The organism is Pseudomonas sp. NPDC086251, from assembly GCF_044746405.1.
GTDB lineage: Bacteria > Pseudomonadota > Gammaproteobacteria > Pseudomonadales > Pseudomonadaceae > Aquipseudomonas.
Window position 1 is genome coordinate 113,490 of sequence record NZ_JBIVBY010000004.1, and the last position, 53,764, is coordinate 167,253.

A 53,764-nucleotide genomic window follows, 5' to 3' on the forward strand; every position below is an offset into this window, starting at 1 on the left:
ACCATGGATATAGCCTTCGGCTCTGCCCCTTGCTTCGAGCAATGCCTCTTTGGATGTGCTTTTGTAGATGTCGCCAGCGATGAGCTGCCATCGCTTTTTCTGCCGGTGCCCAATGGGGTCGTCGGAGAATTTCGGTGCATTGATCAGTGTGTTGAAATCGGGATGTGCGTTTGGTGTGTTCAAAGCAGATTCTCGGAACGGTGGTAACTGAGCGAAGGCTATCATGCGCACATTAAATCGCTTGTTGTTGGCTGGCTTTTGAAGGCGCTGGCGCGAAGAGACGATTGCAATGATGGTGCACGTTTTCGGTGGCGCCTTTGAAGATTGTGGAACGTACAGGCAGTGCTATTCAGCGAGTGCATTCTTAGCCCGGAGTCGATATGGGATACCTGAGCCTAGAGGACATCTACCCCGGTGACGTAAAAAAATATGGCCATATGCGTGTGGGAATGACCCATCTCTATGTAAAACAATCATGCAATTTATGGTGTGGTTACGCGTGGCGAATATCGCGAGCTGACCAGCAGGTTACTGTGTGACAAAGCGGTGCAAATGATCATCAGCGCTAAGCTCGCCGCATTGCCTGAGGACTACGATCCGTGGATCAGGCGGATCGAGCGCAATCGCGCTTTGCACGCTAGGTATGGGGACAAGTTCGATCGTTGGGGAGATGACTGAAAGCGCCCACTTCCTGCTGGTGGGTTTACCGCTTCCCATTTCCCGATTGAACGTGTCGCGCAGTAAAGGCTAGGCGCTTGCGCGAAGAAGCGACTGCATCACGGCTGGACTGGTAGCAGGCGCACTGTTAAATCTGTGGATGGGCCGGGGTGCTTGCATTGACGTAGGGTGCATTTGCCGGACGCTTTCGTTAAATGGGTGTAAATGGGTGTGTAATTGGGCGTTGAGACTCTGAAGCTCGTTTCAGATCAATTCCTCGATTTGGAGCAGGTGCGCCTTAGCCTGCCGGCTCGCTGCTCTCACTTGGGGAGGATTTGGTTTCCCATCGCAGGCTCTAACAGGATGAGGCGGACACCCCCTGTCGAGTTTGATGGTTTCCGTTTGACCGCAAACCCCGTTCAGCGGTTTACTGTACGAAAATACAGTATTCCGGCGATTTGCATTATGGTCACCATCCTAGGCCCGCTTTCCAGTAGCGGCGTTCAGCTCCCGTTCTATTCTTACCGCGTTCCTGCGGGTTTTCCATCGCCTGCGGCAGACCATCTTGAGCAGAAGGTCTCATTGGATGAGCTTTTGGATCTGCGAGCACCCCACATGTACCTGGTGCGGATCGAAGGCGACAGCATGATCGGTGCCGGAATTTTTCCGGGCGACCTGGCCGTTGTGGACAGATCCATGGAAGTGGAGTCCGGGCATATTGTCATTGCGGCAGTAGATTGCGAGCCCGTCTGTAAGCGGCTGGTCAAGGAGTGCGGGCAGATCATTCTGAAGTCTGAGAACCCGAAATACCCTTCGCGGTACATGATGGATGGAGAAGAGCTGTTGGTCTGGGGCGTCGTGATGTACAGCGTGCGCAGCCATGAAAAAGCCTGAGCGGGCCTTCGCCCTAATCGACTGCAACAGCTTCTACGCATCCTGCGAACGTGTATTCAGACCCGATTTGCGCAACACCCCAATCGTCGTGCTCAGCAACAACGACGGGTGTGTGATTGCCCGGAGCTACGACGCCAAGCCGTTCGTGAAAATGGGTGAGCCATACTTTCAGATCCAGCACAAACTTAAGCAGCACGGCATCGTCGCGTTCTCGTCGAACTACGCGTTGTATGGCGACATGAGCCAGCGCGTGATGAGCGTGATCGAGTCCCTTGTACCTGCGGTTGAGGTCTACAGCATCGATGAGGCATTCGCGGATTTATCAGGCGTGCCAGGTGATCTTGAGTCGCTTGGTCGTCGTATCCGTGCGCAGGTATATCGTGGCACTGGCATTCCTGTAGGTGTCGGTATCGCCAGCACTAAAACCCTCAGCAAGCTCGCCAATCACGCCGCTAAAAAATGGCAAGCGCAGAGTGGTGGCGTGGTTGATCTTCGTGACCAAACCAAGCGTGACTGGGTACTTAAGAAATGTTCGGTCTCGGACGTATGGGGTGTCGGACGCAAAATGACTCTTCACTTGGAAGGCATGGGCATTAAGTCCGCTTGGGATCTCTCCAAAACCGATCCCTGGACGTTGCGTAAGAAATTCAGCGTAGTGGTTGAGAAGACGGCGCGGGAGCTCGCGGGTACGCCATGCCTTGAGCTTGACGAGCCTGATCCACCAAAGCAGGAAATTTGCTGCAGTCGAATGTTCGGCAAACGTCTCACCGAGATAGTGCCGATCAAGGAGGCGGTCGCTACATACATGATGCGAGCTACGGAGAAACTCCGGGCTCAGAAGTCCTTGTGCAAGAAAATAAGGGTCAGCATTCGCACCGGTATGTTCAATCCGGAGGAAGCCAAATACGCTAATGGAGTATTGGTCGAATTACCGTACCCAACTGACGATGTCCGGTTGATGACAAAGGCTGCCGTGGAAGCGGTGGATCGAGTCTTCCGACCTGGTTTCAAATACAGCAAAGCTGAGGTGCTTCTGGTTAACCTTTGCCTGAAGGGCGAGTACACCGACGACTTGTTTTCGATCTCTCAACCGGAAGCGACCGAGAAAGTAATGGGCGTTTTGGACGCCATCAATGGCAGGTGGGGCAGGGGGACGATGCGACTCGCGAGTGTGCCGACTGATCCAGACTGGGGGATGCGTCGGGAGATGATGAGTCAGAGTTTTACGACGCGGGTTGATCAGCTATGGACGGTGTACTGTAAATAGTTGGGTCGGCACGGCTAAGGTCACGCTAACAATCTTTGAAGGGATCGGACGTTGAAGATATTCCTAGATTGCGAATTCACTCAGCTGAATCGAGACTCGAAGCTGATATCCCTGGCGCTAGTATCTGAGGCGGTCAAAGAGTTTTACGTTGAGCTGACGGATACCTATTTGGTCGAGGACTGCAGTGATTTCGTCATCCAAAACGTCCTACCGCAGCTCGATCTATTACGATATGGTCAGTCGTTTGTAGAGGCCCGAGCCTCTCTTCGAAGGTTTCTAAGTGGCTTCGATGAGGATCTTGAAGTGTGCTCTGATGCGCCGCATTGGGATTGGAAGTTTTTCCGCGATCTCGTTTGTGCAGATAATCAACCTTGGCCAGCCCAGGTTATGAATCAACCGACCGACCTCACTATCCTTTTAAATAAAATCGATGCGGAAGCTCTTGAACAGGTCGAGCTGCCTGATCTGCCCCACCATGCGTTACTCGACGCGCGAATGCTCGCAGAGCTTTTCAAGATCTTGGCCTCCCGGCTTGTTTTGTCACCATAGAGGCGCATTACGACGTAGGTCGAACAGCTTTGGACGGTGTTCTGCTTGTGATTCAAGTTTCACTAACGGTGTGGAAATGGCAAAACTGGATTATTCCGAATTATGGCTCAGCCATAATTATTGCTGAGCCATAATTTTTCACTTCAAAAAGCCCCTGTAATCGGAGTAACAAGTCGTCATCCAAATAGGCGAAATTCCTGCTGCGGCGACGTCGAAAGCAGATAAGGTTTGATCATGAATGATCCACGTATCCCCATCATCACTGCTGAGAACCACGTTCAGAGCAAGACCGCTGAACCGATAGAAGTTCATCTCTCCGTATCCCGAACTCTCGAGCTTCTGGTAGCCGACATGAACGCGCTCCCGGAGCGAATGCTGCCTGTGGGTACGCATCTGTTCGATCGTATCACTTCGTTAGTCGGTCAGATGGATGTTGACCTCAATAAGCCACTCTTGGTGGCTGAACTGCACGGGTCTCCCTGATTTTCGTGCATAATTCCTATAACCAGTGCGGTTGACGATTCCGAGTGGCTTTTGTGTATTGCTCGATTTCAAACAGGCAGCAGAGACAAAGCAATTGCTAATGATTCATTGATCCCTCGAGGAGGAATCCATGCTCAGCTATCTGTTCATAGGCGCCAACGATTTGGACTTCCGCACGGTTCTATGACGCCATCCTATCGCCGCTAGGCTATGAGAAAGATCAGTCAGAAGGACATTACTGTTTCTCTCTTCCCGACACAGTGGACAAGTCCAATGGGCCAGGAAGTATTCACATCGCCCAACCCTTCAATAGTGAGCCTGCTATTCCAGGGAACGGAATGATGCCGGCGTTGCGGGCCTCGTCCAGGGCGAAGGTAAATGAAGTTCACGCAGCCGGTCTTGCCAATGGCGGGACAGATGAAGGAGAGCCAGGTATCCGAGAGGCATACACTTCTGACTTCTATGTCGCTTACCTTCGCGATCCAGTCGGAAACAAAATCGCCGTATTCTTAAAAGGTTGAGTGGGGATTATGAAAGTGGGATCTCACTTCGCTTTTGTTATGGACGTGTCCGAGAGCTGATCAAGATTGCCTAAAGAGTGATACCACTCGGCATAGGGTGTGTTCACAACCTGATGCCGGTTGAAGTCAGGACTCCCATCGTCCCACCAAACCGGCCCGCGCTCCCCGAGCGCCACCTTCGCTGTTTGGACGCTCGCCCTGGCTAACTTTAACTGACCAGGATCTCCGGAGGCTTTGGCTGCCTTTACCGCACGACGCGCCGCCATCAGTTCGTCGACGAGACCCTGCCGCACATCCTCACTCAGCGACGGATTGGTGCATCGCCACAGCCACCCTTTGACCACAAAGTAGCGACCGTCAGGAGTCGTCGGATACATGTCTGAAACTACTCTGAGTACCGTGGTTTAGCTCGGACTGAACCGCTAGCGGCGTCAGCAGAATGGGCTTCAGCTGGGGCAGGCTGACTATACAAGGCCGACAAACGACAGGATGACTAGGACGATCACCACTGCCCCAACGATGTAGATGATATTGTTCATGAAAACTACCTCTTTATCTGAACGGGATTCCGACACCAAGGTGTCTAATACAAACGACACCACCGATGACAATTTCGTTCCGAAAACCAGAGTCAGATGCGGCGCCATCTCACCAATGTTCTGTTGCGATATTACGAACCTTCGCTCGTCGCCAAATGTCTATTAAGGACGTTTGCTCAAGTGCTAATTCTGCAACGGAGACGACTTAATGAGTAAAGTAAACGCACCTCGCTTCATGCAAATTGGAGTTTTTGGTGTAACGTTAGAATAACAATCACGGAGAGATTTATCATGTCCAAGCTCGCAGAGTTCCGTCAGCTCGAAAAACACCTAGCTGAACAGCTTCAAGCACTCGAAGCCCTCAAAGGTGACGCGGGCTTGAAGGCCGAAATCGAATTCGAAACAAAGCTCCGTGCCTTATTGGCGAAGTACGGCTTCAGCTTAAAAGACATCGTCAACCTACTTGATCCAAAGGCGGGTCGTCGCGCACCCACTGCTGAGTCGAAGAGCAGCACCCGCAAGCCTCGTCAAATGAAGGTCTACAAAAATCCGGAATCTGGCGAAGTCGTCGAAACCAAAGGCGGCAACCACCGTACGCTGAAGGAATGGAAAGCAAAATATGGCTCGGACAAAGTCGAGTCTTGGCTGACCAAGTGAGTTTGATTTGAGTACAAAAGGGCCCGTCGAGGGCCCTTTTTATTTGCAGATATCGACCTCAGTAACCAAATCCTCAACAGGTGATTCCGGCTATCTGCTACACCTCCATTCGTGCACTTCGCAAACCTTCAACAGAGGCAAGGATGATGAATTCAAGCTGGGAAGACCAAGTGGCGCTTGTGAGTGGAGCGGGCAGTGAGCTTGGAATCGGTATGTCTATTGCCCATCGTCTTGGGGTTCAAGGGGCCAAGCTGATCGTCACGGCAAGCAGCGCACGCATCAATGAGCGGGTTGCGGAGTTACGCGCCGCCGGCTTCGAAGCAGAGGGTCGACCGGTAGACTTAACTCAGGAAACTCAGGTTAGTGAGTTCGTCGCTTGGGCTGAGGCCCTCTGGGGCCGCATCGATATTCTTGTAAATAACGCCGGTATGGCGATGCAAGGTAGTCCCGAACCGTTCGCCGAGTTCACGAATACGAGCCTCGAAACTTGGAATCTTTCCATAGCTAGAAATCTGACAACTGCGTTCCTGTTAACTCAAGGGGTGTTGCCTGGAATGCGGGCCAGAGGATATGGCCGCATAGTGAACATCAGCTCAACCACAGGCACACGAGCCAGTAATCCAGGAGAGGCTGCTTATAGTGCAGCAAAGGCCGGAATGGTAGGGATGAACATGAGTCTTGCTCTTGAGGTTGCTCATCTAGGTATCACTGTGAATTCAGTTGCCCCTGGTTGGATTGCTACAGGGTCGAGCACTCCTGATGAAATCAAAGCAGCACACTCTACACCTCTTGGGAGAGCGGGTCGGCCAGAGGAAGTGGCCGCTGCCGTTGTATTCTTGGCTTCACCTGAAGCGAGTTACATCACAGGTGAGTTGCTCGTGGTGGATGGAGGCAATTGCTTGGTTGAGAACAAAGCTTATTAAGACTTTTTTTAATCCCTTCTGCGAGCGTTGAGTCCTGGGTGACCAAGTAATTCTGAAATGAGTACCAAAGGGCTCAGCGTGGCGGCAGGCGAGGTGCGCAGTCGTGATGTCGATCTGAACGTCGCCGACACCTGACCCAGCAATGGCGGTTGATTGGCAACTACGCCTATGTCGATGCCGAAGTGACCAAGGACAACGTCATAAAGTCTGGCACCTGGCTGATGAACATTCCGCAAAACAACTTCAGCTTGCTGAGTGTCTACGAGTTCCAGGATGGTGCCCTCAAGGGACTAGGGCTTGGCACCGGTCTCAAGTACGTCGATGAGCGCGGAGGGCAGACCGCCACCACGGCGTTTTCGATGGGCAACTACACCGTTGTCGATCTACTAAGCTATTACAAGTTCAACGAAAAAATCCGGCTGAAACTGGATGTGAAAAACCTGACGGAAGAAGATTATGAGGAGGGAGGGTTCGGCAACGTTTACGCTTATCCAGGGGCGCCGAAAACGGTGCAGGTCGGTATTTCATATACGTTGTGATTCGATTGAATGGGCGGTCTTGCGAATTGTGAAAGGTCATCACATCCTGCAGTCGTTGAGTCCTGGGTGACCAAGTGATCTAGGTTTGAGTACAAAAGGGCCCTCCGAGGGCCTCCTTGTATCTCATTTGAGAGAGGCGGTTGTTCTTCTCGGCGCAGAGGTCAAGCATCTCCTGGGTCTCGAGTATCGCCTAGCTGGCGCTACGATCTGTGCGTTTCTGGCTAAAAGAGGGCCATAGCAATCCTGAAGATTTAAGACATTGGACGCGTCTCCTTGGCTTTGGTCGGGTGTCGTTCGTTGGTAGGAAATCTGGAGACAGGTTATCTGGAGCACTACCGCCGGTATGCGCTTCAGTATTGAGAGAGGGAGGCGAGCTGGAGGGAGAATTTCTAGGGTGGTATAAGCCTTGCGTCATTACGTTATTGCGACGTGCGCTTAGGAACAACCACTGGAGCCATCGCTAGCTGAGCTGATTTTACTGAAACAACCGCGTCACTTCTGCGGTAGGGCGATATGAGTTTGGAGTATCGTCAATATAATGCTCTCGAACTGATCAAGGGTGTAAGGCTTTCGAAGATAAGTGGAGGAGGGCGGAATTAAATGGTCTTCTATGACATGACCAGATGTGAGTATCGCCGGGATAGATGGCCATTCCTCCGCTGCCTTTTGGATGAAATCAATTGCTTGGGAGGAGCTTGATATCCCTTGGTCAGCAATGATGAGTGCGCAATTACCTTGGACGCTCAAAAGGTAGTTCATCGCAGCGTCAACATTGTCGAAAACAATGGAAGTTAAGCCGATCTCAGACAATGTTTCAGCTAGTAGCATCCGGATTGCTGCATTCTCATCAATAACGACTACTTCGCCATGAACCGCTTGGACGTCGACCCGATCTGTACTCACTTTAGAGCCTCCTATTTGATTTATCCAAAGGTTTAAAGACATTGAACTAATCGCCGTATACCTGCTAAGGCATGCATTTGGTCGAATTTAGCCAGAAGCGTGGGCATAGATTTCATCGACGCTGCGAGCTAAAGGCCTGGTGATTGACTGTGTAGCCTGGGGCAGATGCTAAGAGTTCGAGGTCTTGTCAAAGCCCCTCGATGAGGTTTGCGATGGCATGCCCGTTACTCAGTTGGGCCACCGAGATTCCGGTGACGATAACAACTTCTTGGTTTGAAGAGTCGTGGAAAAATCGTACCGTCAAAGCCGCTCCCGGATCGACGTGCATTCGCAACGTATGGCAGAAAACTTTGCTCTACTAAATGCCGGATTTCTAAAGTCGACAGCATGCTCGGTTGTCTCGACGGGAGCCAGCCAAATGACTTTTGTCTGGAGGATACTGAGGAAGCATCGTGAAGTACGCGCTTGAGAGGGCTTGACCTAATTCATTTGCTAGGGGCTCGCCCTTCATTGTAGACCTTCACGTCCCTGGCTTTAGCCCCTTTCGTACTCGGGCCACGGTTCACCATGCGTTGCCCGCGTACCGCCTGCCCGATACATCTTCTTCCCTCGTAGGTGATGCATGAATTTGTGTCCACCGCCATTCAAGCGACGGACTGAATGCATCGCTCATCATTTCATTGGAACTCCCCATAACGCTGCTCCGTCATCTGGAATGAGGGGGGGCTACGGTTAATTTGTGGCGAACCCTGATAACGCTTTTCAATACAGAAGGCGAGGGACGACATGAATACTTCAGACAGCACCACCGGGAGTCAGCCAGATAAACCCAACTCCGGCGGGACAGAGCAGAACTTCGAACACTTGAAAGAAAACGTTACTGACGCGCTTGGAGACGCCAGGCAGCAAGCGGACGCGCAGTTTGGGCAATACCGCGACACGGCAGCAGACCAGATCGAAGCTCTGGCTCAAGGGGCGAAATCCTTCGTTTCCGAGATTGAAAGCAAGGATACACTTGGCATGTCCGACTACCTCGCGGACATGGCGGAATCCATGAGTGGCCTAGCGGGCAATCTGCGTGGAAAAAGTGCCGAACAGCTACTTCACGACGCCGCCGACCTGGCACGTAACAACCCTGCACTCTTCATCGCCGGCAGTGTTGCGCTGGGCTTTGGCCTGTCGCGCTTCCTGAAAGCAGGGAGCTCGCCTGCGGCGACATTCACTGATGCCAGTGATCCGGCAGCAGGTAACTCAAAGCCTCCGTCCGGTGGTTTTGGCGCTCAACGACCCTATGAAACCTCCGTTCCATCTCGCACCGATCAAAGCCCCGGTCTGGCCACTGGCATCACCCCGGCTTCGCCGAATGAGCATGATCATGCTTCGGACTTCGCAACGAACTCGACACCCGGTTCAACAAACTTCAAAGGAGCACTGTGATGAACAGAGATGATCCAGATTTTCCGGGCTCAAGACCAGTGACTGTGCCTGATCCCGACGCTTCGGTCGTCGGGTTGATACGGCAGCTATCTCGTGAAGTACCTGCTTTGTTCACCAAGGAGCTCGCTTTAGCCAAGGCTGAGCTACAAGCCAGCCTCACGACGCTGAAGGCAGGCATCGCGGGTGTTGCGGGCGGTGCAATCGTGCTCTTGGCGGGGTTCATCATTCTGTTGTTGTCTGCGGTCTACGGTTTGAGCATGGTGATGGCGCCATGGCTGGCTGCGTTGATTGTGGGGGTCGTGGTGATGATCGTAGGGTTCGCCATGCTGCAGTCAGGAAAAAAACAATTCGAACCGTCCAACTTCAAGCCTGATCGCACGCTGGATGCTTTAAATAAAGATCAGGAAGCGCTGCGGAGGAAAGTCTCATGACCACTGATTTCGAAACCGAATCGCAGAAAAGCCCCGAGGCCATCGAGCGTGAAATCGACGCGCAACGGGCCAGTATCGGTAACATCGTCGATGCACTGGAAAGCAAATTCACCCCTGGCCAGGTATTCGATCAGGCCCTGGGCTTTATGCAGAGCAACGGCACGATATTCCTGACTAACCTGGGAACCAGTGTTCGTAATAATCCTGTTCCCGCAGTAGTGACGTCGGTTGGATTGTTGTGGTTGATGATGAGCCAGAATCGCCCTCCAGCCCCACGACCTGGCTATCGCGTGGGCCCGGATCAGAACAAAGTCGGAGAGTGGGCCGACGGGCTGGCAGACGGCATAGACAGCGCGCGTGACCATTTGCACCACACCACGGACTCTCTCAAGGAGGGCTACCAGACCGTCAAAGGCAAGGCCGCCAACCTGACGGATAATCTAGGTACGGCCACCGATAATATTAGTCACGCCGTCCATGATGCCAGCGACCGGTTAGTGCGCAGTTCCCAAATGATGACTAATCAATTTAGTCATTTGCTCAAGGAGCAACCTCTGATGGTCGCCGCAGCGGGCATCGCGTTAGGTGCCATGCTGGGGGCTGCGTTGCCTTCGACGGCGACCGAGCAACGGTATCTTGGCAAGACAAGCGCGGGACTGGCCGACAAGGTTAAGCAACAGGCACGTGAGGGCTTTGAGGCGGTGCGCGATACTGTGACAAAGACGACTGAACACTCGGACGCAGATGCGAATCCGAAAGGGGATCACCGGGCAGCATCCGATGCACCAGCGGATCTATCACGTGGATTAGGCACTTCGTAAAAGAATGAATGAAAGACGGGAGGTCTGACACTGACCTCCCGCTTTCATCCGGTCAAACGTAGCAAGTCCCCAGCTAGTTACCATCCGCAACCTTGCGCTCTATCTCTGCTGTTTTTCGATTGAACTCCTCAGCGTCCTGCTCTTTGGTTCGGGTTGAAGTGGGCGTAATGGATGCATCGACGCCTTTGGTGTCGCTGTCCGCATCCTGTAAATCTCTTTCGACCACATTCACAGGTTTGTCCGAGGTATCGGTGAGTGGAGCGTTTAATGTCGCTTCCGATTCGACGTCGTTATCGCGGTCATCGCTGTTCATTTCGCTTACCTCCATTGGCTTTAACATTGGATATAGCGGCGTAGATGGAGTTCGAGATTTTTTGCCTGCGATCCCATTGACCTTTTGACTTTTCTAATCGATTAAGCGTCGATTTTAATGAGTGGAGAGAGTCAAAAGTCTGGCTGAGTAGTCGGCAGCACTCACCCCGAAATGATCGTGACAGCGGTTGAGATCTGCGGGTAAACGAAAGTTTGAATCGATTGAATAATGACCGACGACTGGCGAGAAAACGGGTAATTTGCACGGCTAAAAACCGCCGGTCGCGAGCAGCCAATCTTTTTAAAATTTTTGGCAGGGCTGCACCTTCAGATGACTGTGGGCGCCGCATTCGGTCGATCACCGAATGAGTATCGACGCCTTTTAGGCCTGAGGAGATTCGTCATGTTCTTACATAACAAACGACTTCAATACACCGTGCGCGTCGCCCAACCTAATCCAGGTTTGGCGAACCTTTTACTCGAGCAATTTGGCGGAGCGCAGGGCGAGCTAGCGGCTGCGTCTCGGTACTTCACTCAAGCATTGGCCGAAGATGATCCAGGAAGAAAGGATCTGCTGATGGACATTGCCACCGAGGAGCTCAGCCACCTTGAGATCGTCGGTTCAATCATTGTGATGCTTAACAAAGGTGCCAAAGGCCGCTTGGCCGAAGGCGTGGAAGAGGAGGGCGAACTGTATCGCGCTATCAACGGCGCAGGTAACGACTCGCACATCACCTGTCTGCTGTACGGGGCGGGTGCACCACTGACCAACTCTGCAGGTGTGCCGTGGTCGGCAGCTTACGTCGATACCATTGGTGAGCCCACGGCTGATATGCGCTCCAACATCGCTGCTGAAGCCCGCGCCAAGATCGTTTACGAGCGTCTGATGAACGTCACTGACGATCCCGGCGTGAAAGAGGCCCTAGGGTTTCTTATGACGCGTGAGATCGCGCATCAACTGTCCTTTGAAAAAGCCTTGCACTCAATCCAGCCGAACTTCCCGCAAGGCAAGCTGCCTGGCATGCCTGAGTTCACCAACGTCTATTTCAACTTGTCCCAAGGCGAAGAAAGCACTCGAGGGCCGTGGAACCAAGGTGACGATTGGGATTACGTGGAAGATCCTAAGCCGGCAGTCGATGGCGGAGATGGCACAGCAAGTGTGGAGCTGAGCGCTGAAGAAGATTCGCTACTGATGGACATGAAAGCCCGCACGATGTCTGACCCCGAAAGCAATCCAATAACGGGTGCAGATCTGGGCGCGGGTGTCCAAGGACGTGAAGAAGCCTAATGGAGGTCACCGCACGCCGTTCTGGCGTGCGGTGCTTTTCATTTACTGAAGCATTGAGGTGAACCAAATGTTTTCTAATTCGAAGGGTTTTTCCGCAGTGTCCGTAAAGGGCGCTTCCCGTCTATTCGACACCACCGTGATGTCGTTTGAGCGAGAGGCGCAACGGATATCGAAACAGATCCTCACAGTCGCACCGAGAGCTTCTCATAAGCGTTCCAACGGGAAATAGGAGGCCTCATGTCCGAGCCGTCCGCTCCTGTTAGAGCATCGTGGCATTCCGGGTTCGACCCAGAAAAAAGTTGCGGGTGGATGAGCATCTTTTTTTGGTCAACCCTCGTTGGGGTGACCGTTCTACTGCTTATCAGCGGGTACAGCGCTTTCACCGGGGCAAATCGGATCAACTTGCACTATGCATTTCTAGGAGGCCTATCTGGCTTTGGCGCGACTGCGCTCGGTGCCGTCGTAGCGGTGGTCTTGCGCGACATCACCGCACGTACCCAGGACATCATGCTTGGGTTTGCAGCCGGCATGATGCTCGCCGCCAGTTCTTTCTCACTCATCCTCCCTGGTATCGAGGCGGCCCAGTCTATTTGCGATAACAAGTTGTTAGCTGCGTGTGTCGTGGTGTTGGGATTGGGATTGGGCGTGGCACTTATGATTGGTTTGGAGCGGTTCGTCCCCCATGAGCATCTGGAGAGTGGACGCAAAGGCCCTGAGGCTCAGCGCTTCAATCGAGTATGGCTTTTCGTCCTGGCCATTACGCTGCATAACTTGCCAGAGGGCATGGCCATCGGCGTCAGCTTTGCCAATGGGGATATGAAGGTGGGTTTGCCGCTGACCACTGCGATTGCCATCCAGGACATCCCGGAGGGGCTTGCTGTTGCATTGGCTCTGCGAGTTACAGGTATCTCCGCACTGCGTGCTGCTTTGATTGCCGTCGGGTCTGGACTGATGGAGCCTTTAGGGGCTGTAGTCGGCCTCGGCATCTCCACAAGTTTCGCCCTAGGCTACCCCGTTGCTTTAGGCCTTGCGGCAGGAGCGATGATTTTTGTCGTCTCCCATGAAGTCATTCCCGAAACACATCGTAATGGGCACGAGACGCCCGCGACGCTGGGTCTAATGCTTGGTTTCGGGGTCATGATGTTTCTCGACACAGCGTTGGGCTGAACACGAGCTTCGTATTAACTGATCAGAGCGAATTCATCTTGCCGAAAATTTTGACTTCCCGCCTAGACGACACTCAGCTGAGCGAGCATAACGCAAAGATGTTCGGCTCGCCCAAGGAAAGGTTGGATTTTTACCGAAGGGAGATTCAGTACGAGACAAGCATCTTGGCGAATCGAACTGATGCTTATTTGGCAGCACAATCCTTTTTGGTCATCGCCTTTGCATCTTGTATGGCCAATCTCAACCCCGAATGGGGAAAGCTGTTTACGCTGGTGGTGCCGCCGTTTCTAGCGTTGTTAGGAGTGCTTAGCTCGTTGAATGCCTGGCCTGGCATTCGAGCGGCATATGACATCATTGATCACTGGTATTACAAACAGAGCGAGCTCCTGAGAAGTGAACCGATGATGGGGCTCGCATATGACGAATCGCCGCTGTTCAGCGAACGTGAGTCGACGCACAAGGGGTATCGAAAGGCATTGCTATTTTCCGTTCGTACCCCTTGGATCTTCGCGACATTTTGGGTGCTACTAGCTATTTGGTCTGTGTATATTCAACTTACTAATCCAGGTGCATAGCGGCATTTATCACACTAGGTTTCCCCCTGCACCGTACCTGTTGCTCATCGTTTTTTCTGACGTCTTGCATGTTTCAAAATTCGAGAAGCATCGGCACGCTTGGCATCCGCGATAGCTTTCGCTTCCGTGAATTTTTCCAAATCTCGACGGTTTTGGCATCCGTATCTAGAATGCCGTAGGCGAAGGCGTCCAGTCGATCCGCCTCAAAAAAAAGCGTTGGATCGATCTAGTTCAGCGTCTCCAGCCGAGTCGGAATCGTCTTTTTTAGTGTGTACGCTCATGACGTTGAAACCTCCGTCCAATCTAACGTTGCGGATTCATGCCATTTGACGTCAGTCACCCCATACTTTTCCGCTAGAGGTTTTGAGACGACTTTTAGTGGCGGTCTCCCAGGCTTCGGTATAGGAGCTAATCCAGCATCACAACTCGCCCAATGCCAGGCATCCGCATTGCGCATTGCTTTTGTACGGATGATGAAGGACTTCGGCTCCCCATGGAGCTTGCATTCAATGACGAAAAGATCGGTGTTCATGAGACCCTCCTTATGCTCATAGAAAAAGGAGTGAGCGCGCCAAAAAAAATTCAAAACGTTTGTCGGACAATCGTAGGATTCTGAATTTTGGGTTTTTCAAGAAATTTGTACAAGCGAACGGTGTGGACACCTCAGCGTTAGAGCCTCTTGTCGGCCCTCCTGAACCTGTACCTGACTCTCCTGATCCATTCAGAAATACCTCTGGAATTCATGCAGCCATGAACTCATTCAGAAACTTGCTGACGCTGGCTCAAGAACGAAAACTTCGTGCATTGGACTCCTGGCATCGAGCGCTCGACAACTGCTCGCTGCGTATGGATTGTCCGGATGCCTATCACGAAGAATTGCTTCGACAAGCTGACGAGATGGATCGCCAAGGAATCGTCAATTGGGAGGAGTGGCGAGACTTACGAATGGAAGCGGATCAGGCCTATTTGCGTGCGGTCGCAGGAGAGGACTACCACTGATTTGCTCGTGGTAAAAACCGGGCGAAATGTCGGAGGGGGCGGTTGTTTCAAGCAGTGGCTTTCTCATAGGAGACTCCAATGAACAGAAAGCTGAAGTTCGGTATTGAAGAGGAGTATTTCGTAACTGACCCTGTCACCCGACGTATGCCGGAAAATCTATCCTGCTCAGTGGCGGAAAAGTGCAAGGCTGAATTGGGACAAGGCTTCGCTTACGAAATGTTCCAGGGACAGATCGAAGTGGCTTCACCTATTTTCACAAGCGTTCCTGAAGCAGCGGATTATTTCGTTAATGCGCGCGGTAAGTTACAACGCTCTCTCGAATCAGTTGAACTAGGCTTGCTCTGCGCCGGTACTCACCCCTTGACGGACTGGCGTTCGCAACACGCCACAAACCAGAAACATTTTCTTCAGTTGTTCCAAGATTACCAACGGGTAGCTCAGCGTAGCTTGCTTTCCGGCCTGCACGTGCATGTAGAGATTCCGAATCACTTTGATCGAATTCAGGTGATGAACGAGGTGTTGCCGTGGATGCCTTTGTTACTGGCCTTGAGTAGCTCTTCACCATTTTGGGATGGCGCCGACAGCGGCTTCGCCAGCTATCGCCAAACAGCCTGTGATGAGTGGCCTCGAATGGGTATTCCCGAGTTCCTTGAGGATCAATCAGCTTATGACGCGTACATCGCATTTTTGATCTCAACCGGCTCAATGAAGCATCCAAGCGATTGCTGGTGGGGAGTGCGACCGTCTGCGAATTACCCTACGTTGGAGTTGCGAATGACGGATGCATGCCCTCGATTAGATGACGCATTGTGTATCGCCTCTTTTTTTCGATTGATGATCGCGTATGCACTTAGTCAGCCTCATCCAGGATCGACCTACTCGCCAAAAGCTCGGTGGATCTTGATGGAAAATCGATGGAGAGCTAAACGATTTGGAATCCACGCAGAGTTTCTCATCGAGGGCTACCATCGGTCATTTTCGATTGAGCAGTGGCTTTTCATGGCAGAACAAATCCTAGGTGACACTGCCCGAGACTTGGGTGTAGAGAATGTTTTTTCGCAGGCTCGCCGCATTTTGCGTCACGGCACCAGTGCAGAGCGACAACGGTGTGTCTATGAAGGGGGACTCAGCCAGGGGTGTAATGTCAGTGAGGCTCTTTCACAAGTCGTTGACCATTTGATGATGGAAACGGCGATAGGAGTTCACGAACCTGCTTCTCGCCGCACGCAATCTGAGAATCTTGATTAAGCATCTTCCTCGACACTGATATCGAGCCCTAATCCTTAGCAATGAGGCCGAATGCTCGATTAAAGAATCTCCAAAGACGGTTCTCGCTGGATTTCAAAGCGCAATCGAATCGATGCCTGTCCCGTCGATACGCCTGATCAATGCGTCGCCCGCTTTAACAGTTATCTTGACCTCCTGCATCTGAGTGCTAGGGCAACCCTCCAGTGGTAGCGTTAAAAGTCTGTGTGTCCCGATCGTGACTCCGAAGTGCGCAATCTCTCCACGATTTAGATCTGCGGCGGGCTCTCCGTCAATCAAAAGTCGGATCGTGCAGCTCTCACCTGAGAGGGATGAATCACGCACCACAACTAGATGGGCATCAGATTTTTTAGTGAACCCGTAGAGCCGCGACGTTGGAACTGTGTCGGCCTCTTCTGGAGAGTGTAATGCTGACGGTGTGCAGCCTGCCAACGAAGCAAAAGCCACAAGGAAAATGAGTAGCTTCATCTCGTTCCCTAGTAATTTTCGTAGAGATTGCTTTCACACAATTTTAAATGCCCAGAGCGAGTTGCCTCAACTTCATCTCAGTCACTTTGTCGAAATGCGCGGATAGCAAATCGCATTGCTCCAAAGGAAGACCTCCCGAGCACATTACCCCTAGCACGAAGCCGTTCGCCCTCGCCCCGCTTTTGACAGCAACGATCATCGAGCCGGCGTTTTCGATGTCGCGGAGGATCCTCTCAGTCTCGCGCCGAATGGCCTCAGGCAAATCGTTTGTGACATAGTTCATTTTCTACTCCGCACGCTCTTCACTGCCCCTGACCGACAGTTGAGGCACCAATGCCTACTCAACTACTCGACCAAGGTCAGCGCCCGGAGGTTCTCTTTTTTTTGCAGCAGGCTGACCGACTGTCTCAAGAGCTTGGCGAATGAAAAATGCAGCGAGGACTGGCATCTGCGCGATGTCATTCTCTTGCCCGATGAGCCTGCAGTAGCGAACTAAGATCATGCTCTGAAATCTTAGTTAGACCACCAATTTTCTCCCGACCTACTCGGTAGGTAAAATCCCATGAATATCAAATCATTCATCGCATTCTTGCTGGTTTTAGGCGCTGTCTGGGTGACCTTGGTGTGGGGCTTTGCAACATGGCTCTCACCCGGTGCCTCCGCACCAGTATCAGACCCTGAAGTTAGTGAAGTTTCAAAGTAGCGCTAGCGCTCCCAGGTGCCGCCTCCATGCGTCAGCGTAAGGCTGTGTTAAAGCGCTGGGCGGCACCTTGCGCCACTCCCCAATTGCTAATGACACACTTCTGATTTACTCATTCAAACGACCAGATATAGGCCCTTGAATTTGATTTGGTGAAACCTATATTTGAGATCAGTCCGAGAGTAGGGGTGACCTGCCGAATGCAGTGCCCCACCGAGGGACACTGCCGATGAGCGTTTGCATGAGCACTCGTGAATTCACCTACAAGGATCGATGTTGGATCGGCTCGCGGTTCGACACGAGACTGCTTTTTTGAACGCCTCAGTGTGGTACTCGAAGTCGTATCGGATGTGGAGAGAAGTCGTGTCAAAGCTTCATTCTGAAAAGCGTGAGAGTAATTCGACGCTTAAAAATTTCAGGCTTCAATGGGCACTGATGAGTGTATACGAGCGCTTCGAACAGGTTGTCGTTCTTGCGCTAAGCATCATCATTGCATCTGTAATCATAATGGCGCTGCTACAACTCTGCCGGAGGGTGTTTGTAGCCGCTATTGATCGATGGTGCGCTAGATCCTTTAGACCACAATGTTTTTCAGGCCCTTTACGGCTCAATGTTCACTGTGCTCATTGCTTTAGAGTTCAAGCATTCAATAGTTCGCCCGGCTTTAAGGCGTGACAGCATCATTCAGGTTCGGAACTGTTGATTTCGTTGCTAGCGCTCAGTCGGAAGTTCGTCATTCTCGATTCTGCGACCACCCCAGCGCTTACTATTGCAGCGCTTTGCTTCGCAACGCTGGTGCTCGGAGTCGTCTGCTGGTTATTGAGAGAGAGAGCGATGATGTAAGCAGCGATGACATGAGCACTCCCCCTCGGAATCCTACCTGAGTGCTCAAGCCAATTCCCAAGCCGACTGTGCTCAGTAGTGACGGATGAGATGAGCAGGCTATGACATCGGAGTACTTCATCCTTTTTAAACTCATTAGGAGGACGGTGGTCAACCGATCACATATCGAAAAACGCGCTCAATGGCGCTAGGAGAAACTAATGGAAAACTACCACATCACCAAGGCCGACAAGAACTGGACGCTGGTAAAGGAAGGGGCACAAAGGGCCTCGAAGACGGCGCCTACCAAGGCAGAAATAACTGCAATTGCAAGCGATTTCCTTCAGGGTAAAACAGCCTCGCTCAAGATTCATAAGGAGGACGGGACTATTCAGGAAGAAAGGACGTTTCCTCGCGCCGCTGACCCACGAAAATCGAAGGGTTAACCTTCATATTCGAGTGCGTCGATTCAGCGGGCGAGGCCTCATCATCCAGGTAAGCCATCTTGATCCGATTCAGGTGGTTTGGAGGATAGGGGGAAACGACTTTTTGCTGGATCCTCCTCGGCTGTATTGAAATTGTTCTCGCCCGTCTCCCCCAAAGAACTGTACTGCTCACGCAGTTTTCTCAGTTCTCTTGTACCCATTTTATCCAAGCATAAGGTGGCATTTTGCGCTTCTTTGGTCGCTCGAATTAGCTCATCGATTTTCAAATGCAAGATGTCGTTGTCCCGATTTTGGGTGTTCTGGATGAGGAAAACCATCAAGAACGTGATGATCGTTGTCGAGGTGTTGATGATCAGTTGCCACGTGTCGTTGTAGTGGAAATAGGGCCCAGTCATACCCCATACGACGATCAAGACCACAGCTGTAAGGAAGGTCTTAGAACTCCCAGCCCAGTTGGAGAGTGCTTGGGAGAATTTTGCGAATTTCATGATTGCTAACCTCGGCGATGGTGAAGCATAGACCACACTGATTCTCTGAAATTCTTTCTTACAATTTCCTTTTGTCCGCTGAAAATTGCCGCCCATCTCAGCTGAAGCCGAAGGTCTCAAAGGCCGATGAATTCTTGGGAATGAACCCGTCGGGCAGGAGTCCATTGAAAATACCCCGGCGGAAAACGGTCATGTCTATCGCCAGCGAAACAGTGCACTACCTGCGCGAGCAATCCTTGCTGCTGACAACGGCAGAGTCCTGCACGGCGGGGAAAATTGTCACGTTGCTGTCGGAGATAGAAGGAAGCGGAGCACTGATTGAAAGTGGCTACGTGGTCTACTCCCCTGAAGCCAAACAGCGTTTGTTGAGGGTGAGTCCCTCCACTATCGCAACCTTCAACCTGACGAGTTGTGAAGTCGCTAGAGAGATGGCTTTAGGTGCATTGCATGACAGCACGGCCAATGTCGCCGTGGCGACTACCGGGATCCTCGGCCCGGAAGATGTCGACGGTATTCCAGCTGGAACCATTTGCTTCGCCTGGGCGTTTCAGTTTGGACGTTACCGAAGCTTGTTCAGCCTAGAGCAACGATTTTTCGGATCTCGCTGCCAAGTTCAGCAACTGGCTGCCGAGCACGCATTGAAGCTAATACCGCACTTCCATCGGCGCGCATTGGCCAGTGAGCAAGAGTAGGAAGACACCATGAATGATGACACGCGCCATACCGATTACCAAAGCCGTGAGTATCCCGTAAGTGAAGACATGGCGTACCAGGTCAAGGTCTGGCGATTCGAGCGTTGGGGCTGGTATGCCTTGGCGCTGGTGGTTTTGCTGGCACTGCTTGGGCTGTTTTCGCGCGGGCCGTTGAGCACCCGAGATGTTCACAGCAGCGATGGAACGGTCAGGGTGCAATACGAAGTGTTCCACCGTAACGGATCCTCCAACCCGATGGTGATTAGTCTGATCGGCGCGCCAGATGCGACGGTTGAAAGAGCTTTCCGGGGAGTTACTCGACGGCTTCAGTATTGAATCTCTACAACCGGAACCCATTCGTGCCAGCAGTGCCGGACAAGGCATGAAGCTATGGTTGCAAACCGATACTCAAGGCCGGGCGAGTCTTTACCTGACGTTGCGCGGTGATGGACTGGGACTGTTCAGTACCCTTGTTACATCCCCAGGGGCATCATCTGTGAGCATGGATCAATTCATTTTCCCGTAGGTGACCTATGGATTCGGTATTGCGCGCAGCTGCGATGTATCTGGCCCTCATGGTGCTGTTCAAGATTGCTGGCCGCCGTTCCCTGGCCGAATTGACGACGTTTGATTTTGTGCTGTTGATGATCATTGGCGAAGCAACGCAGCAGGCATTGTTGGGCGATGACTTTTCCCTGACCAATTCGATGTTGGTGATCGCCACGCTCATTGCCATCGATGTCGGACTGTCCCTGCTCAAGCAGCGCTCAAGTTGGGTATCACGATTGATCGATGGGGGGCCGACGATCATCGTCGAAAACGGTGAGATCCTACATAAGCGTTTGCGTCACGCACGACTGGTTGAGGCCGATGTGATGGAGGCCGCACGTTCGAGCCAAGGGATCGAAACCCTTGATCAAATCAAGTTCGCGATCATTGAGCGAAACGGCAAGATCTCGGTGATACCTCGAGAGCCTTAGTTCTCTGCCGCGTAAAAGTTCGAAGGTGGTGTCCGCCATGTACCTCGTCGAAATCTTTCTGCCACTTACCCTCAACGATGGCACGAAGCAGCCGGTAGAGCGTTTCGCTCGTGTTCGTGAGGAGCTTATCGAGCGGTTTGGCGGTGTGACTGCTTTCGTACGCAGCCCCGCAAAAGGGGTATGGCAGCTGGAAGAGAACGAGAGAGCGGAGGATGAAATCGTTATTTATGAGGTTATGTCGGAATCGGTCGATCAGCTATGGTGGCAAACTTATAAGCGAGAAATTGAGCAACGCTTCCAGCAGCAAGAGCTTCTGATTCGAACAAGTCGTGTGGATCTGATTGGGTGAATTATGGGGCAGCGGCGGCTATGCGGAAAGGATGCTTTGGCAAACCATTCGATAGCACCCACGCTTCTCTCTCCATGGAAATACTGTGAGCAGTTCAGTCTCGTCCAGTCTGCTTGGTTCAGAGTTTTAGATCGGTACGCCAAGAGCTGAGGATTGCTCATAAATCGAGCCGCAAGATGTTTGAACTTACGGCTCTCGAGAATGAGTCATCTCGACTATTGCTAGCCGGTACTTAAACTACGTAGCCAGAACTCCAGCGCTGGGGTCGTTCACTGGTAACACAACGTGATCGTCACCCGGAGTCAGGATGACCTTCCTGCAATCCTCTTCCTTCTTGTCAAAAATCCTGTAGCCCTCTGCTGCCTGTTCCAGCGACATTCGATGACTGATGATGACCTCGGGTGACAGGCGGTCGGTTTCGATATGTCCAAGGAGTTCGGGGAGGTAGCGTTGCACATGAGTCTGCCCCATCTTGAACGTCAGGCCCTTATCGAAAGCGTCGCCAAACAGGAAGCCATGGATGAACCCTGAATACACACCGGGCACACTGACGACCCCACCACGTCTTACTGCTGCAATACATTGACGTAATGCTTTACCGCTGCTGCCTTCGAGCTTGAGCGTCGCGAGCACTGTCTCTGTGGTGCTGCCTTTGGCCTCAAAACCAACCGCATCCACCACGCCGTCCACACCCCGCATGCCTTTGGTTTGTCGGATGATCGTGTCTGCCGGATCGTCATCTTCATCGAAGTTGATCGGTATCACGCCATAGGTTTTCTGTGCGTAAGCCAGACGGTAGGGGTGGTGATCGACCATGAAAATTTGCTCGGCACCGAGCATCCTGGCGCAGGCTGCACTCAACAAGCCGACTGGGCCTGCACCATAGATGGCGATGCTTGAACCGATTCCAATCCCGGCGTTGGTCACCGCTTGAAATGCGGTAGGCAAAATGTCCGAGAGGAACAAAACCTTCTCGTCCGAAAGTGTCCCTGGCACTTTGAAAGGCCCGGTGTTGGCCTTGGGGACACGCACGTATTCTGCTTGTCCGCCAGGCACGCCACCATACATATGGCTGAAGCCAAAGAGAGCGGCACCGGATGGGATGGCCTTTTTATTCAGAATCGCTCCACGACCGGTGTTGGTCGTTTCACACGCGGCGAACAAATCCATTTGGCAAAAGAAGCAGCTCCCGCAGGCGATAACGAAAGGAATCACTACACGGTCACCTGGTTGAACGGCAGTGACTGCCGAGCCAGCTTCTTCAACGATTCCCATAAACTCATGACCGAAAATGTCTCCATGCTCAACGGTAGGAATTTTCCCGCGATAGAGATGGAGGTCGGAACCACAAATCGCAGTAGCCGTCACCCGAAGGATGATGTCATCGCTATCCACAATGGTTGGATCGGGAACAGTATCGACTTTGACGCTGTGCGCGCCGTGGTAGGTGAGTGCTCTCATGACGTCCTGCCCCTCTTATTAGTTGGTGGTAATCGGAAGAGAAGCAATCCTGAAGGGAAGTTCAGAGTTAGAGAGTAAGACGTGACTAGCGGTCGCTATGCGGATGCCGTTGGTCTGTTGTCAGAGACTTTCTTTAAACGTTTTGTAGAGAGTGAGCCTCCAAATATGTACGAGCTGGATTGCTCGCGTGAGTAACCTTCATTGCCCGCATAAAATGCGGGCTTTTTTTGACAAAAAAAGGCCCAGCTTTAAGCCGGGCCCTAGATGTCAATCAAGCCGCGAGGCTGGGGTCTGAGAGCGATTTTTTATACTGCGTTTTCATTTCTTCCATTTGCTGACCCAATTCGTTCAGCTTTGCCTTGCCGAGCAGCTTGTTCGCTTGAGGAAACATCGCTGTTTCTTCTTCCTCAATGTGATGCTCTAAAAGCTCCTTGACCACCTTTACCCGGCCAGAAAATTCCGGAGTGCCCGGATCTGTTGCTTTCAGATCCGGCAATACGAGGGAGTCCACAGTACGGTGCTCTTCCTTGGCTTCGTAATACATTATGTCCTGTTCCTTGCCTCCAGCTTCTTTGAATGCTGGGTAGAGGATTTCCTCCTCGAGTTTTGTATGGATTGAGATCTCCATCTCTAATTTAGCAAGTAACTCAGTACGCTTTTTGACGCCGCGCTCGGTCGATTCGCTGAGCTGGGTCAGAATGGCTTTCACGCGCTCGTGGTCTGCTTTTAAGAGGTCAATGGCGTTCATCTCGGATTCCTTCAGTAATCACGGTAAAACGCGCGTCGATCAATATGTCAACGCTACGCATCTATGATGTTGTGCATCGACTGTGCCAATAAGCTTGAGTAGAAATACTGTTAAAAAACAAAATCTTGTAACTTTTAATGATTGGCCCGTATCGGGTATTTTGCATGACTGGCCAACCTTCGGATTGCAGATAACCACTACAACTTGTTTTTCCGAACAGTCTGAATGATCGCAGGAGTGGCATTTTTGAACCCTAATCAAAGCCACAGCCGCTGAACCGCTTGGGAATTTCAAATGGACGGCCTATTAGCTAGCTTCTAACGAATCGATGGTGGTGGGTGGAGAGTAGCGTGACAAACGAATTGGATGCCAATTAGCGCAACATCGTCATTGGAGCGTCTGCAGGCGGCGTATAGGCCCTGATCACTCTGCTTATTCGCTTGCCCAGTGACTTGCCGTCAGCGTTTCTGGTAATGCTGCATATCCCAGCCCATGAACGTGTGCCCAAGGAGTGCCGTATGTGACCAGCAGTGGACGTGCTGTTTCGCTCAGCAGCAGTCCATTATGGGTTTCGCGTGATCGGCGTTAATTTATCGGGCGCACTGGACGACGGCACAGCTGGATTGTGGGCGGTAAAAGATCGAGGCGGTCTGGCTTATGTTCAAGATCTTGCCGAAGCGATGTTGAGCTCAATGCCTGATAGTGCAATCGAACATGTGAAAACCGATGTTGTAGGCACTGCGGATTTACTCGCCAGTGAACTCTCCAAAGCGCTTTGCACACGCATTGGAGGGGGTTGGGAAAGGTGTCCAAATTCACCTGTCCGGATTGTCACGGCGTGCTAGTGCAAATCGAGGAAGGCTCCATCGTCAGGTTTCGCGGCCACACCGGCCATGCTTGTTCGATCAAGTCCCTCATATGCGAGGTTAACGCCGCGATAGATTCAGGACTGTAGGACACGTTAAGGACGGTGGAAGAAAGAATTTTCCTGCTTCGTCAAATGGCCAAACAGGCGCAGTCTGTAGGCGCGCTTTGCGACGCCGCCGAATTTGGTCGACAGGCTGATCTTGCCGAAAAACGCCTAAAGCCGTTACGCGCGTTGGTGCTTGATCTGAAATTTTTCCGCCACGATGACGCGAAATAGCTGCAGCCATTGGCCCATAAAGTTTTTCATTACGGGAAAGAGAATACGGGCAGAAGGCCGTAAAGCGTCCCTAATTAATCAGTGGCAATTTAAAACATTCAGTCTGGTCAATTCGCCTCTGAGATGGGGACTTTTTTTGAACAAGCCAGGGCAGGCAACCCTACTGAGGGTGTACGCTGCTCCTCCCAAACACTAGGCGGATTGCTAGTCCTTCGGATTTCCACTCACGAGTAAGCTCGCCGCGAAGCTGCCCGCGTACTGTCGATTTAGCAAGTAAAGTACCGAAACCAGCGCTGTCAGGTTCGCGCTCAATTATTGGGCCGTTTCTCTCGCACCAAGCTAGTGTAAACACCCCCGCATCCTCGCTGCAGGAAATATCTACAAACCCCTCTGGTAGAGAGAGAGCCCCATATTTCGCCGCGTTGGTTGCAAACTCATGCAACAGAAGAGCGAAGCTCGTCACTGCATTTCCGGCAATCGTAATGTCTGGGCCTGTTACGACCGCGCGTGGCTGGCTGTTGTCACCGTCGGTGACATAAGGCGCGAAGATAGTTTGGATGAGGGTGTGCAATGTCGTAGCCTGCTCGCTACTGAAACCATTCGGTATAGTGAGAGCGTGGGCTTTCGCCAACGCGGTCAGCCTTGCAGAGACGGCGGTAGCGAGTTCACTGGCTGTTGTGACCGAGCGGGCACTCAATGAAATAACGCTGTTGGCAAGAGTGAACAGGTTTTTCATCCGGTGATCCATCTCCCTGATCAGCAAGCTTCTTTGAGCTTCTGCTTGGCGACGCTCGGTGATATCGCGCGCGATTTTTGCCGCCCCGATAATTCGGCCTTCCCGATTTCTGACAGGTGAAACGGCTAGAGATATTTCAACAAGGCTGCCGTCTTTGCGCCGCCGAATGGTCTCATAATGTTCGATGCGCTCACCTTGGCGTATGCGCTTCAAAATTCCTGGTTCTTCATTTTGTCGATCCAGGGGGATAAGCATCGCAATGGGTTTTCCGATGGCTTCCTCCGGCGTATAGCCGAAGAGCCGTTGGGCTCCAGGATTCCAGGTGATAATTGTACCGTTCAGATCCTTGGCGACGATTGCGTCATCGGAGGACTCGACAATTGCATCATGTCTGAGCGCAGCGTCATCGGCGGCGGTCTGATCGGTCAGATCAACCAGCATATTTACAGCACCGATGAGAGCCCCAGCTGCATCGAAGATCGGTGAGGGGTACGCAAGAAAACGAACACGTGTGCCATCAGGCCGCTCAGCGATGGCCTCCAGACCTCTGACTGGGCGCCTATCCTTCAACGCTATGGCCATTGGGCATTGATCGTGAGGCAATGGAGTGCCGTCGGGCCAATAGAGCTTCCAAGATCCGCAAAACTCACTCTCTCCAATCTTTGGCTTCACTCCCCACAGAGCTGCCGCCGCTTTATTGTAAAAAGTGATTAATCCATTGGCGTCAGTTGTGTATATGGCCTCAGGCAGGGCCTCAAGCACGTCACGCAGTCCCATGTCGAGAGGGATCAGGGGGCAATCCTCCCCTTGCTGGGAAGGCAGATAGGACGTCCCTATAACTGTTTCGTCCTCATCACTCGACCTGATGCTCATTTGAAACTCCGCTGCTAGCGGCACGCCGCTTTGATGAATCTGCGATTTCAGTGCCTTGTCTGGCCTGGTGGCGAGATTTCAGAACAGAAATTCAAGCGCAGCCAATGGAAGTATTGCATAGGTATGAGGCTCCAGCGGGAGAAGTGAGATCAAATTTTGGCCACGTCGGAGCGAGTTAGACTGGCTAGTTGCGCTGGATTCGGTTTATACGTCGAGTATTCATGAGTTTCTGCCAAGCCGTCCAAGGAAGCGCGACTTATAAAATGAAGTAATTTTTTGAGTCGGAGCGGTCGGGTTTTGGCTGACATCGTGAGTTTTGATTTGAGTACAAAAGGGCTCGTAAAGGGCTCTTTTGGTTATTAGTATTTTAACAGTGCGTCGCGTGTTAGCTGTGAACATCACCACGTCGATGGGGTGCTGCGAAGCCGGTTTCAATCGATACCAGAGAGGTCACCGATGTTGAAACTTCGAAGTTGGATTATCTACGGTATAGCCAGGAGCATAAGATACGAGTTCAAGGTCTTGCCGTAGCCCTTCAACGAGACCAGCAATGGCATGTCCGTTACTAAGTTGGGCTATTGAGATACCGGTAACGACAAGAACTTCTTGATTCGAAGAGCTGTGAAACAATCGAACCGTCATAGCCGCTCCTGGATCGATAGTGCATTCACAACGAGTGGGCAGAAAACTCTGCTCCACCAAATGTCGGATTTCTAAAGTAGATAGCATGGTGGCTCGTCTCGACGAGAGCCAGCCAAATGACTTTTGTCTGGAGGATAGTTAAAAAGCGTCGCAAAAGTACGCGCTCGATAGGGCTTAACCTAATTCATTGGCTAGGGGCTTACAGTTGAGTGTACACCCGTGCCATCCGGGCATTAGATCCTTTCGGACTCGGGCGGGTCACGGTGCGAACCGCTAGGGCCGAGGTACTGCGTTCAGCACATCTTTCGACAATTTCAGCGAGCGCCGCTTCGTCACGTGTACCAGTACCAAGCGGGCGCCCTGACTGGCAAATGAATGAGCAGCCGCACGGGCTATGCCGCTTGCACCGGTGATTACGACCAATTTTTTTGCAGTTGCCCAGCTGTCTTACCATGGAATAAAGCGGGACGATCTCTGACCTCACGTGTCGGGGCAGCTATCTGCGTGTTGTATCGCACTTCGTTCAATTTCAGACGAGCACCATCAATTAGGGGCCAATGTCAGGTCTTCGGTGGAGCAGGCGACGCGGCCTGGAAATGCCGGTTCGTCTGCAGGATCGAGTCGTAATCCTTGAAGCGATTGATGATGCTTGGTCATAAGAAAACTATGGACGTGTGGCGACCTCATCCAAATGATGCAGCAAGCTCAGCGGATCATCGTAGACTCGAAGCGCACCTGCCCGCTCAAGCTCCCCAGTGTCATAACCCCCTGAAAGCAATCCGATCCCCGTCGCCTTACAACGTCTCGCGGCAAGCATGTCCCAGATCGCGTCACCAATGACCAGACATCCCTCAATGGGGACACCCATCGTATGCGCTGCTGCCAAAAATAGATCTGGGTCGGGTTTGCCATATTTCACATCATCGCGGGTAATGAGATTGATGTCCTTGGCGTCCAGGCCTAGGGCCTTGAGATTGATTTTCGCGGTATCCATCCCTCCGCTGGTCGCAATACACCACTGCATCTGCTCGCTGGCCAGCGTCGTTAAGAGTTCAACAGCCCCAGGCAGCGGGATGATCTGACTCTGTAATGCCTGGTAGGCCAAGGCATGCTTCTCGCTGAGCCTTTGGGCCTGATCAGCACTGATATTCAACCCTGTTTCGCGCGATAGAGTTTTAAGCATCAGCCCGCCGCTCATGCCAATCTTCCTGTGGATTCGCCACATGGCGAGTGGAATATTTTCCGAGTCGAGTGCCTCTTTCCAGGCTGATACGTTCTGATAGACGCTATCAGTCAACGTACCGTCCAAGTCAAATATAAACGAGGTTTGCGGTCGCATTATTGCTCCAGTTGTACAATGTCATTCCATGACAACTTTGGATGCCCATCCCCGGAAATCAGCAATTCCGCTAAATCAGCATGTTCTTAACGATAGTTTTGGATCTCGTTCCAGGTCAGCCGGGCCGGGCTTTACCCGCGCTCCATCTCCAGGAGACTCCTCTCGACTCACTCGCTCGCCATCAGTTAATCCTGCGTCGGACATTTCTTCGAGTGTCGGTATTTCGTGCGATTCATCTGTTGTAGAAGGCTGTCTTCCAGAGGCGAGTGGGCGCGCGTTCATGTTCTCATCCTCATATCCCATAAATTGGGTGCTTATCTTTCCGAGATCATTCGCGGCTCAGCGTTCAATTTTTCGGCCAGGCGGGAGGGGGCGGCGAACAGCGCCTTTGAGAGAAAAGCGCTGTAGGTGATAGAGGTAAGGTGACGATATGCAAAGCTTTGTTAAGCCTCAGCCATTTATCGTTGATCAGATAGTAAACGCACTTAACGGCAGCATTGAACTGTCATCGGATTAGAGACCGGCACGAAATTCATTGTGGAAATGGCTCTCAATCCTTCCGTCGTAACGTGAGTCCGCTGCATTGCTGGATGCCTAAGTGTCACGCTTCTCAAGGCTTGGTGAAGTTCCACCACAAGCTTAGTGGCTAATGGGTAAAACCACGCGGAAAATCGTTCCTTTCTCCAACGTCGACTCCACCTCTATCGTTCCACCATGGCCCTCTACAATCTGAGCGGCGATAAACAGTCCCAGCCCCAGACCAGAAGATGCTTCTTGTTTTCCTTCGGAGTACCTGGAATAACGTCCTTCGGGATCGAAGAGAGAGGGCAATGCGCTGGGAGGAATTGGCTCTCCATGATTTTGCACGCAAAAGCATGCCGTGGTGCCATCTCCGTTCAGCGTGACATTAATCGGACGCTGTAAGTTGCCGTGTCTCGCGGCGTTTCCAATGAGATTCGAGAAAACTTGTGCCATGCGTGGTGGGTCGAATTGGCCGGTAACGGCACCTGTCTCGGTGAACACGATTTGCGCGTTGGGGTGGGCAACAGTCAACTCATCCACGACTGATTGACAAACAGACGTGAGGTCAGTGATTTCCGGTCGCACCGGAATGCCGGTACCAAGGTTGCAGCGTGCCAGGTCGAGTAGGTCGTTCACCATCTGGTTGGCGCTTTGAACACTGGTTGAAATCTGCGAGATTATTCTTTTTCCACGGCTACCCAGTTCTTCCGTCTGCTTTAACAAATCGGTGCCCAGAGCCACGGCGCCCAAGGGAGAGCGAAGGTCGTGACCCAACACGCCTAAGACTGTTTTTCGTGTGGTCTCGACCGCTTGCCCATAGGCTGAAATCGATTCGACAAGCGCTTGATCTATCGCCTCGTTGAATCGAATTATGTCCACAATTTGATGTTCGTCTGCTGCGTATCCTTGGGCCAGCCAAAGTCTGAGCACGCTCGACCTGAGCGCGCGATATTCAGAAACCAGTTGGTCTAGCGTGAAACCAGCCACTAGGCGCGTCAGGGCGTGGCTTTGAGCCGCCGATTCGCCTTTGGCTAAAGGTGCTAACCCATGAGACTTTTCGATCTGTTGCTGCTCGGTTTGAGAGTTACACAAATCGAGGGCAACAACCTTCAAAATAAACTCGGCGTGATTTCTCAGGCCTTTGGCGTCCATCGTCGGCATCGGAGTATTAACCGACCTGGCGAATTCTTCCCACGCTTGCAAGATAGGCTCGAGGTTTTCGAGGATGAAATCTGAAAGTCGCATGATGACCCTGTCTAGCCTCCTGTTTGTAACGACATTATCAGCCACGTACATTTGGCCGATAGAGTCAGACTAGCGGAAAGGCGAGAATCGGCAATATCCTTCACCCAGTACCGCTTGTCAGGCGCCTGAAACGCAAACTATCTGCTGAAACACTAATGGAGAAGGTTTCGGGATCTTTATCATGTCTCAAACAGTGCTGATCGTAGAAGATGACGAAATATTACGCACACTGACGGTCGATGCGATTTCTCTGCTAGGTGTCAGCGTAATGGATTGTGCCTCTGCAGATGACGCTCTCCCTATGCTCGAAAGCTCGCCTTCTATAGCGCTGGTAGTGACCGACATCTGCATGCCGGGCAGAATGGATGGGCTGGAGTTGGCGCAGGTGATTTGGTCACGTTGGCCTTGCTTGCCTGTCATCGTCACGTCTGGTAATAGATCGGTACCTGACGGGCTGTTGCCTTCCCACGCAATGTTTCTGCGTAAGCCATGGACACTCGACCTTTTGCATCACGCGGTTAGTAGGTATCTGCCGGTTTAGTGCCAGCACCCTATCTGGACTATATTTCTACCAAACACCCATATAACTTGATGCAGAGTGACTGGTCGTTGAGTGGATTAAGTGAATGACCTGTTTTGGCTGTGCCTGCCCGCCAGCAATCGCGATTTTTATTCGGAGCTATCAGCTCGAGATCAGCTATACAAAAAAGAAGTTTTCGATCGAACTTTTGCATAATCTAAAAACTTAAACGCCTATCGTGAGGAAAGGATTAAAATAAGTCGACTATTTCGGCCGATGCCTCTCGCATGATTCTGCCTGACCAGAGAAAAAGATTTTGACTCTTTGACTTTCGGAATCATTGACACTCAAAAGAGTCAACTGACAAATACTGCATCGGACATGTGCCATGCCTCTTCCCGCCAGCACCTTCGGCTATCTTCCTGGCCATCGCTCGCTGCTGCTAATAGCTGGTTCTTACGCTCATTGGCTAGCGGTGCGTGTACAGCATGGACGCGGTTGATTCTGCGCTAATAGCGGCGCGTGCCCAGTTCGCGATCACCATCAGTTTTCATATCGTGTTGGCGGCCTTCACCATCGGTTTGGCCAACTTTCTGGTGGTGCTCGAAGCGTTGTGGCTATGGCACGGGCGAAGGATCTACCTGGACGTCTACCGTTACTGGCTAAAAGTGTTTGCCCTTAATGTCGCAATAGGCACAGCCTCGGGGCTGATTCTGGAGTACCAGTTCGGGCTGAATTGGTCGCGGCTTTCGGCTCAGGCAGGGGACATTCTCGGCCCGTTGATGTTCTACGAAGTGCTGGCGGCATTTTTTCTGGAAGCTGGCTTCCTCGGCATCATGTTCTTCGGACTGAAAAAAGTCGGCCCGCGCCTGCATTTTTTTGCTACCTGTGCGGTAGCGCTCGGATCACTGATCAGCGCCTTCTGGATTTTGTCGGCTAATTCATGGATGCAGACACCGGCCGGTTACGCCATTGGCGCCGACGGTCGCTTCATTGCCGAGGATTGGTGGGCGATCATTTTTAATCCCTCATTCCCATACAGGTTTGTGCATATGACGTTGGCCACGTTGATCGGCAGCGCCACGCTGGTGGCCGGTATCAGCGCCTGGCAGCTGTTGCGTGAGCCCGAGAACCCGCGAGCCCGGCTTGCCTACTCCATGGCGCTGTGGGTGATTGTGTTGCTCATACCTGTGCAAATCGTGGTGGGCGATCTGCATGGTGAGCACAGCCTTGAAGTACAGCCACAAAAGGTCGCCGCCATCGAAGGCTCCTGGACGCGACCGGCGGAAGGTGCAGGCGAGCCGTTACGCTTGTTCGCCCTTCCAGACATGACTGAGCGGCGCAACCACTGGGAAGTGGCGATTCCGCGCGTCGCGTCGCTGTACTTGCGGCATGACCTGAGCGGCACCATCGCCGCCCTGGACGAATTCCCGCCGCAGGACATACCGCCTGTGCCCGCGGTGTTCTTCGCTTTTCGTTTGATGGTCGGCCTGGGCGTGTTGATGCTGGGGCAGGGCCTGATCAGCGTGGTGTTGCGCTGGCGTCAGCGCTTGTACACCGCGCGCTGGATGCTGCGAGGCAGTGTGTGGATGGCCCCGGCTGGATTTCTGGCAATGTTGAGTGGCTGGGTAGTGACCGAGGTCGGACGCCAACCCTTCACCGTCTATGGATTGCTGCGCACGGCTGACAGCCTGTCTTCGGTGTCTCGACAGCAGGTGGTGGGGGCGACATGGACAATCCTGGCGTTTTACCTGGTGATCTTCGGCGTGGGTCTCTGGGTGCTGCTGCGATTATTGCGTGAGCCGCCTCACGAGGGCGAGCCGGGGCCGCAACCGACGTTGGCCGACGAGACGGGTGAACCCTGAGGGCATGAATCCATGATGGACAATGACTGGATAACACTGCTGTCTGCCGCAGCCTTGGGGTTTTCGGTGCTGAACTATGTGCTATTGGATGGCACTGATCTTGGCGTCGGCGTACTGATGGGCCTTACCCGTTGTCGTCAGCATCGTCGTGCCATGGCGGTGACCATCTTGCCGATATGGGATGCCAATGAAACCTGGCTCGTGCTGGGAGGTGGTGGTTTGCTGGCGTTGTTTCCGCTGGCTTACGCCATCCTGCTGCCAGCGCTGTATCTGCCGTTTATCGCGATGTTTTTGGCGTTGATTCTTCGCGCGTTAGCGCTGGAGTTTCGAGACTACTCGCCCAGCGATAGTATCAAGCGCATGGTCGATGGCTTGCAGCTGGTCGGTTCGCTGCTAGCCGGGGCAACTCAGGGGATTGTGTTGGGCACGCTTGTACAAGGCGTGCCTAATCAGGGCGGTCAGTACAGCGGGGACGGCTGGGAGTGGTCGGGCCTGTTTCCGCTGTATTGTGGCGCGGTGCTCGTAGTGGGCTATATGTGGTTGGGTGCCTGCTGGCTGTATTGGCGCACGGTAGACGATCTGCAACGTCGATCAGGGCGAGAGGCGAAAGTGCTGGCTATCGTGACCCTGGTGCTTTTGGCCGTGTTAGTGGTCTGGACAGCGACGCTGGACGCTCGATATGCGCATCGGCTTTCCAATCGACTTGTCTGGCTGCCAGTTGCAATATTGATCACGGCACTGCTGATCAGCTTCACCTTGGGCTTTCGAAGCCGCCGGCACTATCTGCCGCTATTCGCCGCACTGGGGATCTTCGTTTTGGCGTTCGCCTTGATGATCGCAGCGCTCTTTCCGTTGATTGTTCCACCTAACCTAACCTTGCAAGTGGCCGCCTCAAGTCCCAACAGTCAGATTTTCATGTTGGTCGGTTTCGCTGTGCTGATCCCGGTGACGCTCATCTACAACACCTACGGCTTCAGAGTCTTCAGCGGAAAGGTTCGCGCCGCTCGTGATTAACCGTAGCCTTTCAATGCTGGCCAACCCAATACTGTTGTATGGCGCCCTGCAAACCTTGCACCGGATCGTGGTCGGGAAACGGCAGCGTGTCGATGCTTGTCAGTTGAACCTTCGTTGGCGCCTCGCGGCAAATATCGGCATGCTGACCCGGCGGATAAGCACCGACGACCAGAAAGTCTTCGCTGGAGTCTAAATTGCAGTGACCTGTGCCAGCAGGCAGTAGCAATACATCGCCTGAACTGACCTCCAAGACATGTCCATCTGGGCCGCCAAGCATCAAGCGGGCCTTGCCGCTGGCGATGCCAAGCACTTCATGACCTTCGGTATGGTAGTGGTGATAGTTGTAAACCCCGTATCGCCATTGTGGCGGCCAGCCATTAGTGCTGAAGATTTTCTCGAATAGTGCTGCTAAATCGCTGTCCTGGACGGCAATTGCTTTGGGGTAAATGAGTACCGGCAAGCGAGGGTTATTGGGAACCCATTCGTTGCGTGCAAACATTAGGATTTGCACGGCAGCTGTCACAGCTTGCGACTTGCTCATTAAAAGATCTCCTAAATTTAGCTATACCAACGGATGTTCATACATCGATTTGGAACTCCAAATCTCCGTTGTCTAACTTGCGCGTCTGAGCCACCGTGCCTGTCAGATGTTCTTTGGGAGAAAGGATTATGGTTAAGGAATGTGCCTTGTGAAGGTCATCTGGTACTGGAGAAAGCACCTGTACCTGAAAAGCGCCGGGGATGATAGGCGTGATGACAAGGTCGCAATCAACGCTTTTCGCTATAGGGCCGAAAAGAGTGTCGTGGAAGTAGTTCAAACGCGCGGCAGTGGTAGCCATGGCAATCTCCTTGAAACGTACAAGGGATGAAGGCTTCAGCTTTAGCCCCATCTATGTGCTAGACGGAGCATGTGACGTTTGAGTTCAACGCCAATGCCCCACGGTGTATTTTGATGCCCATAGCTTGGCGTGCGTTTTTCTAAACTATTTCACTGCTTTAGCCGTAAGCCTCGCCGAGAAGCGACCCTATGGATAAATCAGTCAGGTGCCATGATCACTGCGAGACTCATGTTGATGAACTCCTCGTTCGTACTGATAGTTTCCAGTGCACCGCGCACGTTCTCGGCGACGTCTCCCGATCCACGCTGCTCGACCCAATTTGTAAGCTCCATGACGGCGGCCTCCAAGGCAAGCTGGTTTTCATTGATCTTTAACAGCAGCGAAGGGAGCAGGTCTGAATTTGGCATCGATTTTCCTCCATGAAAAAGCCAAGCGTAGCAGTATAAAAACTGAAGTATTAGCTACGTCAGTTCGACGCCAGGGGAGGCAAAACAATTGGTCGTGAATTTGCTTCGGCGTGTTCCTTGACTACTGGGTTTCATAGACAAGAATGAATTGAAATTTCTCATTCGGATGACCGTCATGATTTCCGCTCTTGAGCTCCGACATATCATTGAGAGCGGTTTATTACCTCGCTCCTGCACCTGCTCTGTGAACCCCAAAGGGTCGCTTTTGGTCAAGATGATTGAGCCTTCCTCAGGCCGTGTGGAACTGTTTGTCCCCAGCGTGTTGGCATCCGATCTCACGTCCAGTCGCGCGATTTCAAATTTGATAGGCAAACTCAGAATTGAAATGGCGGCGCGCCAAAAGATCTGTGCGTGAGCGCGACGGCAAATGGTGGACTCGCAGCATCAGAGCCCACCAGGTAACGAAGACTCAAGTCTTACGAATGGGATAATCAGGCTGCAAAAGAGACGCCACCGCGATGACCAAGTCGTCCAGTGACCAAGGCTTGTGCAAATAGACGGTTTCTGGCGGTACCGTTGCGGGGTCTATCAAATACCCGGACGTCAGAATTGCAGCGATGTACGGCCATCTCCCTCTGACCATTTCAATAAATTCGATACCTTGAATCTGCCCCGGTACACCGTGATCAGCGATCACTAATCGGCATTGGTCATGCACTTGCAACAGGTAGGTCAGTGCGTCATCAGCAGTATCGAACGCTAATGCTTTCGCGCCTATCTCAGCGACGATATCCACCATGAGCGAGCGCAAGGTCGGATCGTCCTCGACGATGACTATGTCTCCCTCAATTGGCTGTATACCTTCCCAATTTACGTTCACTCATCGAGTCCTTAGCCGGGCAAAACGTGCCGACGTCGTTGATGTCAGGTTCTGAGTGTATGCTGAATTCTGATATCTGCAGGCCCAAAGCATTTTGTTTGATGACTCAAGTCACATGATCGGTACTTTGAGGTTAGACCTGAGTAGAGTTTTCAGGGGGGGACGACGATAGGATGCTCTTTGTCATGCGGATGGTCTGAAGTGAGGCCGCACAATCGTGATGTCGTAGATTCTTTAAACCTTCTTTCGAAGCGAAGTGTCGATAACTGGAGACCATACATTTCGCAAACGAGAGAACGCCAATGATCGGTGTTGTGATACCTGCCCATAACGAAGAAAACCACATCACCGACTGCCTTTTATCTGTCTTGGTGGCTGCCGGGCATCCAGATTTGCATGGTCAGTTGGTCACGATACTTGTCGTCCTGGACGATTGTTCGGACAACACTGGTCAATTGGTTTCGGCTCATGGTGTAGCGAAGCTCGATGTCTCTTTTCAGAATGTGGGTAAGTCTGGAGCAACTGGCGCGGAAAACTTACTCTCCGCCGGAGCGCAGTGGCTTGCGTTCACCGATGCCGATACTGTCGTTCCTCATGATTGGCTGGCTCGCCAACTCGAATTCAGCGCTGACGCAGTCTGTGGGACGGTCGTAGTGGACAGCTGGAACGAACATGGTGACTTGGTACGTTCCAAGTATCTCGAGTTGTACCAGTTCATCGAGAATCATCACCATATCCATAGCGCCAATCTCGGACTGAGTGCCGAAGCCTATCGAAACGCCGGCGGATTTCAGCATATCCCCGCACACGAAGACGTCCACCTGGTCGCTGATCTTGAGAGGATTGGCGCTCGAATCGTTTGGACACCAACGAACCCAGTGATCACCAGCGCGCGCCGGGATTTCAAGTGTCTCGGCGGTTTTGGCGAATTTTTGACGTCCCTCGGCGCTTCGCTTGGAATGCCTGCACTCAACACTCAAGTGAGTGCTGGAATGGCTCCTTGATGTGCAGGGCAGAGCGGGGGATGACTTTGGAATACATCGATTTAGTGCAATGGCCTGCCATGGTGGTGACGGTGATCTCGGCTTGGTTCGTCGGTTCGCAACGACCACGTCGGCGGATGATCGCCTTTTGGGGCTTCATCGCGAGTAATGCTTTATGGGTTATGTGGGGGGTTCACGCAGATGCCTATGCACTGATCCTCCTTGAATGTGTACTTCTGGGCATGAACGCCCGAGGCTTCAGGAAAAATCTCAACGGGTATCGAGCATCCTAACGGCATGGCGTCATAGGCCACGTGCGACTGTCTACACGAAAGAACTGAGAGGAGTTACTGGCAAGCTCGCTCGTCTTAGCGAAAACAGACAGAGGCCGGTGCTGAAGTGACCTATGGTGAAGGTATCTCAGTGAGGATTTGAAGATGATTTCGCGATTCGTAGTAGTCCCTGCAATCCCCACTGAAACCGGCACCTCGCGTAAAGGAATGCCCGGATACTGCAAAACACCGTCGATAGGTTTTAACATTTACGACAACGAGAAAAAGCTGCGCTCGCAGGCTACCTTTCTGAGTCGAGAAGAGGCTGAGGCTGAATGCCAATGGTTAAACCTGCGACGGCTGCAGAGCGTCCCCTCACAATCGGACACCTTCTAAATTCACGGCGATAGCGCGATGGGTATCTGCCATTGGTTGCTTCATCTTCAACTCAAGCTTTAACGACCGTCGTTATCCGGGTTTTCAGTCTCCGCAGTAGAGTCAGCTTGAGCCGGCGCATTTTCATTGCCTAGCGTTGAGCCAGAGGTTGAACCGTCAAAATCCTCTTCGCCAGCTGATTTCTCAGCAGTGAACCAGTGCTCCAGATCTTGCCCTTGCGGCTTCCCTTCTTTCTCCCAAAGCCGATACGCAGCTTCTCGAATTTTTTGCTCATCCATTGTCAAATTCCTCCCATTGCTCATTGTGTGAATTTAGGGTCAAACGGGAGAAAGCAGTGGTGCCTCCCTGTTCGTCACAGCAATAAGGATAGGCGCCATGGCAGGCTACATCATTGCTGTTGGTCAGATTTCCCATGCACACCTCTGTCGCGGTTGAGCCATGAGACTGTCGCGGCGCTTGGGGAAAAAACTAGCCGACTAGCGGCTGATGTCTAATCTCACACGAAAGCGTCTCAACCGATTGTCGGAAACCGACCTCAAGGAGGACGCGCGTGTCAGCCATGGGCGTCAGAATCCAAGAGGAAATAAAATTTGCGACCATTGATCGATACGGCGAGATACCGATCATTCTGTGAAACATGAAATTTGCAGCTATTCACACTCTGCGAATCAAAATTGGTTGAACACAGACGTGATGCAGAGGCCTAAGTTTTAGTAGCCGCAGGAGGGTCAGATCATGTCGGAAGCAACCAGTTACTTCGCTATTGCCATAGCTGTGATCATTTTGCTTGTAGACCTTTGGGCAATGATCAGTGTGTTTCGTAGTGACAAAGCCGTGGGTGTGAAAGCAGCCTGGGCCATCGGCCTCATCATCTTTCCGGTGTTGGGTCTGATTGTTTGGGGAGTTGTAGGCCCACGAGGAATCAAGGAAGGGCCAACTTCACCGGAGCACAGCAAAGGATAGGCCAAGGAGCAGGAGGACTTTCTACGTTCGATTTGTTTCGGAGGGCAAGAAGCATCCAATTCAAATTGAGGGCCGTGGAGCATTACCTTAATGTCTGAGGAGCATGACAATGATTGACGAATCAGCTATCCGAGAACGAGCGTATGCGCTGTGGGAAAAGGATGCTTGTCCTGAGGGAGCTGCAAAATTCTATTGGCATCTTGCGCGAGAACAACTCGAATCCCAAATGGATGCGCAAGAATCTGTCCCGCGTAATGGGGGATTTGATGGCGTGAAGAATTCAACGTACTTGATGGCCTTGCCTCCGTTACATGATAGGTATGAAGACTCTACATATGCGCACTCGGAAAAAGACGAGTAGAGCCCATTGCGAATAAGCTGGTTCGGTAGCTGCGGCAACCGTAATGCCGCTGCTCTACAAAACCTCTACCAGCGATCGCGGCAGCCTATTGAGGCAAGGTCGGCATTAGGCTGGATAACGTTCGTGTGTGAGAGGTGATAGCGCTAAGCATATTGGGATAATCGAAGGGAGGCGACTATCTCCATGAGGTTTCGTCAGGCCCGCCTATAGGCATTGCACCAGCTCATGGCGCTATCGACATAATTTGGGGCTGAGCCGTTATTAATCAGGCATTTCCGTTTTAATGTTGCCACTACCTGACGTGTCTACCCTCGTCAGCGAGTGCACTCGCGAGCTAAGTTCGTTCAGGCTGAAAGGTTTGGTCAGTACGCGCGTAGTCGCATCGACCGAAACCAAGTTAGATCCGCCCGCGAAACCGGTAACAAAGAGAACCTTTAGCTGTGGGTATTTCAGCTTGAATTGGGCCGCTAGGCTGATCCCGTTCATCATTCCAGGCAAACCTATATCGGTGAGCAATAAATCCAGGTGCTCCAACTTTTCAGCCTGCTTCATGGCAGAAACACTATCCACTGCTTCAACGACCCGGTAGCCACTTTCGGATAAAAGCTCCGCGACCATTTGACGTACAGCCGCTTCGTCGTCCACAAGCAAAATGGTTTCGTCGTGACCGGATAGCTCGGCTTCATCGGGAATGTTCGAATCGGGTTCAATTTCACCTGGCTGCGAATCATCGACCGGAAAATACATGGTTACGGTAGTGCCTACACCTAGGCTGCTATGAACTCTAACTTGACCGCCGGATTGCTGAGTGAAGCCATAAATCATCGACAGGCCTAATCCGGTGCCTTCGCCAATCTTCTTGGTTGTAAAAAAAGGATCGAAAATGCGCGGCAGCATTTCAGGGCTGATTCCGGTGCCGGAGTCGGTGACAGAAATGGTTACATACGAACCGGATGGCAGCATTTTTTCAGATGACAACGCTTGATCTATAACGCAACGGTCGACCTGAAGATCCAGCGTGCCGCCATTGGGCATTGCGTCCCGTGCATTGATCGCAAGGTTAAGCAAGGCATTTTCCAGCTGATTAAGGTCACACTTGATACGGTCATTTACCTTGAATGAGCACTCCACTGCGATGCTCGGCCCGACCGAGCGCCGGATAATCTCTTCAAGATCTGCCACCACCTTCCGAGGTTCGAGAAGCTCAGGTTCGAGTGATTGCTGTCTCGAAAATGTCAGTAGACGTTGCGTTAAAGCCGCCGCTCGAGATGCGGAGGTCATAGCCACGGTGTTGTAGCGGGATAGTTCGCCATAGCGTCCAGCATCGATGCGCCGTTGCATTAGTTCCAAGCTACCGAGGATGCCAGCTAACAAATTATTGAAGTCATGGGCTATTCCGCCAGTGAGCTGTCCGACGGCTTCCATCTTTTGACTTTGCCGAAGCTTGGATTCAGCTATGGCGCGTTCGTACTGTTCGGCCTCAAGCTGCTGTGTACGTTGAGCGATTCGCTCTTCGAGTAAATCGTTCCAGTCCCGCAACGCGCCCTCCAACTGCACGCGATCGTCGATATCTTCAATCGTGCCGTACCATTGTTCACATTGTCCTTCCGGGTCGAGGCTGCACAAGGCGCGGACTCTAAACCTACGGTGATCTCCCGAGTGTTTACGTATCCGGATTTGCGAGTCAAAAGGGTGCAACGTGGCCAGTGATTGATCCCAAAGTCGAATCAATGACCCCCGATCTTCAGAGTGAACAGCGATGGCCCATTCACGCCCTAATGTCTCTTCAGGTGTCAGACCGGTATATTCGTACCAACGCTGATCGATCGAAGTAAGGTTACCGTTCTTGTCTGCCGACCAAGGCCAAAGCGGGTTCAACTCAGCTGCGATGCGGTAGTGCCTTTCGCTTTCACGCAATTTTTTTTCGGTTAACTGCATGGCTTTCAAAGTTTTGGAACGCTTTAGAACTGCGCCAAGCAGGTTGCTGTACCCGCGAAGAAAGTCGATATCGCTGTCTGTAAACTGACGAGGATATTGGCTGTCTACCTCGAAAATCCCGAAAGGACGTTCTCCGTCGGCGCCGTGGACTAAAACGTTGACGAAGGCTTTCACCCCATTTTCTATTTGAAAATCGTGATAGCGGAATCGAGTTTCTGTTGATATATCTGTCGAAATGACCGGGCTATTCGTGTCCAATGAATAACGCTCCGGGCTCCCTTCAAGGGCTTCAACGCGAACTTTCCGCACCACATCAGGCGCCCAGCCCACACCGTTTCGTACCAGGAAGGTGATGCCGTCTTCATACAGCAGCATTAATTTGGCCATATTGGTTTCGAGGGCATCGCCGACCAAGCGACATGCTTCATCAAGGATGTGCTTTAAGTCATCTGACGCCAAGGCTAGCTCGCCAAATTCGGCGAGCACTTTGCGCTGGCGCAAAAGCGTATCCTCGATTGCCATGTGATCACCTATGGTGGGTTTTAATATCCGAGCGTCGAATATTGGCCTAGGTTCAACCGATGTGATCAAACGTAAATTTTGTCGATTCATGATGCTTAGTCGAACGATGTGATTTCTCTCATCGCGTAGTTCTTGCGTAGGTCGATAGATTTATCCATCGATTTTCAGACACCTCAGGATGGCTGGCCCATTCGCGAACCCATTTATGATCGCCATACGTCGTCGTTGGTGAACATCGATGCATCAAACGGCTCTACCGCTACACACCCTTTAGGGAGTCGTTGTCATGTACGAAGATCGGAAAGCGCAAGCGCTTGAGACTTGGCATTCATTGTTGGTCAAACCTGAAATTCGAATGACTGCTCAAGAGCAATATGAAGAATTACTTCGGCTTGCCGAAGAATATTTGAAGCAAGGTTTTATCAATCTTGACGAGCGAAGGAGTTTGGTGACTGAGGCGACGCAGCGATACGCACAGGCGGTGGAAGGCGTGGGCGCAGGAACGTAATCCGACAAAATCATTGGCGCTTACGTACAGGAGACGGTCATGAAAAAGCTTTATGTGTGCCTAACGCTCTGCAGCGTGTTTATGGTGCATGGGTGCTTTGACAGCTCAAAAAATACTACCAAAGACAATACCGACGGCAGCAAATCTTCTGTGCAACTGCAAGAGGGCAAGGCTGACGAGAGCAAGTAACAGCTCCACCGGTGAGGAGAAGTGTTCAATGAAATCTTACCCACTGGATGACAACGATTCGGAGCACCGCCTTCGTCAAATTGCGCGAGCCTTGGGCTTGACTGCCGACGAAGTCGAGCTATGGGTCACCTCAATCGAGGAAGATGGAAGCGGCATGAGGTTTGTAGTCCACTTCTCCAAGCGCACTCCAACAGACGTACTGGCGAAGGTTCAAGGACTGGGAGACGATCGAGCGATCATTATTGGCCCGATTGATTAGGAGACGCACTGCGCTTACCCCAGAGGTTTTGCCCACCTTCCATCCGAACCGGCGAAAAAACGTCTGTGACCTCGAAAATCAATGCGCACTTGGGCTTGGCGTCTCTTTTATCCGCGAGCTTATTCAACTCCAAGGTTGCTCACATTGCCCAGGGAGGTTGTCGTCGCCATAAATTGCGAGCGCTATTTTAGTCTTCGCGCAGGAAGGCGAGGATTTCGCTTGCCAGCTCATTGGGTGCCTCTTCCGCCATATGGTGACCGCAGTCGAGACCACGACCACGCTGCCTTGTCGTCCACGGTTTCCAAACAGCCAGGACATCGCCGTATAGAAGTTCAAGGTCATCACGAAGCGACCATAAAATCATGGTTGGGCATTCGATCCGACGGCCCTCGCGGCGGTCGGCCTCATCGTGAGCACGGTCGATCCCAAGGCCTGCACGATAATCCTCGACCATGCCATGAACAGTCGCCGGATCGTGGATGGCGGCAAGGTAGTCCTTGTAGGCTTCTGCACCCATCGCCTCGGGGGAGCCGCCATACCAACGATCCGGGTCGGCCAGGATTGCCTGCTCCGGTTTCTCGGGTTGCCCGAAAAAGAACCAATGCCACCACTTCGCCGCGAACCGGGCGTCGCAGCGCTCAAGAGCTTCAAGGATCGGCACACCGTCTAATATGCCGAGATGGGTAATGGCTTCCGGTTGATCCATTGCTATGCGAAAGGCGGTGTAACTACCTCGATCGTGGCCGATTACAGCGAACCGATCATGACCAAGGTGGCGCATTAGGGCGACGCAGTCGCGGGCCTTGGCGCGTTTCGAGGAGCCCGCATGGTCGGATGTGTCCTCTGGCTTTGATGAGCGACCAAAACCTCTCAGGTCAGGGCAGACGACCGTGTGATGTCGCGCAAGAAGTGGGGCGACACGATGCCAAGTCGCGTGAGTTCGAGGATGCCCGTGGAGCAAGAGAACGGGTGAGCCACGGCCACCGTGCCTGACCCTTAGCGTCGCCTCGGGAAGAGTTATAGCTTCAAGTAAGAAGTTGTCGAACATCGCGCTCTCTGGCATTTGCCACTGTTCATAGGTTGCGACGACCACGTCGGCGAATTATCGCCTTCTGGCATGAAATTCCTTAAGTTCAAAAAACTCTCAACGGCTCCGATGTGTCCTAAAACTCAGGTTCTCCTAGACTTTAAAGTTCTTTTTGAACCTACGTAGGTTCATAAGGAATAGGCAAATCTGCAGGACGATGAGCGCATACGCGTCTGCGTACACCCCCCAAATCACCCAGAGCACATTGCTAACGCTGAAGTATACAAATCCCGTCATTCGCCTTGTTGGTCTTTGAGATCCAATCAGCCACGCGGCAAGCACTGTTATCAACATCGCTGGCCATTGAACCCAATCCAGATAAGCCAAACTCTACTCCCAACACCTTTCTATGTGCTCAATCGCTATGTGCCGCGTTTATTCGATCCGGGTTCTGATGGTTGGGTATGGCTTTCGATTTTCCCAGAATGTAGCAGGGATGTAGCTGACCGTTAGGATGTGTTGTAACAACCACGGATATCAATGACCAGCCCTCCTGAAGCTTCAGGTTTACCTCGTTGGTCGACAGCGCTTCCATGACTTGGGTTGTCTCGGACACATGCATTTCGTAATTCCCGAATTCTAATGTTCAACCGTTAGGCGCCGAGCAACGATAGGGGTTCCCCTTTATTAATACCTCTCCACTCTGGAGCGTTCGCCGTAGTGCCTGGTCTAACTTCATGATTTACGTCATTGCTTGAAGGAATGAACCGGTGAACAAAGCCATCAGCGCACAAGACCTGCAGATCGACCTTCGAGATGCGCACGAAGCTGCCCTATTCAAATGGCTGGTTGCCAGTTTTCTGATGGGTAAAAGAATTCAGGGTGCAATTGCGGCCAAGGCATACCAGGTCATCGTCGATCAGCATCAGCGAGATACACCGCAAAAGCTCGCGCATTGCACCCACCGTCAGTTGGTCGTGATGCTTGGTCAGGCTCATTACGTGCGTTACGACGAGACCACCGCGTCGCGATTGCTCGCATTGGCCGGCAAGCTCAACAATGATTACGGCGGCAAGGTGGGCAACATCGTGGAAGCGAGCTCTGATCGTCAAGAATTTGAAAAACGCCTGTCAGAATTCGAAGGGATAGGGCCGAAGACCATCGAGATTTTCATGAGGGAAGCAGCCGCCTTGCTGTTCTGAGCACCCAGAAACTGCTCATCTAAGAATTGGAGTCCTTATCCGACATTGCCATCTCAGCTACGTGCAGCAAGGGGAAACCATGGCAACGCACAAACTGACCATTAAAGACTTGCAGGTGAACGTTTCAATCTGCGGTCAAGGCTCGCCGCTGCTCCTGCTCAATGGCCTGGGTGGTTTGATCCGTACCTTCGATCCCCTGCGCGATGAACTGTTGGACTACACGACCATTACGTTGGACGTGCCAGGAGTCGGCAAATCGCAAATGCCCCGCTGGCCGATGCGTCTGCCGCGCCATGCCGACTTGATCGCCGAGATGCTGAGGCAGTTGGGAGTCGACCAAGTCGATGTGTTCGGCGTGAGTTGGGGTGGTGCATTGGCGCAAGAGTTTGCCCTGCGTTATCCGAGCATGGTGCGCCGGTTGATCCTCGCGGCGACCTCTGCTGGCCCGATGGTGCTAGTGAAGCCCGCCGACATCTTGGACTTTTTTGGCAGCAGCAAAGGCGCCAAATTGCGCAAGAAAGAAGGCTCGCGTAATTCGATACAGGCGCTGCTGCGCTTCGGTGTGGTGAAAGGCATGCTCACCGTTAATCCACGAACCTATTACCACCAGCTCGCTGCATTAGTCGGCTGGACAAGCCTGCTGCGGCTGTTCCGTCTGCGCCAACGCACGCTGATCCTCACCGGCGACCGCGACACCCTTGTGCAGATGTACAACGCGCATATCCTGCGGCGCGCTATTCGTCTTGCCGAACTGCAAGTCCTAAAGGGCGAGGGGCATTTCTTCGTGGTGACCAGCGCCAAGCGAACTGCCGCACTGATACGCGAATTCCTCAGCCAGCAACACGATGATGAAGAGCCGGCACTGATGATCGCCAACGACAGGTTAAGGCCACGCCTGCTCTAATCCGGGAGGTGGATCGCCATTATTGCTGCACCCTATGGTCTCGATACTCCTGGCACATCCTTATGGATCTTGCGCCAGAAAGCTTCAGAGAAACAGTAAACCGAGAAGGCAACTAGCCCTAATGCCATAACCATCAGAATCAGCCATCCAGCTGGTAGATTCTGGAGCGCGTCGAGGGCTTCCTTCATACCAGGTGGATCCATGGCTTGATAAGTGGAACCGCTGATTGCCAGTAGAAATGCAATCTCTATAAACACGACTCCACGGGCTATTAGACCGAATCGAGACACCGGGCGAACGTACCGCATGATGTTCTCGGCGTTCATTGCGGAGTCGTATTCGGGCAAAGGGTAGCCCCTTTGCATGGGCTTTGGCGCGCCCCTCAATCAGCAGGCTGTCATGACCACGAATCTCTCGCTACGCAGCGGAAAACGGGCAGCGGCGATCATGAGCTTTAAGGTGCTTGGATAGTCTGTATGCATCGTGATTTGGCAGCCCGATACTACTGACGTAAGGGCACATCGCCGATGGACTCTGCCGCAACGACTGCGGTCAATATGGATAAAAGGTGTTTAATTCCTCGGCAGTTAAGCCACGCGCCACAACCTTCGTGCTCGCTCTGGAGACGATCATGAACACAACACATTTTTCCCCGTTAAAACATGATCGTCATCATCCCCTCTAGTGAGCGAAAGCCCGCAGGACGCCGCTAGGGCGGACTGGCTCTACAACGCAGCGGAAGAACTTCTGCGCGGCAACAGCGTGTCGTTCCAACGTCGCATGCGTCCTAACAAGCCGTGACTGCTGAGGAATTTGCCCTGGCAGTGGATGAGTACGTGAACAATCGTCTTGCCGATAACGAGGTGCATACCTCAGCGCTGGGCTGGCTGATCATCACCGCCGAGCGAGGACAGGCCGACAAGACTGCTACAGCAGAACTATTGGGCAATTGTGATCACCCGTTGGGCAAGCTTGGCGAGATTGCCGAGGCGCTGCTTGAACCCCTTGCGGATGACGCTCTGTTAGCCAAGGCTGAGGATGAGCTATGAGCACATACCGTCGGGATTAGCTAATGTAAACACCGGGATCAAGTAACGACTCAGAGAGGAATGAAAATGATCGACGATTCGAAAGTCCGAGAAAGAGCTTATGAGTTGTGGGAAAAAGATGGTCGTCGGGAAGGATCTGAAGAGTTTTATTGGCGACTTGCGCAAGAACAGCTTGAGGCAGAAGCCACACGTCAAGCTACTGATGGTGAGTGGCCAGCAAAAGGCGAAGCCAGCCGCGTTGATCACTGATGACTACGGTTCTTCGCTCCGCTTCCGATACCTTTGCTGTCTTTGAGCAAGCATTGTCCCTGTTTGAGGACAACGTCGCCGCTGCAACAGAATCAATGAGTTCGCCGGCTCGAGGACTCGGTTCAAAGCGTCCACTGGAGATGCTGAGGACGAGGGTGGAGTCGAACGCCGTGCTCGATCTTATCGGCCGACTGCAGAGGGGAATTCTTATGTGAGACTCTAGAGGCGACTTGTTAAGCTTTGAGCTAAAGCTACTAAGGCTATCGCTCCTTCGGGCTTAAGCCCGGCTCGACCCCAAGTCTTCACATGCCTTGGGCGTGTCACTCCACATTTGGCCCACCACGACGCATTGCAGCTGTCTCAGTTCTCAGGGGCATTACCAAGCCGTGCGCTATCCCAGGCTTCAGTGAGCTCGTCTATTCGATCCGCAATCTGAGGCGTTTTTGATAGGACAAGGCAGTGCGTGGTGCCGACAAATTCTTCTATCAGGTACACAGCGTCGCCGACATCCAGTTCGAGCTCCTGCAGCGCCTCATTGGGAATTCGAATTGCACCGTCACCATCCCATTCTTCGATGATGATTTTCATAGGTGGCTTTTTCACATTTGATCTCCGTTGCTATGAGCCGGCAAGCCGTACGCGCCTGTAGATTCTCAGTGGCACGTTTACAGATCCGGATAATCATCAAGCTTAAGGCTAGGAGCGCCTCCGTCCTCCTGCTCGCGCTTAGGCGTATGTATCACTCCAGCTTCGGCATCTGCACGCATCTGCTCGAGCTCTTTGTGAAATGCCTTGTCCTGAACCGTGGGTTTGCTGGTATACGGTTTTCGGTCAGGTACAGGCTGGGCTGCGTAAGTCGTTACCGCGTCTGGATCGTGCTGCAGCTTTTCTTGAACTTGTGATTCCAGCATTGCACGGAGCGCGTCTTTGTCGGGACGGTTCAGCAATTTGTTACTCCTATTCGGAAGCCAGGCACTCGCTACTCGATTGGTACATTGAGCAGTTAGTAAGGGCAGGGCCGCTTATATTTGTGGTTGCATCGCAGATTGGCAGATCCCGGATTCCAGGTTAAAAATCCTGGTAAGCCTACCAAGGCTTGGCGGCAAACGTCTGTGATGAAAATGATGTCATAGCTCCAGTCTTGGATGCAGCTTTAAAGATGACTGCAGTGGCCAAACCCTCACCTGCCGTTTTGCATGCATGCTCAGAGCCCAGCGAGCAGTCGCTCAAGCTGTTTTCGCTCCCATGCGCTCAATAGCTCGACAGGATCAGCTCCGTCGCGCTGCCAGAGTTCAAGTGTACCGACTCGGCCATCAGGCGACCTGCAGTACTCGCAGTAGTCCAGGGTGTCACGGTCATTGAAGAGGGTGAGTACCCAGCCATCAGTACTCACGGGCATGAGGCCATGATAGAACTCGTTCCAAGACTGGATGGAACCTCGCGTCATGATGCGTGCGCCGAGCGCGACGTCCGTCAGTACCTGGTAGACCTCGAGGGCGGTGAGAGGAGAGGTTGTTTTCAAATCATTCTGCGTTCGAGTCTTCGCTTGCGCGTAGCTAAGCTGCGGTAAGAAGTGGCGTCAACGGAAATATCGATCCTTCGGGCCGATGGCCCCGGCTAGTCCATAAGCTCAAGAGCTACTCACTCAGGCGTCATGAGCACCGCTAACGTCATGTTGATGAACTCTTCGTTCTTGCAGATTGTGTCCAATGCACCACGAACGTTGCCGGCGACCTCCGCCGATCCGCGTTGCTCCACCCAGAGTGTCAGCTCCATTATCGCGGCTTCGAGTGCCAGTTGATTTTGGTTGATCTTGAAAAGTAGGGAAGGGAGCAGGTCTGCGTTCGACATTGTGATTCCTCCGTGGAAGAGCTCAGCGTAGCAGCACGAAAAGCAGAGGATGGAAAAGGGTTAATGACGTTATGGACAAGCTGTAAGCACCCCTCCGGTACGCATGTGTTCCGCGTCTGATGGTTGAACCCCGTCTATTGCTGCTACCTCAAACACTTTCGGCTGTGGTCAATAGCTGATTCGAATGCCGCTGGCTCGGCGAGTAATGGCCTACTCGAAGTTGGCGACTTGGGAGCGACCAAGCCTCATTCGACTGAAGCTTGGCCCCTCCCTTTGATGCCTTATGCTTTCGGCTTCAGGTTTAGCAAGGAGCCGTAGTAGCGCAACATCTCAGGCGAGATATGGCCTGTCAAATTGGCCACGGTAGACTGCTTTGATTCTGCGATAGCTCGGATGAACCGAGCGATCACTGAGAGCCGCAGTGCATGAACCGACATTCCCGTCGGATCGATTTGGGCCTCCAACAACCAGGAGCGCAGAATTCTATTCAACTCAAAAGAGGTCATTGGATAGGCAGCGGTCTTGCCGGATGGAAACAGATAGTCCCCGTGAGAAAGCGCACTTTTTTCAATGTACCGACGAACCAATAATCCATCAGTTGTAATCAAAATGCGTCGTTTCCAGATCGTACGCGACTTGGTGAATGGCAAGTCCAGCATCACCTTATCGTGGGTGTGGTTTACATTTTCGACTCTGAGTTGGTGTAGTTCAGACTGGCGGATACCAGAGAGCAGCACCGAACACAAAACTCGATCACGAAGGATGCCTTTCCGGTGAACTGCCTCCTCGATGGCATCAAGCTCATACTCACTCAGATATTTTTTTGATGGGAGGAGGAGTGGCCCGAAGTTTGAAGGCTCGCTGGCTGACGAATCTGATGTTTCGTGGATTATGCCTCGAGCCGCTTTTGAGGATTTTTGTCCTGAATGCACTTTCGAACTGTGGCTGTCTGTCTTGCCGACGTTGGCCGTTTGCCCTTGCCGGAAGCTGTGGAAGGCCAAAAGTTCGTGCAGCGGCAATAACATGACCAAACGCTCGATATCACGGTCGTCGATACCTACGGTGTTGCTCGATCTGAAAAAGTGAAAAATGGATGTGCTGACGCTATCCCTTACCTCTGGGAGAGTAGGAACAGGCGCATCCGACAAGCAATTTTCTGATGACCTCAAGACATCGTGATAATCGCGGTATCCTAGCCCTTGAGCCAGAATCTCTTGCGCGGTCATGAGACTGATACTGTTAGCGCAAGGCCAGTGACGCTTCAGCACTTTTGAGATGCGTTTGAATCGGCGTTTGGGAATTAAATCGAAGGGAAAGATCGGAACGCGCATGACATTGCTCCAATACGTCAGGGTGTCGGCTGCCCTCTGAGTATTGTCGAATGCCTATGGAGTAGATCATGACAACCTGAGGCCCATGGCCTTTTGCGAACCGACCGCTCGATCCAGGAAATCGATTTCTTAAAGCTAGCATAGCTTTGTGACCCGTCTAGGAAAACAGCCCTTCGAAAAGTAGGAGTCTGGGAACAGAAGCAGTTCTCGATCTTATGGTCGATTGGTGAGCCGGCGCTGACTTGAGCTTCATCGAGCGGTCACTCATCGATGGTCGCTGAAGGTGATCGCTGCTATTGATTCGAGCCTAAGGCCCGACTTAGTCAGCCAAGCAAAGGTGTTGCAGTCGATCCTGCGGGCTATGGGTGGCCTAGCCCAATTAACGAGAGATGCTTGGAATAACTCAGTAGTTATTAAATCGAATTTAGTTTTGACAAGATTTGTTCTAGCTCAGAAATTCCCTTGGCGAGATTTGGGTCGCTATATATAGTGGAGTGCCTGGATAATTCATGTATCCTGATTTCAAGTTGTTGTATAAGGGTTTTTGTTTGTTGTGGGGAGGGCGCGGATAAACTAGCTATCGCTATCGCAAATCCCTCATCGAAATAATTTTTCAGTGACATCGGATCACGATGGCCTGTAAGTTTGGCTACTTTGGCTAAGATTCTTCTTTGGACTGCCTCCATCCACAAATCTTTCTGAGCTATATCTCGCTTCAATTCCTTTGCGATCTCATATGCTATCTGGGTCGTAATAAAGCGATGTCTAAACATGGATAAGCAGACTTGCACATCTGTGAGGCCAGATAACTCGCAAAGCCTTCTGAAGTCTCGCGCCAAGGATCGTGTCTCGATGGATTTTCCATCTTGCGCAAGCATGAAAGATGTGGCTTTTGTGGGGGCAATATTTAAATATGCTATGAAAGTTGTACGTGCTTTAAGGTATATGGATATTTCGATCGCCTCCTCAAGCGAAAGGGGGAATTCACGTATAGGTCTAGGTATTTGTCGTGTTTTCAATGTTGGAATGTACAGGGTTCTCTTTTCTAGCGGATTCAGATTCAAATTTAGGGGGATGCTGTTTAGCTCGTCAGGACGAAGGCCAGTCATTCTCGCGATTTTAAGAGTCGCTAGCCGACGGTTGTATAAATATTCGTTTTTCGCAATATAGTCGTCACGCCGTTGAGAAGCAGTAACATCGAACAAATATCTGGGTTTGGTTTTCAGCCTATAAATTGTATCGCTAATCTTGCCTATGAAGTTATCGGGCATGGGCTTTTTATCACCCACTGGGGGGCGTGTTGTTGGAATCGCTGGGTGGTACAGAATCAGCTGGCCTTGCCTGTTAGTTTTCCATTCAATTGTGACTTGTGCACCAGTGCCTAACTCACCGACTAGCTTAGGTTGCGAGACGAGCCGATAATTCACTTGATACCAAATCAAAAAATCTATTACTCTTCTAATGGTATATGCGACATGGTTTGGACTGCGAGCATCAGCAAGGGCAGATTTTTTTAATTTTTTACCTTCTAATAAATGATTTGAGAGGCCCAAGAGAAACGTATCGTCAACTGCGAATAAATGAGCACCATGGTTAAAGCAGTAACGTATGTAGTGAGTCATGTGAATTGCAAACGTTTCGGCTGAATCGCCGGTGGCCTGAACAGTCACATGCTGTAACCAGATATTAATCAGAGTGCAAGGTGAGCCGTTTGGCCAGAACATATAGACTTGTTTCGAAAGAGTTTTTTTTCTGACGATTGCGGCTTCTTTTTTTCGAGAATAAACCACACTCCAAGGCATCTCTAATACCATGCCTGTTTTGTAAAGCTGAAACTTAGGCATCCACCTTACCTCCCTGTATAACACTCCACGCCTTCGGAGGCAAAGCTGGGTTCGTACTAATGCTTTCAAATCTGAGATTTGACTCTAATAAGAAGTTAGTTATTTGAAGCTTGGTCGCATTATTAAGGCTGGTATCTGTTTCCACTAGGTTTTTGAAAAACCTAAATAAATCAAGATAGGCATAAGTAGCTAGCTGAGCTTGGTTGTAAGCTTCATTAATCATCATTTCAGGCGTTGGTTTGTCCTCAATAAGATCTTGTGTGACTAGGCTGTAAGTGGAATAGATTTTTGCTCGTAACGAACGCATGTGTTCCCAGAGATTCTCTGAAGTATGAGTGAAGCCGGGAAGAGTGTGTTCTAAACAAAAGTTCTTGAGTGTGTTGTAACTTATTTTATCGAATTCATTCAAGATCTCTAATGTGCAAAAAGTCTTCATGTTGGCCAGTTTTTCTTGGTGAGATTTTGTAAGGCTAAACTTTCCATCCAAAACTGACTGCAGCCAATCATGTCTTCTTTGTATGTTTTCAACGGTGGAATTTTTCATCTTGAGCTTCCCCGTATTTCAAAGCTATTTCTGTATCGAAAACTTCTGACTCATAGGTGGTCAGCCTTATGGTGTAAGTGGAAATGAGCAATCCGTCGTTCGCCAGCAGCGCTTGGAGGAATTGATCAAATTCAAATTTGTTTCTTGATTTTAGAGATGTGATATTCATAGTAGACAATATTTGTTTGTATAAGGCTACAAGCCCTTGGTTTTCGTTTTCATTAAGGTTTCCAAGTTCAAGTTCGATTAGTTTGTCTTCGATGTTTTCAATGTTGTATTTAATGATTTCTTCTTCTGGTACGTCGCCACTAAGATAATCATGCAGGTAACGTGGGTCATCATGTCCGGCTTGATGCCTTATAGCATCGTCTGCGTATACTTTTGCGTGATTATACATTGTAACAATGAAGAATTTCCTCATCTCGTGGATTTTGATGTACCAACGGCGTTTATAAATATCCACGGGAATTTCGATAATGTCGCAGAAAGACATGATTGCATTATTGATTCGTGAATCCACTCTTTTCCCACTTGGCTGATTAAAACCTCTAGAAGAAGGGAAATAAAAAAGATGTTCAGAGTGTGGTGACGTATCTTGATATATTTCTTTCAGACCGTTGCCTAACACGGCTAGTAGCTGAACCGCAACAGATGCTATATAAGGGATGGGGCGGCGGATGTTGGGTGCGATGGGAACGCGCTTCTTAAGTATAGGCTGCCTGATAAAAGCACCCTCGTCGTTAGTTTGATAACTAAGCGAGTCGCGTAATATAGCACCGAGCTCATTAATTCTAATGGGTTTCGTGAATCCGATTACTAACGCACATGCAGCTACAAAGCACTCAAGCGCAACTGCAAATGTCATTTTTTTGCTCGTGCTTTCCATGTGTGATTGGCTGGTAAGTTTAGAAATTTTTAATGTGTCGGTCAATGATTGGGCAGGTAGGCCTTCGAAGGGTTGTGTGTTATATGAAGAAATAATTTGTTCAAAGATTTTTTGCCTTTGTAGATGCCGATTGCTCCGCCCTTTTAATTCGCCAGGAGGGATGTTATGAAACGCGTTGATGATTTCAAGCGTCGCACCTACGATGGCTTTTCCATATACCATAATCCATTGTACTGCTTTGTCTAGAGCGTACATGCCAATGGAATATGGTATTTTCTTTGTGTGGCCATCCATTCTAATGTTATATTTCTTCATGTGCTCTTTATGGTTGAACTTAAAGTTTGGCATGACGTCGGGTAAGTTTGAGTTTCCTTCAGCAAGTGACTTCAGAAGAATCAGGAACTGGATAAGTGATTTCCTGGTGATCTCCCCGGTCTTGTCCTTGTCAAAGACGGCGGTCTTATGAGATGTGTGCTGTGCTCTTATTCTAACTCCCTCAATCAAGATCGACTGCTGTAGGGAAACTTCAAACTGTCGTAGAAATGTACGGATATATATGTGGTTGAAAGCAGTGACGTGAATGCCTAATATCTTTGCCAAGTAGTCTCTAGATACCAAGCCAATTTCACAATTTTTAATATTGCCTTTTCTAACGTATAGATTATTTGTCTTTAAGTGGTTAATTATTTTTGCTACTTGGGGTTGTGTGAGTTTCTCATCACGATATTCTTCGTCAATCAGTTCACAAAATAACTCACAAAGCCTCGGAATTATTTGCAGAATCCCTGCCCAGCCGCCTTCGCAGTATTGTTCAATGAGCACTTCAAAGGCGTTCTCATTTATTAATTTGAAACCGCATGTCTGTGGCTGGTATCGTTCTTTATATAGGCATTGCCAGCTTGCTATATTGATGTAAAAGCGTACGTACTTCATCCATGTAGTATGATCAACTCGCGGTGACAGATATCCTGCTCGAACGCAGAAAACTTGCTTCTGAATCGTTTCTAGCAGTAGTCTGTTATGCGGATCGGTTAATAGGCTTCCGTCAGGAAGAGATTCAGAAAAATTAATAGTTGCT

General features: G+C 51.6%; 65 protein-coding genes and 3 pseudogenes (2 of these 68 only partly in view). 39 read left to right on the forward strand and 29 right to left on the reverse strand.

Going from position 1 to position 53,764, the window contains the following annotated elements; translation table 11 throughout:
- Positions 1-183, reverse strand: the 5' portion of a protein-coding gene (locus ACIPL2_RS07525) for a hypothetical protein (RefSeq protein ID WP_401354493.1). The gene continues 117 nt to the left of window position 1, outside the view; 183 of the gene's 300 nt are visible here — the first part of the coding sequence; its start codon is at positions 181-183; its stop codon lies beyond the left edge, outside the window.
- 936 nt (positions 184-1,119) lie between these two features.
- Between ACIPL2_RS07525 and ACIPL2_RS07530 the strand changes: the two genes are divergently transcribed.
- From ACIPL2_RS07530 to ACIPL2_RS07545, 4 genes are all read left to right on the forward strand, one after another.
- Positions 1,120-1,551 carry a LexA family protein gene (locus tag ACIPL2_RS07530; protein WP_401354800.1) on the forward strand — a complete coding sequence of 144 codons (432 nt, stop codon included), beginning with the start codon at positions 1,120-1,122 and terminating at the stop codon, positions 1,549-1,551.
- Entirely contained in the window at positions 1,538-2,818 is a 1,281-nt protein-coding gene (umuC, locus tag ACIPL2_RS07535) for a translesion error-prone DNA polymerase V subunit UmuC (protein WP_401354495.1), read from the forward strand. The genes ACIPL2_RS07530 and umuC overlap by 14 nt, the downstream gene beginning before the upstream one ends.
- Positions 2,819-2,869: 51 nt before the next feature.
- Complete coding sequence (locus ACIPL2_RS07540; protein WP_401354497.1) at positions 2,870-3,367, forward strand: hypothetical protein; 498 nt, start codon at positions 2,870-2,872, stop codon at positions 3,365-3,367.
- Between the two features lie 234 nt (positions 3,368-3,601).
- Positions 3,602-3,850, forward strand: coding sequence for a hypothetical protein (locus ACIPL2_RS07545; protein WP_401354498.1), 249 nt, complete (start codon positions 3,602-3,604; stop codon positions 3,848-3,850).
- Between the two features lie 544 nt (positions 3,851-4,394).
- Here ACIPL2_RS07545 and ACIPL2_RS07550 read toward each other — a convergent pair.
- Positions 4,395-4,748 carry a hypothetical protein gene (locus ACIPL2_RS07550; RefSeq protein WP_401354500.1) on the reverse strand — a complete coding sequence of 118 codons (354 nt, stop codon included), beginning with the start codon at positions 4,746-4,748 and terminating at the stop codon, positions 4,395-4,397.
- A 453-nt stretch (positions 4,749-5,201) separates the two neighbouring features.
- Between ACIPL2_RS07550 and ACIPL2_RS07555 the strand changes: the two genes are divergently transcribed.
- The 3 genes and pseudogenes from ACIPL2_RS07555 to ACIPL2_RS07565 form a co-directional block, all read left to right on the forward strand.
- Positions 5,202-5,567 (forward strand): histone-like nucleoid-structuring protein, MvaT/MvaU family, encoded by a 366-nt coding sequence (locus tag ACIPL2_RS07555; RefSeq protein ID WP_401354501.1) that lies wholly within the window; start codon positions 5,202-5,204, stop codon positions 5,565-5,567.
- 146 nt (positions 5,568-5,713) lie between these two features.
- Entirely contained in the window at positions 5,714-6,490 is a 777-nt protein-coding gene (locus ACIPL2_RS07560; protein WP_401354802.1) for an SDR family NAD(P)-dependent oxidoreductase, read from the forward strand.
- A gap of 75 nt (positions 6,491-6,565) precedes the next feature.
- A pseudogene (locus ACIPL2_RS07565) lies at positions 6,566-7,029 on the forward strand (TonB-dependent receptor domain-containing protein); the annotation flags it as partial.
- A 492-nt stretch (positions 7,030-7,521) separates the two neighbouring features.
- Here ACIPL2_RS07565 and ACIPL2_RS07570 read toward each other — a convergent pair.
- Positions 7,522-7,932 (reverse strand): hypothetical protein, encoded by a 411-nt coding sequence (locus tag ACIPL2_RS07570; protein ID WP_401354504.1) that lies wholly within the window; start codon positions 7,930-7,932, stop codon positions 7,522-7,524.
- 786 nt (positions 7,933-8,718) lie between these two features.
- On the opposite strand from ACIPL2_RS07570, the gene ACIPL2_RS07575 reads away from it, so the two are divergent.
- The 3 genes from ACIPL2_RS07575 to ACIPL2_RS07585 are packed head-to-tail and all read left to right on the forward strand — an operon-like array spanning position 8,719 to position 10,621.
- Entirely contained in the window at positions 8,719-9,369 is a 651-nt protein-coding gene (locus tag ACIPL2_RS07575; RefSeq protein ID WP_401354506.1) for a hypothetical protein, read from the forward strand.
- Positions 9,369-9,800 carry a phage holin family protein gene (locus tag ACIPL2_RS07580; RefSeq protein ID WP_401354508.1) on the forward strand — a complete coding sequence of 144 codons (432 nt, stop codon included), beginning with the start codon at positions 9,369-9,371 and terminating at the stop codon, positions 9,798-9,800. The genes ACIPL2_RS07575 and ACIPL2_RS07580 overlap by 1 nt, the downstream gene beginning before the upstream one ends.
- Positions 9,797-10,621 (forward strand): DUF3618 domain-containing protein, encoded by an 825-nt coding sequence (locus tag ACIPL2_RS07585; protein ID WP_401354509.1) that lies wholly within the window; start codon positions 9,797-9,799, stop codon positions 10,619-10,621. The genes ACIPL2_RS07580 and ACIPL2_RS07585 overlap by 4 nt, the downstream gene beginning before the upstream one ends.
- A 73-nt stretch (positions 10,622-10,694) precedes the next feature.
- Here ACIPL2_RS07585 and ACIPL2_RS07590 read toward each other — a convergent pair whose 3' ends face one another.
- Positions 10,695-10,934 (reverse strand): hypothetical protein, encoded by a 240-nt coding sequence (locus ACIPL2_RS07590; protein WP_401354511.1) that lies wholly within the window; start codon positions 10,932-10,934, stop codon positions 10,695-10,697.
- Positions 10,935-11,336: 402 nt separating this feature from the next.
- On the opposite strand from ACIPL2_RS07590, the gene ACIPL2_RS07595 reads away from it, so the two are divergent.
- From ACIPL2_RS07595 to ACIPL2_RS07605, 3 genes are all read left to right on the forward strand, one after another.
- On the forward strand, positions 11,337-12,221 hold the full coding sequence (locus tag ACIPL2_RS07595; protein ID WP_401354513.1) for a manganese catalase family protein: 885 nt from the start codon (positions 11,337-11,339) through the stop codon (positions 12,219-12,221).
- Between the two features lie 237 nt (positions 12,222-12,458).
- The gene (locus ACIPL2_RS07600; protein WP_401354515.1) at positions 12,459-13,388 is read left to right on the forward strand and encodes a ZIP family metal transporter; all 930 of its coding nucleotides are present in this window, start codon (positions 12,459-12,461) and stop codon (positions 13,386-13,388) included.
- 38 nt (positions 13,389-13,426) lie between these two features.
- A complete protein-coding gene (locus ACIPL2_RS07605; RefSeq protein WP_401354517.1) occupies positions 13,427-13,963 on the forward strand; it encodes a hypothetical protein in 537 nt (178 codons plus the stop codon).
- A gap of 277 nt (positions 13,964-14,240) precedes the next feature.
- Here the strand turns inward: ACIPL2_RS07605 and ACIPL2_RS07610 are convergent, their stop codons facing one another.
- Positions 14,241-14,495, reverse strand: a complete 255-nt coding sequence (locus ACIPL2_RS07610; protein ID WP_401354519.1) for a DUF6555 family protein — start codon at positions 14,493-14,495, stop codon at positions 14,241-14,243.
- A gap of 218 nt (positions 14,496-14,713) precedes the next feature.
- Between ACIPL2_RS07610 and ACIPL2_RS07615 the strand changes: the two genes are divergently transcribed.
- The gene (locus tag ACIPL2_RS07615; RefSeq protein ID WP_123364288.1) at positions 14,714-14,962 is read left to right on the forward strand and encodes a hypothetical protein; all 249 of its coding nucleotides are present in this window, start codon (positions 14,714-14,716) and stop codon (positions 14,960-14,962) included.
- Between the two features lie 78 nt (positions 14,963-15,040).
- Complete coding sequence (locus ACIPL2_RS07620; RefSeq protein ID WP_401354522.1) at positions 15,041-16,210, forward strand: carboxylate-amine ligase; 1,170 nt, start codon at positions 15,041-15,043, stop codon at positions 16,208-16,210.
- A 529-nt stretch (positions 16,211-16,739) separates the two neighbouring features.
- Here ACIPL2_RS07620 and ACIPL2_RS07625 read toward each other — a convergent pair.
- A complete protein-coding gene (locus ACIPL2_RS07625) occupies positions 16,740-16,979 on the reverse strand; it encodes a hypothetical protein (RefSeq protein ID WP_401354524.1) in 240 nt (79 codons plus the stop codon).
- Positions 16,980-17,831: 852 nt separating this feature from the next.
- On the opposite strand from ACIPL2_RS07625, the pseudogene ACIPL2_RS07630 reads away from it, so the two are divergent.
- Both ACIPL2_RS07630 and ACIPL2_RS07635 read left to right on the forward strand, forming a co-directional pair.
- A pseudogene (locus tag ACIPL2_RS07630) lies at positions 17,832-18,239 on the forward strand (phosphate-starvation-inducible PsiE family protein).
- Positions 18,240-18,439: 200 nt separating this feature from the next.
- Positions 18,440-18,664: a DUF2188 domain-containing protein gene (locus ACIPL2_RS07635; protein ID WP_401354527.1), complete on the forward strand. Its 225-nt coding sequence runs from the start codon at positions 18,440-18,442 to the stop codon at positions 18,662-18,664.
- A 41-nt stretch (positions 18,665-18,705) separates the two neighbouring features.
- Here the strand turns inward: ACIPL2_RS07635 and ACIPL2_RS07640 are convergent, their stop codons facing one another.
- On the reverse strand, positions 18,706-19,152 hold the full coding sequence (locus tag ACIPL2_RS07640; protein WP_401354529.1) for a low affinity iron permease family protein: 447 nt from the start codon (positions 19,150-19,152) through the stop codon (positions 18,706-18,708).
- Positions 19,153-19,343: 191 nt separating this feature from the next.
- On the opposite strand from ACIPL2_RS07640, the gene ACIPL2_RS07645 reads away from it, so the two are divergent.
- The 4 genes from ACIPL2_RS07645 (at position 19,344) to ACIPL2_RS07660 (ending at position 21,173) form a co-directional block, all read left to right on the forward strand.
- The gene (locus tag ACIPL2_RS07645) at positions 19,344-19,844 is read left to right on the forward strand and encodes a CinA family protein (RefSeq protein ID WP_401354531.1); all 501 of its coding nucleotides are present in this window, start codon (positions 19,344-19,346) and stop codon (positions 19,842-19,844) included.
- 9 nt (positions 19,845-19,853) lie between these two features.
- Positions 19,854-20,180 carry a hypothetical protein gene (locus ACIPL2_RS07650; RefSeq protein ID WP_401354533.1) on the forward strand — a complete coding sequence of 109 codons (327 nt, stop codon included), beginning with the start codon at positions 19,854-19,856 and terminating at the stop codon, positions 20,178-20,180.
- A 197-nt stretch (positions 20,181-20,377) separates the two neighbouring features.
- Positions 20,378-20,824 (forward strand): DUF421 domain-containing protein, encoded by a 447-nt coding sequence (locus ACIPL2_RS07655; RefSeq protein ID WP_401354535.1) that lies wholly within the window; start codon positions 20,378-20,380, stop codon positions 20,822-20,824.
- A 37-nt stretch (positions 20,825-20,861) separates the two neighbouring features.
- Complete coding sequence (locus ACIPL2_RS07660; protein ID WP_401354537.1) at positions 20,862-21,173, forward strand: hypothetical protein; 312 nt, start codon at positions 20,862-20,864, stop codon at positions 21,171-21,173.
- Positions 21,174-21,410: 237 nt separating this feature from the next.
- On the opposite strand, the gene ACIPL2_RS07665 is transcribed toward ACIPL2_RS07660, so the two are convergent.
- Positions 21,411-22,634 carry a zinc-dependent alcohol dehydrogenase gene (locus ACIPL2_RS07665; protein WP_401354539.1) on the reverse strand — a complete coding sequence of 408 codons (1,224 nt, stop codon included), beginning with the start codon at positions 22,632-22,634 and terminating at the stop codon, positions 21,411-21,413.
- Positions 22,635-22,905: 271 nt separating this feature from the next.
- Positions 22,906-23,382, reverse strand: coding sequence for a hemerythrin domain-containing protein (locus ACIPL2_RS07670; RefSeq protein ID WP_401354541.1), 477 nt, complete (start codon positions 23,380-23,382; stop codon positions 22,906-22,908).
- 575 nt (positions 23,383-23,957) lie between these two features.
- Here ACIPL2_RS07670 and ACIPL2_RS07675 point away from each other — a divergent pair.
- Positions 23,958-24,227, forward strand: coding sequence for a chemotaxis protein CheB (locus tag ACIPL2_RS07675; RefSeq protein ID WP_401354805.1), 270 nt, complete (start codon positions 23,958-23,960; stop codon positions 24,225-24,227).
- A 125-nt stretch (positions 24,228-24,352) separates the two neighbouring features.
- A complete protein-coding gene (locus ACIPL2_RS07680; RefSeq protein ID WP_401354544.1) occupies positions 24,353-24,526 on the forward strand; it encodes a hypothetical protein in 174 nt (57 codons plus the stop codon).
- 160 nt (positions 24,527-24,686) lie between these two features.
- Here ACIPL2_RS07680 and ACIPL2_RS07685 read toward each other — a convergent pair whose 3' ends face one another.
- The 4 genes from ACIPL2_RS07685 to ACIPL2_RS07700 form a co-directional block, all read right to left on the reverse strand.
- Positions 24,687-26,135 (reverse strand): PAS domain S-box protein, encoded by a 1,449-nt coding sequence (locus ACIPL2_RS07685; protein ID WP_401354547.1) that lies wholly within the window; start codon positions 26,133-26,135, stop codon positions 24,687-24,689.
- Positions 26,136-26,585: 450 nt separating this feature from the next.
- Positions 26,586-26,864 (reverse strand): DUF1652 domain-containing protein, encoded by a 279-nt coding sequence (locus ACIPL2_RS07690; protein ID WP_401354549.1) that lies wholly within the window; start codon positions 26,862-26,864, stop codon positions 26,586-26,588.
- A gap of 577 nt (positions 26,865-27,441) precedes the next feature.
- Positions 27,442-28,116 (reverse strand): HAD family hydrolase, encoded by a 675-nt coding sequence (locus ACIPL2_RS07695; protein WP_401354552.1) that lies wholly within the window; start codon positions 28,114-28,116, stop codon positions 27,442-27,444.
- Between the two features lie 639 nt (positions 28,117-28,755).
- The gene (locus ACIPL2_RS07700) at positions 28,756-29,883 is read right to left on the reverse strand and encodes an ATP-binding protein (RefSeq protein WP_401354554.1); all 1,128 of its coding nucleotides are present in this window, start codon (positions 29,881-29,883) and stop codon (positions 28,756-28,758) included.
- A 181-nt stretch (positions 29,884-30,064) separates the two neighbouring features.
- On the opposite strand from ACIPL2_RS07700, the gene ACIPL2_RS07705 reads away from it, so the two are divergent.
- The 3 genes from ACIPL2_RS07705 to cydB all read left to right on the forward strand — a co-directional run bounded on the left by ACIPL2_RS07705 (position 30,065) and on the right by cydB (position 33,282).
- Positions 30,065-30,424: a response regulator gene (locus ACIPL2_RS07705; protein ID WP_401354557.1), complete on the forward strand. Its 360-nt coding sequence runs from the start codon at positions 30,065-30,067 to the stop codon at positions 30,422-30,424.
- Positions 30,425-30,891: 467 nt separating this feature from the next.
- Positions 30,892-32,268, forward strand: a complete 1,377-nt coding sequence (locus tag ACIPL2_RS07710; RefSeq protein WP_401354560.1) for a cytochrome ubiquinol oxidase subunit I — start codon at positions 30,892-30,894, stop codon at positions 32,266-32,268.
- A gap of 12 nt (positions 32,269-32,280) precedes the next feature.
- Entirely contained in the window at positions 32,281-33,282 is a 1,002-nt protein-coding gene (gene cydB / locus ACIPL2_RS07715; RefSeq protein WP_401354562.1) for a cytochrome d ubiquinol oxidase subunit II, read from the forward strand.
- Between the two features lie 10 nt (positions 33,283-33,292).
- Here the strand turns inward: cydB and ACIPL2_RS07720 are convergent, their stop codons facing one another.
- The 3 genes from ACIPL2_RS07720 to ACIPL2_RS07730 form a co-directional block, all read right to left on the reverse strand.
- Positions 33,293-33,823, reverse strand: coding sequence for a cupin (locus ACIPL2_RS07720; RefSeq protein WP_401354565.1), 531 nt, complete (start codon positions 33,821-33,823; stop codon positions 33,293-33,295).
- A gap of 37 nt (positions 33,824-33,860) precedes the next feature.
- Complete coding sequence (locus ACIPL2_RS07725) at positions 33,861-34,121, reverse strand: hypothetical protein (RefSeq protein WP_401354567.1); 261 nt, start codon at positions 34,119-34,121, stop codon at positions 33,861-33,863.
- Positions 34,122-34,318: 197 nt separating this feature from the next.
- A complete protein-coding gene (locus ACIPL2_RS07730; RefSeq protein ID WP_401354570.1) occupies positions 34,319-34,528 on the reverse strand; it encodes a hypothetical protein in 210 nt (69 codons plus the stop codon).
- A 175-nt stretch (positions 34,529-34,703) separates the two neighbouring features.
- Here ACIPL2_RS07730 and ACIPL2_RS07735 point away from each other — a divergent pair, with 175 nt between their 5' ends.
- Complete coding sequence (locus tag ACIPL2_RS07735) at positions 34,704-34,943, forward strand: DUF1652 domain-containing protein (protein ID WP_401354807.1); 240 nt, start codon at positions 34,704-34,706, stop codon at positions 34,941-34,943.
- Between the two features lie 54 nt (positions 34,944-34,997).
- Here the strand turns inward: ACIPL2_RS07735 and ACIPL2_RS07740 are convergent, their stop codons facing one another.
- Positions 34,998-35,408 (reverse strand): response regulator, encoded by a 411-nt coding sequence (locus ACIPL2_RS07740; protein WP_401354572.1) that lies wholly within the window; start codon positions 35,406-35,408, stop codon positions 34,998-35,000.
- A gap of 302 nt (positions 35,409-35,710) precedes the next feature.
- Between ACIPL2_RS07740 and ACIPL2_RS07745 the strand changes: the two genes are divergently transcribed.
- Both ACIPL2_RS07745 and ACIPL2_RS07750 read left to right on the forward strand, forming a co-directional pair.
- Positions 35,711-36,412, forward strand: coding sequence for a glycosyltransferase (locus ACIPL2_RS07745; RefSeq protein WP_401354574.1), 702 nt, complete (start codon positions 35,711-35,713; stop codon positions 36,410-36,412).
- Between the two features lie 20 nt (positions 36,413-36,432).
- Entirely contained in the window at positions 36,433-36,684 is a 252-nt protein-coding gene (locus ACIPL2_RS07750) for a hypothetical protein (RefSeq protein ID WP_401354577.1), read from the forward strand.
- Between the two features lie 434 nt (positions 36,685-37,118).
- Here the strand turns inward: ACIPL2_RS07750 and ACIPL2_RS07755 are convergent, their stop codons facing one another.
- A complete protein-coding gene (locus ACIPL2_RS07755; RefSeq protein ID WP_401354579.1) occupies positions 37,119-37,337 on the reverse strand; it encodes a DUF2934 domain-containing protein in 219 nt (72 codons plus the stop codon).
- 457 nt (positions 37,338-37,794) lie between these two features.
- Here ACIPL2_RS07755 and ACIPL2_RS07760 point away from each other — a divergent pair, with 457 nt between their 5' ends.
- Together ACIPL2_RS07760 and ACIPL2_RS07765 are read left to right on the forward strand one after the other, a co-directional pair.
- Complete coding sequence (locus tag ACIPL2_RS07760; protein ID WP_401354582.1) at positions 37,795-38,022, forward strand: PLD nuclease N-terminal domain-containing protein; 228 nt, start codon at positions 37,795-37,797, stop codon at positions 38,020-38,022.
- Positions 38,023-38,131: 109 nt separating this feature from the next.
- A complete protein-coding gene (locus ACIPL2_RS07765; protein WP_401354584.1) occupies positions 38,132-38,383 on the forward strand; it encodes a DUF2934 domain-containing protein in 252 nt (83 codons plus the stop codon).
- Between the two features lie 261 nt (positions 38,384-38,644).
- Here ACIPL2_RS07765 and ACIPL2_RS07770 read toward each other — a convergent pair whose 3' ends face one another.
- Complete coding sequence (locus ACIPL2_RS07770; RefSeq protein WP_401354587.1) at positions 38,645-40,843, reverse strand: ATP-binding protein; 2,199 nt, start codon at positions 40,841-40,843, stop codon at positions 38,645-38,647.
- Between the two features lie 286 nt (positions 40,844-41,129).
- Between ACIPL2_RS07770 and ACIPL2_RS07775 the strand changes: the two genes are divergently transcribed.
- The 3 genes from ACIPL2_RS07775 to ACIPL2_RS07785 are packed head-to-tail and all read left to right on the forward strand — an operon-like array spanning position 41,130 to position 41,799.
- The gene (locus ACIPL2_RS07775; protein ID WP_401354590.1) at positions 41,130-41,351 is read left to right on the forward strand and encodes a hypothetical protein; all 222 of its coding nucleotides are present in this window, start codon (positions 41,130-41,132) and stop codon (positions 41,349-41,351) included.
- Between the two features lie 39 nt (positions 41,352-41,390).
- Positions 41,391-41,540, forward strand: a complete 150-nt coding sequence (locus tag ACIPL2_RS07780) for a hypothetical protein (RefSeq protein ID WP_401354592.1) — start codon at positions 41,391-41,393, stop codon at positions 41,538-41,540.
- Positions 41,541-41,568: 28 nt separating this feature from the next.
- A complete protein-coding gene (locus tag ACIPL2_RS07785) occupies positions 41,569-41,799 on the forward strand; it encodes a hypothetical protein (RefSeq protein WP_401354594.1) in 231 nt (76 codons plus the stop codon).
- A gap of 187 nt (positions 41,800-41,986) precedes the next feature.
- Here ACIPL2_RS07785 and ACIPL2_RS07790 read toward each other — a convergent pair whose 3' ends face one another.
- A complete protein-coding gene (locus tag ACIPL2_RS07790) occupies positions 41,987-42,862 on the reverse strand; it encodes an alpha/beta fold hydrolase (protein ID WP_401354810.1) in 876 nt (291 codons plus the stop codon).
- Positions 42,863-42,979: 117 nt separating this feature from the next.
- Positions 42,980-43,180, reverse strand: coding sequence for a hypothetical protein (locus tag ACIPL2_RS07795; protein WP_401354812.1), 201 nt, complete (start codon positions 43,178-43,180; stop codon positions 42,980-42,982).
- 416 nt (positions 43,181-43,596) lie between these two features.
- On the opposite strand from ACIPL2_RS07795, the gene ACIPL2_RS07800 reads away from it, so the two are divergent.
- Both ACIPL2_RS07800 and ACIPL2_RS07805 read left to right on the forward strand, forming a co-directional pair.
- The gene (locus ACIPL2_RS07800; protein ID WP_401354596.1) at positions 43,597-44,028 is read left to right on the forward strand and encodes a DNA methylase; all 432 of its coding nucleotides are present in this window, start codon (positions 43,597-43,599) and stop codon (positions 44,026-44,028) included.
- Positions 44,029-44,107: 79 nt separating this feature from the next.
- Entirely contained in the window at positions 44,108-44,932 is an 825-nt protein-coding gene (locus tag ACIPL2_RS07805; RefSeq protein WP_401354597.1) for an alpha/beta fold hydrolase, read from the forward strand.
- A 32-nt stretch (positions 44,933-44,964) separates the two neighbouring features.
- Here ACIPL2_RS07805 and ACIPL2_RS07810 read toward each other — a convergent pair.
- A pseudogene (locus ACIPL2_RS07810) lies at positions 44,965-45,249 on the reverse strand (DUF1206 domain-containing protein); the annotation flags it as partial.
- Between the two features lie 519 nt (positions 45,250-45,768).
- On the opposite strand from ACIPL2_RS07810, the gene ACIPL2_RS07815 reads away from it, so the two are divergent.
- From ACIPL2_RS07815 to ACIPL2_RS07825, 3 genes are all read left to right on the forward strand, one after another.
- Complete coding sequence (locus ACIPL2_RS07815; RefSeq protein WP_401354599.1) at positions 45,769-45,981, forward strand: hypothetical protein; 213 nt, start codon at positions 45,769-45,771, stop codon at positions 45,979-45,981.
- Positions 45,982-46,047: 66 nt separating this feature from the next.
- Positions 46,048-46,230 (forward strand): DUF2934 domain-containing protein, encoded by a 183-nt coding sequence (locus ACIPL2_RS07820; RefSeq protein WP_401354601.1) that lies wholly within the window; start codon positions 46,048-46,050, stop codon positions 46,228-46,230.
- Positions 46,230-46,445, forward strand: a complete 216-nt coding sequence (locus ACIPL2_RS07825) for an antitoxin Xre/MbcA/ParS toxin-binding domain-containing protein (RefSeq protein ID WP_401354604.1) — start codon at positions 46,230-46,232, stop codon at positions 46,443-46,445. Before ACIPL2_RS07820 ends, ACIPL2_RS07825 begins: the two co-directional genes overlap by 1 nt.
- Positions 46,446-46,590: 145 nt before the next feature.
- Here the strand turns inward: ACIPL2_RS07825 and ACIPL2_RS07830 are convergent, their stop codons facing one another.
- The 7 genes from ACIPL2_RS07830 to ACIPL2_RS07860 form a co-directional block, all read right to left on the reverse strand.
- Complete coding sequence (locus ACIPL2_RS07830) at positions 46,591-46,818, reverse strand: AbrB/MazE/SpoVT family DNA-binding domain-containing protein (protein ID WP_401354606.1); 228 nt, start codon at positions 46,816-46,818, stop codon at positions 46,591-46,593.
- Positions 46,819-46,895: 77 nt separating this feature from the next.
- Entirely contained in the window at positions 46,896-47,177 is a 282-nt protein-coding gene (locus tag ACIPL2_RS07835) for a hypothetical protein (protein ID WP_223527276.1), read from the reverse strand.
- A 694-nt stretch (positions 47,178-47,871) separates the two neighbouring features.
- Positions 47,872-48,081 carry a hypothetical protein gene (locus ACIPL2_RS07840; protein ID WP_401354609.1) on the reverse strand — a complete coding sequence of 70 codons (210 nt, stop codon included), beginning with the start codon at positions 48,079-48,081 and terminating at the stop codon, positions 47,872-47,874.
- Between the two features lie 281 nt (positions 48,082-48,362).
- Positions 48,363-49,412, reverse strand: coding sequence for a tyrosine-type recombinase/integrase (locus tag ACIPL2_RS07845; protein ID WP_401354612.1), 1,050 nt, complete (start codon positions 49,410-49,412; stop codon positions 48,363-48,365).
- 413 nt (positions 49,413-49,825) lie between these two features.
- On the reverse strand, positions 49,826-51,256 hold the full coding sequence (locus tag ACIPL2_RS07850; RefSeq protein ID WP_401354614.1) for a hypothetical protein: 1,431 nt from the start codon (positions 51,254-51,256) through the stop codon (positions 49,826-49,828).
- Positions 51,249-51,800: a hypothetical protein gene (locus ACIPL2_RS07855; RefSeq protein ID WP_401354616.1), complete on the reverse strand. Its 552-nt coding sequence runs from the start codon at positions 51,798-51,800 to the stop codon at positions 51,249-51,251. The genes ACIPL2_RS07850 and ACIPL2_RS07855 overlap by 8 nt, the downstream gene beginning before the upstream one ends.
- On the reverse strand, positions 51,781-53,764 hold the 3' portion of the coding sequence (locus ACIPL2_RS07860) for a hypothetical protein (RefSeq protein ID WP_401354617.1). The gene runs 167 nt beyond the window's last position; only the last 1,984 of its 2,151 coding nucleotides appear in the window; its start codon lies beyond the right edge, outside the window; it ends in the stop codon at positions 51,781-51,783. Before ACIPL2_RS07860 ends, ACIPL2_RS07855 begins: the two co-directional genes overlap by 20 nt.

Coding starts and splice junctions, on each gene's coding strand:
- umuC (WP_401354495.1), top strand. CDS start 1,538: ATGAAAAAGCCTGAGCGGGCCTTCGCCCTAATCGACTGCAACAGCTTC.
- ACIPL2_RS07545 (WP_401354498.1), top strand. CDS start 3,602: ATGAATGATCCACGTATCCCCATCATCACTGCTGAGAACCACGTTCAG.
- ACIPL2_RS07550 (WP_401354500.1), bottom strand. CDS start 4,748: ATGTATCCGACGACTCCTGACGGTCGCTACTTTGTGGTCAAAGGGTGG.
- ACIPL2_RS07555 (WP_401354501.1), top strand. CDS start 5,202: ATGTCCAAGCTCGCAGAGTTCCGTCAGCTCGAAAAACACCTAGCTGAA.
- ACIPL2_RS07560 (WP_401354802.1), top strand. CDS start 5,714: ATGAATTCAAGCTGGGAAGACCAAGTGGCGCTTGTGAGTGGAGCGGGC.
- ACIPL2_RS07575 (WP_401354506.1), top strand. CDS start 8,719: ATGAATACTTCAGACAGCACCACCGGGAGTCAGCCAGATAAACCCAAC.
- ACIPL2_RS07580 (WP_401354508.1), top strand. CDS start 9,369: ATGAACAGAGATGATCCAGATTTTCCGGGCTCAAGACCAGTGACTGTG.
- ACIPL2_RS07585 (WP_401354509.1), top strand. CDS start 9,797: ATGACCACTGATTTCGAAACCGAATCGCAGAAAAGCCCCGAGGCCATC.
- ACIPL2_RS07590 (WP_401354511.1), bottom strand. CDS start 10,934: ATGAACAGCGATGACCGCGATAACGACGTCGAATCGGAAGCGACATTA.
- ACIPL2_RS07595 (WP_401354513.1), top strand. CDS start 11,337: ATGTTCTTACATAACAAACGACTTCAATACACCGTGCGCGTCGCCCAA.
- ACIPL2_RS07600 (WP_401354515.1), top strand. CDS start 12,459: ATGTCCGAGCCGTCCGCTCCTGTTAGAGCATCGTGGCATTCCGGGTTC.
- ACIPL2_RS07610 (WP_401354519.1), bottom strand. CDS start 14,495: ATGAACACCGATCTTTTCGTCATTGAATGCAAGCTCCATGGGGAGCCG.
- ACIPL2_RS07615 (WP_123364288.1), top strand. CDS start 14,714: ATGAACTCATTCAGAAACTTGCTGACGCTGGCTCAAGAACGAAAACTT.
- ACIPL2_RS07620 (WP_401354522.1), top strand. CDS start 15,041: ATGAACAGAAAGCTGAAGTTCGGTATTGAAGAGGAGTATTTCGTAACT.
- ACIPL2_RS07625 (WP_401354524.1), bottom strand. CDS start 16,979: ATGAACTATGTCACAAACGATTTGCCTGAGGCCATTCGGCGCGAGACT.
- ACIPL2_RS07635 (WP_401354527.1), top strand. CDS start 18,440: ATGGAAAACTACCACATCACCAAGGCCGACAAGAACTGGACGCTGGTA.
- ACIPL2_RS07640 (WP_401354529.1), bottom strand. CDS start 19,152: ATGAAATTCGCAAAATTCTCCCAAGCACTCTCCAACTGGGCTGGGAGT.
- ACIPL2_RS07645 (WP_401354531.1), top strand. CDS start 19,344: ATGTCTATCGCCAGCGAAACAGTGCACTACCTGCGCGAGCAATCCTTG.
- ACIPL2_RS07650 (WP_401354533.1), top strand. CDS start 19,854: ATGAATGATGACACGCGCCATACCGATTACCAAAGCCGTGAGTATCCC.
- ACIPL2_RS07655 (WP_401354535.1), top strand. CDS start 20,378: ATGGATTCGGTATTGCGCGCAGCTGCGATGTATCTGGCCCTCATGGTG.
- ACIPL2_RS07660 (WP_401354537.1), top strand. CDS start 20,862: ATGTACCTCGTCGAAATCTTTCTGCCACTTACCCTCAACGATGGCACG.
- ACIPL2_RS07665 (WP_401354539.1), bottom strand. CDS start 22,634: ATGAGAGCACTCACCTACCACGGCGCGCACAGCGTCAAAGTCGATACT.
- ACIPL2_RS07670 (WP_401354541.1), bottom strand. CDS start 23,382: ATGAACGCCATTGACCTCTTAAAAGCAGACCACGAGCGCGTGAAAGCC.
- ACIPL2_RS07685 (WP_401354547.1), bottom strand. CDS start 26,135: ATGAGCATCAGGTCGAGTGATGAGGACGAAACAGTTATAGGGACGTCC.
- ACIPL2_RS07690 (WP_401354549.1), bottom strand. CDS start 26,864: ATGCTATCTACTTTAGAAATCCGACATTTGGTGGAGCAGAGTTTTCTG.
- ACIPL2_RS07695 (WP_401354552.1), bottom strand. CDS start 28,116: ATGCGACCGCAAACCTCGTTTATATTTGACTTGGACGGTACGTTGACT.
- ACIPL2_RS07700 (WP_401354554.1), bottom strand. CDS start 29,883: ATGCGACTTTCAGATTTCATCCTCGAAAACCTCGAGCCTATCTTGCAA.
- ACIPL2_RS07705 (WP_401354557.1), top strand. CDS start 30,065: ATGTCTCAAACAGTGCTGATCGTAGAAGATGACGAAATATTACGCACA.
- ACIPL2_RS07710 (WP_401354560.1), top strand. CDS start 30,892: ATGGACGCGGTTGATTCTGCGCTAATAGCGGCGCGTGCCCAGTTCGCG.
- cydB (WP_401354562.1), top strand. CDS start 32,281: ATGATGGACAATGACTGGATAACACTGCTGTCTGCCGCAGCCTTGGGG.
- ACIPL2_RS07720 (WP_401354565.1), bottom strand. CDS start 33,823: ATGAGCAAGTCGCAAGCTGTGACAGCTGCCGTGCAAATCCTAATGTTT.
- ACIPL2_RS07725 (WP_401354567.1), bottom strand. CDS start 34,121: ATGGCTACCACTGCCGCGCGTTTGAACTACTTCCACGACACTCTTTTC.
- ACIPL2_RS07730 (WP_401354570.1), bottom strand. CDS start 34,528: ATGCCAAATTCAGACCTGCTCCCTTCGCTGCTGTTAAAGATCAATGAA.
- ACIPL2_RS07735 (WP_401354807.1), top strand. CDS start 34,704: ATGATTTCCGCTCTTGAGCTCCGACATATCATTGAGAGCGGTTTATTA.
- ACIPL2_RS07745 (WP_401354574.1), top strand. CDS start 35,711: ATGATCGGTGTTGTGATACCTGCCCATAACGAAGAAAACCACATCACC.
- ACIPL2_RS07750 (WP_401354577.1), top strand. CDS start 36,433: ATGACTTTGGAATACATCGATTTAGTGCAATGGCCTGCCATGGTGGTG.
- ACIPL2_RS07755 (WP_401354579.1), bottom strand. CDS start 37,337: ATGGATGAGCAAAAAATTCGAGAAGCTGCGTATCGGCTTTGGGAGAAA.
- ACIPL2_RS07760 (WP_401354582.1), top strand. CDS start 37,795: ATGTCGGAAGCAACCAGTTACTTCGCTATTGCCATAGCTGTGATCATT.
- ACIPL2_RS07765 (WP_401354584.1), top strand. CDS start 38,132: ATGATTGACGAATCAGCTATCCGAGAACGAGCGTATGCGCTGTGGGAA.
- ACIPL2_RS07770 (WP_401354587.1), bottom strand. CDS start 40,843: ATGGCAATCGAGGATACGCTTTTGCGCCAGCGCAAAGTGCTCGCCGAA.
- ACIPL2_RS07775 (WP_401354590.1), top strand. CDS start 41,130: ATGTACGAAGATCGGAAAGCGCAAGCGCTTGAGACTTGGCATTCATTG.
- ACIPL2_RS07780 (WP_401354592.1), top strand. CDS start 41,391: ATGAAAAAGCTTTATGTGTGCCTAACGCTCTGCAGCGTGTTTATGGTG.
- ACIPL2_RS07785 (WP_401354594.1), top strand. CDS start 41,569: ATGAAATCTTACCCACTGGATGACAACGATTCGGAGCACCGCCTTCGT.
- ACIPL2_RS07790 (WP_401354810.1), bottom strand. CDS start 42,862: ATGCCAGAGAGCGCGATGTTCGACAACTTCTTACTTGAAGCTATAACT.
- ACIPL2_RS07795 (WP_401354812.1), bottom strand. CDS start 43,180: ATGTTGATAACAGTGCTTGCCGCGTGGCTGATTGGATCTCAAAGACCA.
- ACIPL2_RS07805 (WP_401354597.1), top strand. CDS start 44,108: ATGGCAACGCACAAACTGACCATTAAAGACTTGCAGGTGAACGTTTCA.
- ACIPL2_RS07820 (WP_401354601.1), top strand. CDS start 46,048: ATGATCGACGATTCGAAAGTCCGAGAAAGAGCTTATGAGTTGTGGGAA.
- ACIPL2_RS07825 (WP_401354604.1), top strand. CDS start 46,230: ATGACTACGGTTCTTCGCTCCGCTTCCGATACCTTTGCTGTCTTTGAG.
- ACIPL2_RS07830 (WP_401354606.1), bottom strand. CDS start 46,818: ATGAAAATCATCATCGAAGAATGGGATGGTGACGGTGCAATTCGAATT.
- ACIPL2_RS07840 (WP_401354609.1), bottom strand. CDS start 48,081: ATGTCGAACGCAGACCTGCTCCCTTCCCTACTTTTCAAGATCAACCAA.
- ACIPL2_RS07845 (WP_401354612.1), bottom strand. CDS start 49,412: ATGCGCGTTCCGATCTTTCCCTTCGATTTAATTCCCAAACGCCGATTC.
- ACIPL2_RS07850 (WP_401354614.1), bottom strand. CDS start 51,256: ATGCCTAAGTTTCAGCTTTACAAAACAGGCATGGTATTAGAGATGCCT.
- ACIPL2_RS07855 (WP_401354616.1), bottom strand. CDS start 51,800: ATGAAAAATTCCACCGTTGAAAACATACAAAGAAGACATGATTGGCTG.